The organism is Meiothermus cerbereus, from assembly GCF_051297115.1.
In the GTDB taxonomy this organism is placed as follows: Bacteria; Deinococcota; Deinococci; order Deinococcales; family Thermaceae; genus Meiothermus; species Meiothermus cerbereus_A.
Window position 1 is genome coordinate 1 of the sequence record NZ_JBEVAL010000023.1, and the last position, 42,405, is coordinate 42,405.

Sequence of the window (42,405 nt, forward strand, 5' to 3'; positions counted from 1 at the left end):
GTTCCCGGATTTCGCTCATTCCCACAGTTTAGGCTGTTTGCCTATTTTCAGGACACACCCCTTGACAGCCCGCCAAATACGCAGGTATGCTGCCCCCCGGATGCGCAAGGTGAGAGCTTTTTGAGCCCCATGAGTGGGTTTGTCTCTTGCCAGGCGTCCGTTGCGGATGTAAGGGGTTTTTGGGAGAGGAAACACGGTAACTCGCCCCAGCAAAAAACCCCGCGCCCCCGCAACATCAGGTTCTTGTGTGGTACCCATCTGGGCACCACATGAGAGTTTGAGGAGGCAGAATGAAGAAGAAGCTAGTAGTTTACTTGGCTGGGTTGCTGACCGTGCTCGGTCTAGGCTTCGGTCAGGCTCAGTTCTCCGACGTACCCGCCGGACACTGGGCCAAAGAAGCCGTCGAGCGCATTGCGGCCTGCGGTCTTATCACGGGCTTCCCCGATGGAACCTTCCGTGGTAACCAGAACCTGACCCGTTACCAGGCCGCCCTCATCTTCCAGCGCTTGCTCACCGAGCTGCAGCAGGGTGGCGAGTGCGTGAAGGGCCAGGGTGGCTTGAGCGACGAAGACATGACCGCCATCCGCAATGCGGTGCAGGAGCTGGCCGCTGAGATGGCCGCCCTGGGTGTGCGTGTTTCGGCCCTGGAAGACAGCGCCGCTTCCAAGGACGACATCGCCCGCCTCGAGGCCGCCATCGAAGAGCTGAAGGCCATGAAGGCCGAGCCTGCGGGCGCTGGTATGGACGAAGCCGCCCTGGCCGACCTGGCCGACCGTGTGGAAGCCGCCAGCGTGGCTGCCGACACCGCTCTGGCCCAGGCCCAGGTTCTGGCCGAGCGCCTTGACCGTGCCGAAGGCGATATCGCCACCCTCAAGACCCAGCTGGAAGCCGATGCCGACAGCATCCGCGCGCTCAACGAGCTGGCCGTGCTGCTGAACCAGGACGTGCTCAGCCTGCAAGACCGCGTGACCGCCCTCGAGAAGCAGCTGGGCGACGTGGACTTTGGCAGCTTTGCCGACAAGGAAGACGTCAGCGCCATCCAGGAGTTCGCCACCGCCCTGCGCAGCGACCTGGTTCGCCTGGCCGACCGCGTGAGCGCCCTGGATACCCGTGTGGGTGCGATCGACCGGCGTGTGGCCACCCTGGAGTCCAACGCCTTTACCATCTCGGGTAGCTTGGGCTTGACCTACGAAGTCAAGCGTGTCTGGGGTACTCCTGCAACCTTCGATATCGACCGCCTGTTTACCAGCAACTTCTCCACCGGCGACGCTGACTCGGACGGGCTAACGGTTGACGAAGATGACCTGGGCCAGAAAGTGGAAGGGAAAACCACCGCTAGCCTCTCGGTGAAGTTCAGCTTCAATGACCGTACCGCGGTATCCAGCCCCGGCAGGCTCAACACCTACCCCGGCCTGACCAACTTCAGCATCGATGCCTCGATTGCTAACCTGGCTACTACCCCGGCTGCCGCTGCTCTGAACCTCACGGTCAATAAGATTTCGACCACCCTGACGGTAGCCAACGGCCAGCCCTTGACCTTCACCTTTGGCCGCACCGTAAGGAGCAAGTTTACCGAGTACGTCTTCGACAACGACGCTACCAGCCGCGGCCACGGCTTCGTTGCGAACGCTCCTTTCTTGCTGGGTGGTACCACCACGGTGGTCTACGGCTCTAAAGGTGGCGACAACCTCGACAACACCTACTTCCGCGCGGTCCGTTCTACCTTCGGTCTAGGCCCCATCAACGTGGGCGCTTCCTTCGCCCAGGAAGGCCTCGATCAGCAGGCCGGTAATGGTGCAGAATCCCCTGCCCGCACGGCTTACGGCATCGATGTCAAGGCCTCCCTTGGCCCTGTCAACCTGACTGGTGAATACTTCGGCACTGCCGACAACATCGGTCTGCCCAACCCTGCCGTGAGCGGCACCGGCTACTACGTCAGGGCTGATGCTGGGCTGGGTCCCATCACCTTTAGCGGCAACTACCGCAACCTCAGCAGCGCCATTACCGCAGCCAACATGCTCTCGGGCGACGCCAATTACACCGCCGGTACTACTAACAATGCCGCGCCCTTCGCTGGTGACCAGAGTGGTTTTGGGGTGAACCTGGGTGCTACCCTGGGCATCTTCAACCTGAGCGGTTACCTGCAAAACTACACCTACGGCGGTACCACCAAAGCTGCTGGTAGCTACGGTGCCTATGGCGCCAGTGTTAAGTTTGGCCTGGGCCCGGTAACCCTCGAGGGCTTCTACAGGTCGGCCAGCCAAGGTGGCACTCCTGCTAACACCATCCCCAACGAGAGGCCCGGCACCGGTACCTACGCCTCGGCCTGGGGTGGTACCATCACCGCTTCCTTTGGTGTGGCCAACCTGACCGGTTACTACACCAACAACTACGTCGCCAACACCACCACCTTGGGCGCTTACGGCGATGCCAACCTTGATTTTGGCGTTGCTAAAGTTAAGGCTATCGGCCGCTACGACGACAGCGCCGGCACCGTAACCACCAAGTTTGGGGCCCAGCTTTCTACCCAGCCGCTGTTCTTCGGCGCGAGCTTCACGGGTGAGGGAGCTACCCGCACCACTGGCACCACCAGCGAGCTGGTATACGCCTTCGGTGTGAAGTTCGCGGACTTCCTCTTCGCCAACTCCAGCTTCGAGGTCAAGTACGGTGCATACGATGCCCAGAACGTGGTCTCGGTGCTCCTTGGCTCGACCAACTCGGCCTTCGACCCCAAAGCCAACGCACTCTACAACTCTGCTGGCACCAACAGCGGTGGAGTTAAGGGCATCTACTTCACCTGGACCTACTGGGATCTGGTCTTCAGCTACGCCGACTTCGATGTGGTCAACAACGGCAGCCCGACCCACGGCCAGGCCTTCAAGATTACCTACAGGGTCAACTTCTAAGACCCTCTGGTCTAGCACCCCGCCCGCAAGGGCGGGGTTCTTGTTTTAGGGCAACCGCTCGAGCCCGCTCGCTGCATTTTCCCACACCGGGACCAGGGCTGACGCAGTTTTATCGGCGCCCGGACACGAGCAGTGCCCTGGCTATTCGAAGCTTGGGGCCAGGCCCAGGTGCATTACGTATTTTTCGGCACCACCCCGATGGGCATAGCGCTCGTAGAGCTCCCAGAGCTCACGCTGCAAGGCTTTGGCATCGGCCCGGTCAAGCATAAGGCCTCCGGTCCAGAGGTTGAAGGTGGCTGGGTATTGCAGGCCCAGGATTTCGGGCTCATCTGCGTCATCATCCGGGCGGGAACTCCAGGTGAGCAGCCCGTCCTGGTTGCGATAGACCACCATGTGTGCCGGGTGGGTGTTTGCTTGCAGGGCTTTTTCCAGGCTGCGCTCGAGCTGGACTTTCCAGGACACGTGGCTGGTCAGGTTTTCCAGGAGCCGCTGGGGCACCAGCTCCAGGGGAATGCGAAAGGCTGTGGAGGTGGCCTGATAGTGCTTGATGGGCCGCCCCTGCCTGTTCGATACAGCGATCACCTGCAATAGACCGGCCTTAAGCATCTGACCCACGCGGTAGTGCATGGTCTGAATGGGCAGATTAAACGCTTCGGCAGCGGCCTTAACGGTGGTAGGCCCATGCATAAAGGGCTTGAGGAAGACAGCTACCTCGGGGTCGGCCAGAATACGGGCGGCCAGCGCATTGTTGAGCTCGAGCACGCTGGTATTTTCGCTTGTGCTGGACACACCTGTATTCTACTCAAAATCTTGTCTTACTTGCTGAGTAGAGCTTCTCTAAACTTGGACCATGGAAAGGCACCAGGGCCCGAATAGCCTGCCCTGACATAAAGAGCTATGCACTTGTACTTGACCGGACTAAGGGGATTCACACTGGTGGCCTTGGGGCAACTGGTCTCGCTGGTGGGCAGCGGTATGAGCCAGTTTGCCCTTACCATCTGGGCCTTCGAAAAAACCGGGCTGGCTACCTCGCTGGCCCTGATGGGTTTTTTCTATATGGTGCCGCTTATCCTGATCTCGCCTTTTGCTGGGGCCTGGGTAGATCGGGCCAACCGCAAGCTCATGATGATGATCTCGGATCTGGGCGCTGCGCTGGGCACGCTGACGGTGTTTTTGCTTTACCTGAGTGGGAGCCTGGAGGTGTGGCACCTGTACGTGGTAGGGGCCCTGAACGGTCTGACCAGCGCTTTCCAATGGCCTGCTTACTCTGCGGCCATCTCGACCATGGTAGCCAAGAAGGACTATGCGCGGGCCAACGGCCTGCTCTCGCTGGCAGAGTCGGCTTCGGGTATTGGGGCACCTATTCTGGCGGGTATCTTTTTGGGGCTGGTGGGGTTGGGGGGCATTCTGCTGCTGGATCTGGTCACTTTTGTGGCTGCCTTCGTCACCTTAATTCTGGTGCAGGTGCCCCAACCCAAGCAAAGCGCCGCTGGCCTGGAAAGCCGGGGAAGTCTGCTGCGAGAGGCTCTGTATGGTTTCCGCTTCATTTTTGCCAGGCCGAGCCTGCTGGGTCTGCAGACGGTGTTTCTGCTGGGCAATCTGGTGACCAACCTGGGCTCGGCCATTATGGCCGCAATGATTCTGGCCCGCACGGCCTCGAGCGAAACCGCACTGGCCACCGTGCAAAGTGCTGCGGGTATTGGTGGGGTGCTGGGCGGAGTGTTGCTCTCGGCCTGGGGTGGCCCTCGGCGTAAGGTACATGGGGTGCTTTTAGGCTGGGTGTTCTCCAGCCTTTTTGGAAGCGTGTTGTTGGGGTTGGGGCAGAGTGTGTGGATCTGGGCTGCCTGTGCTTTCATGTTCGCCCTGATTGTGCCCATTCTGAACGGCTCTAACCAGGCCATCTGGCAGGCCAAAGTGCCCCCCGACGTGCAGGGTAAGGTGTTTGCCGCCCGCCGCATGATTGCCTGGGTAGCCGGGCCGCTGTCTATGCTGGTAGCGGGTCCTCTGGCCGACCGGGTGCTGACCCCGGCCATGATGCCCGGTGGCTCCCTGGTTGGCCTTTTTGGGGGCCTGGTGGGGGTGGGGCCGGGGGCCGGCATGGCGCTGCTGCTGGTCATGAGCGGCCTGCTGGGTATGGCGGTGGGCCTGGGGGGCTATTTGTTCCGGGTGATACGCGAGGCAGAAACCCTGATCCCCGACCACGACCAGACCTCCGAAGCCTCGGCCAAGCCTGTGCTGTCGTAGCCTTTGACAGCCATCGACGCCCCTAAAGCCCCTGCTGCGCTCCCTGAATCGAAGCTGGCGGTTTGTGATATAAGGGAGCTTGGATGATTCGCGGACGCTATGCTTTGGTGGTAGCCCTGCCCAAAGGGCGCAACTTCGCCGACGGCTACCAGGCGCTAACGAAGGCTGGGCTCGAGCTACCGCCGGTGCAAAACGGGCGGGCCTTGCTACACGGCAACGAGGGGGGCATCGCTGTTCTGGAACTGCGCAACCATGACGTGCCCACCTATGTGGACCTGGGCATTGCCGATGTGGGGGTGGTGGGCAACGACGTGCTGCTGGAGTCGGGCCGGGACGTGTACGAGCCGGTTGACCTGGGCACAGGGGCCTGCCGCCTTTCACTCATCCGCCACCCTGCCTCTAGCGGGCCCATCCGCCGCATTGCCACCAAGTACCCCCGCTTTACCGCCCAGGTGTTGCGTGAACGGGGAATAGTTGCCGATATTATTGAGCTGGCCGGCAATGTCGAACTGGCCGCCCTTACCGGGCTGGCCGATGCCGTGGTGGACGTGGTGCAGACCGGCGCTACCCTCAGGGCGGCGGGCTTGCTCGAGGTCGAGGTGCTGGCCCACTCCACCGCCCGCTTCATTGTCAACCGCCAGTCGCTCAAGCTCAAGCGCGATCTCCTGCGCCCCCTGATCGAGCGCCTGCGGGCCAATGCCCATAACCCATCAACCGCCAGCTAATGGGCATTGGGGGCCCCTTATACCAAACCTGACGATGACCGACCCAGACGCGCAGGGCGGCATTGCCACTTTGCAGGGCTCGAGCAGCCAGGCGGCTGCGGGGTGGTTTTCCTGGGGAATATTGCGTCATCTGGAGCGCGGCCGGCGTAGAATCAAGCCCTATGAGCTACCGCAAACTGGGAAAGTCGGGTTTGTTTGTTCACCCCATCGCCCTCGGCACCATGCAGTTTGGCTGGACTGCCGATGAAGCCACCTCCTTTGCCATCATGGATGCTTTTGTGGAGGCGGGGGGCAACCTGATTGATACCGCCGACATCTACAGCACCTGGGCACCTGGCAATCCGGGTGGGGTCTCGGAGGAGATTATTGGGCGCTGGATGCAAAGCCGGGGGCTGCGCGAGCGGGTGATCTTGGCTACCAAGGTACGGGGCCCGATGGGGCCGGGGGGTTCCGAGGGGCGCAACCACCCCCTGCAGCGCGAGGGGCTATCACGCGCCTGGATCATGCGGGCAGTCGAAGACAGCTTGCGCCGCCTGCGCGTGGACTATATCGACCTTTACCAGGTGCACTGGGTTGATAGCCAGGTGCCCATCGAGGAAACCCTCTCGGCCCTGAGCGATCTGGTGCGCAAAGGCTATGTGCGCTACATCGGTTGCTCCAACTTTTCGGCCTGGCGCCTGATGCAGGCTTTGTGGGCCTCCGATAAGCACGGCTTTGAGCGCTTTGTTTCGATCCAGCCCGAGTACAGCCTCACCATGCCTACCCGCATGAACTTCGAGCGGGAGTTGGCTCGAGCCTGCGAGACCTATGGCCTGGGGGTAATCCCTTACAGCCCCCTGGCGGGTGGCTTCCTGACCGGCAAGTACCGCCGCGACCAGCCCCTGCCCGAGAGCGTGCGGGCCCAGGGCATTGCCAGCGGGCGCTTTAGCGAGCAAAACTGGAAGATTCTGGATAAGGTGCTGGAAATCGCCGGTCGGCACGGGGTTCATCCAGCGCAGGTGGCCCTGGCCTGGCAGTTGGCGCGCCCTTTCATTACCGCCCCGATTGTGGGGGCCAATACGGTTCAGCAGTTGCAGGACCTGCTGCCAGCCGCCGGACTGCAGCTTGGGGCAGAGGAAGTTGCCGCGCTCAATGAAGTGTCTAGCTGGCCCCTCACCCGCACCGAGCGCGAAGTTTAGGGGTAAAGCAAAATTTTGCCTGTGCTCTGGCGGCTTTCCATCAGGGCGTGGGCCTCAGCGGCCTGCTCGAGCCTGTAGCGCGCGCCCACCAAAAGCCGAACCCGCCCGGCCTGGAGCAGGGCAAAAACAGCCTCTACGGTGGGTCTCAAAAGCGCGGGCCGGCTGCGGCGGTAGTGCCCGCTGCTGTAGCCGATGACCGCTTTGCTCTGGCGGTGCAGCGGGCGGGTTTCAAAGCTGCCGGCCTGCCCACTGGCATGCCCATACACCACCATTCGGCCAAAAGGAGCCAGGCACTGCATTCCCCGATTAAAGACCTCGCCCGCCACCGAGTCGAGAATTACATCGACGCCTTGCTGCTTGGTAAGCTTCAGCACCTGCTCAGCAAAGTCGGCATACCCCAGCACTTCGTCGGCCCCCAGGCGGCGAACAGCAGCGGCTTTGGCTGTATCCCCCACAGTGCCAATGACCAACCCCGCACCCAGGGCTTTGGCCATCTGTACCGCCAGACTGCCCACCCCTCCGGCAGCGGCATGCACCAGCACGGTCTCGTTCTTTTGCAGCCGTCCAGCCCAGGTCAGGGTGTTGTAGGCCGTTACCATAGCGGTCAGGCCCGATACGGCCTCGTCGGGAAGCTCGGCAGGAACCGGGTAGGCCAGCACCGCTTTGGCCAGCACTTTTTCGGCATAGGAGCCCCCGCTGGTAAACACCGCCACCCGTTGTCCCAGCTTCAGGCCTGTTACGTCTGCTCCCAGGGCTTCCACAACCCCCACCGCATCCAGCCCTGGTATGAAGGGGGGTGGTGAACCCGCTTCGTAGCCGCCCCGCCGAGCCTGCACATCGGCGTAGTTGAGGCTGGTAAGGGTCGTGCGCACCAGCACTTCGTCCGCCTTCGGCCTGGGGTCTGGCACCTCCCGGTAGCGCAGGTTTTCGGGTGGGCCGTTTTGCTCAACCACAATGGCTTTCATGAGGCTATTCTGGCACGGTACAATAAACCCTCGTGACGCCTGAACGCCTTGCCAGGATTCGTGCAGTATTGGATAAACGTCAGCCCGACCTGACGGTGTTGATGGAGCGGGTGCATAAGCCGCACAATTTCTCGGCCATCCTGCGCTCCTGCGATGCGGTGGGGGTGCTCGAGGCCCACGCCATCCCGGCCCGGTACGGAATTCCCAACCTGGAGGAAGCTGAGAACCTGAGCCTGAAAGGCAAAACCTTCAACGAAACCTCCGCTTCGGCGGCCAAGTGGGTGGGTTTGCAGGTTCACCCCGACACGGCCTCGGCTTTTGCCCACCTGAAATCGCAGGGGTTTCAGGTGCTGGCGGCGCATTTTTCCCAGCGGGCGGTGGACTACCGCCAGGCCGACTACACCCGCCCTACCTGCATCCTGCTGGGCACCGAGAAATGGGGGGTTTCGCCCGAAGCCGCCGAGCGGGCCGATGCCCATATTCTGATTCCCATGATGGGCATGGTAGAGAGCCTGAATGTTTCGGTGGCGGCGGCGGTGATTCTGTTCGAGGCCCAGCGGCAGCGCCTGCAGGCAGGGTTTTACCAGCGGCCCCGCCTCTCGCCAGAAGACTACGAGGCCGCGCTGCAAAGCTGGATTGCCCGGCATGCGCGGGGCCAGGGTTGATTTGCACAGCTTTTGAGCAATTTTGGTCGTAATGTGGGGTATGCGTGCCACTATTCTGGGTGTTTTTTGCTGGATTTCTCTGGCATTGGCGGGGCCGGATGGCGTTTACTATGCCCTGGAGAACCGCATCGAAAAAGGCCAGATTGCGACCATCGGGGTGCCCCAGCGCATCAAGATAGGGGGGGTGGGGCAGCTTCCAGCCCTCTTGACCAAAGCCGCCCGGCCTGCGCTCGAGGCCCGCTGGCGCTACGATACCACCCTAAAAGACTGGGTGTTGCAGGACCAGATGGGCCACAGCTTCGACCTGGCCGAAGCCAAGAAGCGCTACCTCGAGGCCCTGGGGGCAGGCCAGACGGAGTTTTTACTGCCTGTAAGCCACACCCTGCACCCCCTGGGGGCCCCTTATTACTACAGCCTCGGCATCCGCCAGCTGCTCGCTGAGGCCACCACCTCCTTTGCGGGTTCGTCCTACGAACGCGGCTACAACATCCAGCTCGGGGCCAGCCGCCTGAGTGGGGCGCTGATTGCTCCCGGCGAAACCTTCTCGTTTGCCGGGGCGATGGGCGAGGTCTCTGAACGCACCGGTTTCAAAAAAGCCTTTGTCATCTCCGGCGAACAAACCGTAGAGGGTGTGGGCGGGGGAATGTGCCAGGTCTCGACCACCCTTTTCCGCGCAGCGTACTTCTCGGGCCTGCCCATCGTGCAGCGCCGCCCGCACAGCTACCAGGTGCGCTACTACCAGCCCACTGGCCTCGATGCCGCGGTGTTTTTGCCTTCCCTCGACCTCAAGTTCAAAAACGACACCCCCGGCCACCTGCTTATCCAGAGCAGCGTAAATGGCGGCCAGATTACTTTTCGCATTTTTGGCAGCAAAGACCGCGAAGTAACCTGGAGCAACCCGGTTACACTAACCCGTATTCCCGCGCCACCTACCCGCTACATCGTTAGCCCCGACCTGCCCCCCCAGCGCTTTGTGCAGGTAGACTGGGCCGCCGAGGGGGCCACGGTCAATGTCTATCGCACCATCCGCTTTTCCGATGGCAGGGTGCTCAAAGATACCCTCACCAGCACCTACCGCCCCTGGGGTGCAGTCTGGCTGGTGGGCGATGGAACCCGCCTGAAGTCGGGCCGGGTGATTACTGCCGCGAGCGATGATGCCCCCGACGACCACGGCTACCGCCTGCCCACCCAGACCGCCTTGCGTCCGGCCAGCAACCGCTAGGCTGCACCCTATTTGCCATTTTCCTCCACATCGACACGCTGTGTTGGTGGGTGCAAAGGATACCTATGCGCGGGTGGCTCCTGGGCGGCGTTACAGCGCCTCGACCCTGACCAGCACCTGCAGGTGCTCTTTGCCGCCGCCCCGGCGGAGCCCTTTGAGCGGCGGGCAGTCGTCGTAGTCGCGCCCGTGGGCCTTTTTGACATACTGCTCGGTTATGATCGAGTTGTTGGTGGGGTCGTAGCCATACCAGCCCGAGCCTGGCACAAAGGCTTCGACCCAGGCATGGCTGCCCTGTGAACCCACCCCGGTAGCCAGGTATCCCGAAACATACCGGGCCGGAATCCCCACACTGCGTAGCACGGCCAGCATGGCCTGGGCGTAGTCCTGGCAGACCCCAGCCCTGCCTTCCACAAACTGGGTGAGCGGGGTGTCTACCTGGGTGGCCGTGGTGTCGTAGCGGAAACTCCGGTACAGATGCTCGGTTACTTCCAGCAGGTAAGCGTGCAGGCTTTCGTGAGGGCGGGGGCGGCGCAGGCTCAGCAGCTCGAGCCAGTTGTAATGCAAGGGCACCCGGGGGGTGGGGGCCAGGAACTCAAAAAACCTAGACTCCAGGCTGCTCAGGACCTGCACTGGCACCGGCAGCGGCTCTGGCACGGCAAACGTCAAAACCCTGGCCTGCATTTCCACCCGCAGTTGCTGGTGGGGGTGATTGACATGGAAGCTGTAGACCCGGTTATGAAAATAATCCTGGCGGCTACGGGGCAGGGTGTTGGGCGCGATGTGAAGGCGAAACTCCAGAAGCCCCTGGCGGTGGTCGTCTACCGGGTAGAGCCATAGTTCGTTGAAGGAGTCCCGCGCCTCATCGGGGTAAACGTACTCCGTTAGATGATAGATCGATAGCAGCACCAATTGCAGCCTATCAAAAACAAGGCCGGACGGTGGGCAGCCTTCAGGGCTCGAGCCGGGTGAATACCTCCTCACGCCAGGGCAACGAAGACTGGGCCCCCACTTTGGTAGCAGCCAGGGCCCCGGCCACACAGCCAAGTTCCATGGCCTGGGGCAGGGGCTTGCCTTCGCAGATGGCCGTGGCCAGCGCCCCAATAAAAGCATCCCCAGCCCCAGTGGTATCAATGGCCTCTACTTTGGGAACCGGCTGGTGGCCTTTGCCCTCGGGGGCTATCCATACCGCGCCCTGTCCGCCCAGGGTGATGATTACGGTGGGCACTTTTTCGGCCAGTGCCTGGGCTACCTCGAGGGCCATCTCGGGCGAATCGGGCTGTACCCCGGTCAGCCCATAGGCTTCGCTCTCGTTCACCACCAGGATGTCGGTATGCTCGAGCAGTTTGGTGGGCAATTGCTGCGCCGGCGAGGCGTTGAGGATGACCCTGGCCCCGGCCTGTCGGCCCAGCTCAGCAGCCCGGCGCACGGTCTCGAGGGGGATCTCGAGCTGCAATACCACCACCCGCGCCCCCTCGAACTCGGCGGGGGAGAGGTTTTCGGGCCGGAGACGGTGGTTGGCCCCCGGTGAGACGATGATGGTGTTTTGCCCTTCTTCGTTGACCGCAATAAAGGCCACCCCAGTGGGGGCGGCGATGGGGATGGTGGCGTGCACATTGATACCCTCACGCTTGAGGGCGTTGCGAAGCTGATTGCCAAACTCATCCTGCCCAACCCGCCCAATCATACGCACGCCCAGGCCCTGGCTGGAAATGACCCCTTTGCCGGGCTGGGCGCTGCGGGCCAGCATGCGGGCGGCTGCTACCGCCTGGTTGGCCCCTTTGCCTCCATGGTGGGTCTCGTAGTCTGAGCCTAACAGGGTTTCTCCTGGCAGGGGATGCCGCTTGACCCGTACCACCAGATCCATGTTGATACTTCCTACCACCACGATGCTCATGGCCTATAGCTTATATGAACCCCACCCGAAACGTTTTGCTAAGCGCTTGCAAAAGCTCATCTGTTACTACCGCAGCGAATTGCAGCGCTTCGGGTGGGGGCCCCAAAAATATGAACAGATCAAGCGGGTTTCACATGAGGGTTGGGTTCAGCGATAGCGCCCGATTCGTTCTACCAGCAGGTTGTAGAAGCCGTCTACATCAATTTCCAGCCCTACTTCACAATTGGGTTGCTTGCCGGTCACGCCCCAGTAGTCACAGACCGTGCGCCCAAAGGCCAGCCCTTCGTTGGCCTCGATCTCTACGTTGAGCAGGGCGGTTTTGAACAGCTCCGGGCGCAACAAATAGGCCACCGCGCAGGCATCGTGGATGGGGGCTCCGTCCCACTTGTAGCGCTTTATATGATGCTCGCGGAAGAACTCGAGCAGCTCCGCCGTAAACGTCCCCACCCGCGTTCCCAGGGCGCGGAAGCGCTCCACTCTGGCGGGATGTGCGATGGTTTGATGGGTCAGGTTGAGGCCCATCATCACTACTCGAACCCCGGCCTCAAACACGATTTTGGCCGCATGGGGGTCGCACAGAATGTTGAACTCCGCGCTGGGCGACCAGTTGCCAATGTCAAGCGAGCCGCCCATCAGCACAATTTCGCGAATCTGGGGGATGATGCGGGGCTCCAGGCGCATGGCCAGCGCGATGTTGGTAAGGGCACCCACCGGTACCAGCGTGACCTCGCCGGGGTATTTGAGCACCTGCTCGATGATGAAATGTACGGCGTGCAGGGGCTCGGCCTGGCCGCTGGGGGTGGGCAGGTGGGGGCCTTCCAGCCCCGAGACCCCGTGGACGGCCTCGGCGCTGATGCGGTCGCGCACCAAAGGGCGGTCGGCTCCGGCATAGATGGGTACCCACCTGCCCAGCACTTCCCGCACCACCAGGGCGTTGCGGGTGGTGCGCTCGAGGCCCACATTGCCAAAAACCGTGGTAATGCCCAAAACCTCGAGCTCCTCGCTGGCCAGGGCCAGCATCATGGCGATGGCGTCGTCGTGTCCGGGGTCGCAGTCGAGGATAATTTTGCGCGGCACGCTTGTTAGCTTACACCAGAGGCGGTGCCTGGTGCGGTACAATCGCCTTATCTATGCTCGAGGTCAAAGAAGCGGTCAAAATTGCCACCGAGTATATCCAAACGCTGTTTAGTGAAAAGCAAATTCCCGAACTGCGGCTCGAGGAGGTCGAGCTCACACCCGACAATCAGTTTTGGGAAGTCACACTTTCCTTTGTGGTACGTGAACCCACAGCCTACCTGAGCCTGGGTGATGCGGCCCGCACCCGTGAGTACAAGATCTTCCGCATCAATGCCGAAACCGGCCAGGTGCAGAGCATGAAGATTCGTAAAGTATAAGCGGCTCCGAGGTATAAAACCGGGCCCCACCCACGCAAGATACAGCGCACGCGCGCTTCTGACACGCTCAAGATGGCGTGGGGGTGGGCCCGATGGCCTCCCCCAGCTCCTTTGTATGGGGCCTACCGCGCTCTTCAAAGACGTTGCCCCCGGATGGGTGACCGGTGGGGCAGGGGGTGCAACCTTTATGAAGTCTTTACTTTGCGCTCATAATGCCTGAGGTGTTTACCCCCGATTAATTGCCCCTTACTACACTCTGCTTAGTCCGGTTCCGACCCCCTGGGGTGAGAACCTGGCCGGAGGAGCCATGAACCCTACATTTTTTCGGATCTTGTCTGTGGCCTTTTTGCTGGCGCCACTCATCGCAGGCTGTAATTCATCGCCTGCCAGTGTCAAACAGCCCAACTTTCAGGCCCTGCTAGTAGCCGCCGATCCGTCGAGCAGCACATTGGTTCAGTCGGTGTCTTCCCTAAAGCCGCTGGATCGCTCCAAAACCGACCTCTCGCAGATTGCCAGGGTGGTGGTCAACCTGGATCGCATTGAGCTGGTAGGGGAGGGGGGACGGGTGGTTGGCCTCGAGCCCAACCCCGCGCTGGGCGACAGCGATGCAGACGGCAAGCCCGACCTGGACTTGTTGGCCCTGTCGAACCGAGCCACGCCCATAGTAAAAGGCACCATCCCGGCAGGGGTGTACACCCAGTTCCGTCTGTTTTCGCCCGTCGAGCTGGGCCCCGAAGCCGCAGCGGTTTACCTGGTCATGAAAGATGGCAGCAAGATACCGTTGCGTATCCCCAGCGGACAGCAAACCGGCCTCAAGCTGGTAATCCAGGGTAGGTTCGACGTGCGGGTAGATGCCATCACCACCCTTACGCTGGCCTTCGACCTGGGCCGCTCGCTGGTGCGAACTGGCAACGGTCGCTACATGCTTAAGCCAGTGGTCAAGGCCAGCGGTGATGTGGCTTCTGGTGCGGTGAACGGCAGGGTTACCTTCAAAGGGGGCCGCCCCGCGCAGGATGCTGAGGTGGAGGCCCGATCGGCCAACAACACCTACCTCACCACCACCAGCGCCGACGGCTTGTATAGCTTCCTGGCGCTGGCAGCGCCGGCTTCCTACGAGTTTACCTTCCGTTTTCAGACCCCCGAGGGCGTGGTCTACCTGACCCGGAAAACCCTCTCGATACCTGCCAATACCACCACCACAGTCAATGCCGAATTTGAACTGACCGGTGGGATTACGGTCTCGCTCAAATCGGCCTCGGCTCCCAGCAACGTAGCGGTAGAGGTAAAGGATGCCAGCGGTGTTACGGTGGCCTCGAGCAGCCAGGCTGACCCAGACGGCAAATATACTTTTGCCACTTTGCTGCCCGGTACCTACAGCGTGAGCGCAAGTGCTGCCGTGGGCGGCGCTCCGGTAACTGGGCAGGCCACGGGCGTGGTGGTTGAAGACTTCAAAATGACCAAAGTGGAAATAGAACTGAAGTAAGAGCGCTTCCTGGTCGCCCGTTCCATTGGTGAAGAGCCACTTTACGTGGTCTGTCCCGAAGGGGATCGTCGCGCTGGTCGGGATGAACAGCCGCCGTCGCGCGCTCCACAGATGTGGCCTCTCGGATGGGAGGCCACTGTGCTGTGCAGGACGCAGTAATCAAGGGCTTCAATGATTAGGAAGAATGCTCCAGGTGACTGCCCACCCCAACCCGGTATGGCTTTGTCGGCAAGTCGCACACCATAACCCTTTTTGGGCCACTGGTGCTTGACCGTAAACTGTTTGTCATGCGCCCTGCCTGGCTGGAAATAGACTTTGACGCCCTGGCCCACAATTTCAACCTGATAAAGGCCAGGGCGGGCAATGTGCAGGTGGTTGGGGTTGTCAAGGCCAATGCCTACGGTCATGGGGCGGTGGAGGTGGGCAAGGAATTGCTGCGCCTGGGGGCCTGGGGGCTGGCGGTAGCGACCACCGAGGAGGCCCGCCAACTGCGAAAGGCGGGTATTGTGGCCCGCATTTTGTTGATGGGAAGCCTGCACCCCCAACAAGCCCAGGAAGTGGTAGAGCTAGACCTGATTCCTTCTATCTCGACCCTCGAGAGCGCCGAGGCCCTCAACGCGCTGGGGAAGCCGCTAAGGGTGCACCTCGAGTTCGACACCGGCATGGGCCGGGTGGGCTTCCAGCCTCAGGAAGCCGCAATACTCAAAGAACGCTTTGCTCGTTACCAAAACCTGCTCATCCAGGGCATCTACTCCCACTTTGCTGATGCGGAAGAAGATGAACCCTGGACAAGAGAGCAGGCTGCCCAGTTTCAGCTGGTGCAACAGGTTTTTGGGCCGGGGTACTTCTACCACCTGTGCAACACGGCTGGAGCCCTCAACCACAGCGCCTACGGCTTCAGTGCCGTGCGCCCGGGCATTGGCCTGTACGGCCTGCTGCCGGGCCTGGGCCTGAAGCCCATTGCCCGCCTGCTGGCCAAGCCCACCCAGGTCAAGGCGCTTCCGGCGGGGCGCAGAATCGGCTATGGCGGCCTTTACACCACCCAGGGCCTCGAGTGGATTGCCACCCTGCCGGTAGGCTATGCCGATGGAATGCCCCGCCTGGTCTTCAACCGGGCCACGGTTCGCTATTACCCAGAACCCGAAGCTCAGAACTCCCAGCCTTGCATCTGCCCAGTGGTGGGGCGGGTCTCGATGGATCAGATTACCGTGAAGATTCCAGCGCCGGTAAGCCTGGATCAGGTCTTTGAAGTGGTTACACCCGACTTTGACCCTACCAGCAGCCTGTGGGGCTGGGCCGAGCTTACCGGAACCGTGAGCTACGAGCCTGCGGTGCGGCTCTCCCCGCGTTTGCCCAGGGTGTACCTGCGGGATGGGGTAGAGGTGGCACGGGTGGAGTAGGTATTCTCCAGAGGGGCCGACCAAAGCCACTTTTGTATTTTGCTTCTGCGGCGAAAATCGGATACGTGATTGCGATGAAGGCCATCAAGCTGTTTCAGGGGTACTTGTGGCACCCCAAGGAACTCTCTTTTGACCCCCGTGAGGCAATTCCCCGCCAGCTGGGGGAGGTGCATGTGCTGATTGACAAAGTGCGGCCTCCCATGACCTTTTTCGAGGACGGCACCCCCACCGAGACCCAGCAGTTTTATCAAGTAACCTTGCTGGTGCGCACCGAGCAGGAGCCCGCCGAACTCAAACCCCTGGCCCAGCGGGTGAGCCAGGAGCTAAGCCCCTACCTCGAGGCCACGCCCAAAGAGGTAGGCTGGCAGTTGCTGGAAGATTTGCGGCAGATTTGATATGAACTCCGCCTGAATCGTTCCGTTAGGGACAGCTTGGAGCACCCTGGTTTTTCGAGCTGATGATACCCGCGCTTCAGGCCGGGGCCCCAGAAAAAGAGCAAATCAAAGACACCTCTTTGAGACTTGTTGCTGCGGGCGTAAACCAGGCCCTGCACGGGGGCTTGAGATAGCCGCGCTTTAGCGATAAAGCCGGGCCTCGAGCGCTATTTTCACCTGGGGCCATTCGTCGTCGATAATCGAGTACACCGCGGTGTTGCGGATGACGCCGTTGGGGTAAATTTGGTCTTTACGCAAGATACCCTCAAAGGTTGCCCCCAGCTTTTCGATGGCCTTACAGCTACGCACGTTGCGGGCATCGGCCCTAAACTGTACCCGAATCGCCCCCAGGTTTTCGAAGGCCCTCCGTAGCAGCAGGTATTTGCTTTCGGTGTTGGCGTATCCTCCCTGAAAGGGGGAAAAAATCCAGGTGGTGGTTTCCAATGAGCGATAATCTGGGTTGACCCGCACATAGCCGGTACGCCCTGCCATCTGGCCGCTGGAGTTGTCGACGATGGCCCAGTTGACCCGGTCTTTGGCCGCCAGCAGGGTGCGGATGTAGTTCTGCATGGCCTCGAGGGTGGCCTCCCGGGGGGCATTGCTCAGGTACTGCACCATCTGAGCATCGAAGTGCTCGAGCATGGCCGGGGCATGCCCCAGATTCAAAGGCTCTAGCCGGATATAACGACCCTCCAGGGTTGCGCTTTCGTGCCACATATAACCCAAAGCTAACACCATTATGGTCTAAACTCTGTACTAAATGATTCGAGTCGGTATCCTCACCATCTCCGACCGTGAAGCACGCGGCGAGATTGAAGACCGCACTTATGCTGTGTTGCGCGAGATCCTGGCCCTGGGGCCCTACGAGATTGCCAGTTACGAGATTATTCCTGATGAACCCGCTCAGATAAAGCGGGTATTGCGCCTCTGGACCGACCGCGATGGCCTTGATGTCATCCTGACTGTGGGCAGCATCCGCCTTAGCAACCGCGACCACACGCCCGAGGCCACCCGCGAAATGCTGGAGAAAGAAGCCCCTGGCATCGCCGAGCTGATCCGCATGGAAACCTATAAGAAAAACCCCCTGGCAGCGCTATCTCGGGGGGTGGCGGGTGTGCGGGGCAAAACCCTGATCGTCAACCTTCCAGGGGGGCCGCAAGGCAGCAAGGACTCCCTCGAGGTGATTCTGCCGCTCATTCCCGAGGCTGTGCAGCGCATCTCCGGTCGTCCGGTGGCCCAGCTAACCAACGGTTTTTCCTTCGACTAGCTGCACCTGTCTCAAGAAGCCCCTTGCTCTTGGGGGCGTGGGGATGGATGTTCCAGCTTGCAGCAGGCCTTTATTACCGGGGCGCGCGCTGTGCATTCTGGTAGATCGGGTGATGGGATGCAGGCCAAATATGCCAAAAGCCCCGCATTGCGTGCCTTACCGCGTGGAGAAGCGATAAGCAAAGCCTTTCCCACGGACGTAACGCCGGGTGGTTTGAACTTGGTTATGAGGCTATACAAAAAGTGATAACCTTTGCCTTGGTCGCTTATGCATTTTGAAGAAATGCTTGTCTTGCTGGTACATAAAGGTGCTTCGGATATCCACCTTCACGCCGGTATGCCGGTGCTGGCCCGCATTGGAGATGAACTAAAGACCGTCAGCCAGAGCCTGGTTACCCCCGAGTTCACGGCCAACCTGGTCGAGAAGCTCTGTACCCCTCAACAAAAAGCCCGCCTGCGCACCTTTCGTCAGGTGGATGTGGCCTATAGCCTGCCGGGCCTGACCCGCCTGCGGGTGAACCTGTTCTACCAGCGGGGTTCCATCAGTGCTGTTTTGCACACCCTCAGCGGTGAGGACACCGACCTCAGCAAGGTTAATCTGCGCCAGGAGCACCTCGAGTTCTTCCGCGAACAGCGCCGGGGCCTGGTGCTGGTTACGGGGCCCATTGGTGCTGGAAAATCTACCACCCTGGCCCGCCTGGTAGACGAAATTAACACCCACCACACCCGCATTATCGTTACGGTGGAAGACCCCATCGAGTACCTGCACCGCCCCAAGCGCTCTGCGGTGATTCAACGCGAAATAGGCTCCGACGCAGTTTCCTACGAGAAGGCCCTGCTGGCGGCCATGCGCCAGAATGCCGATGTGATTGTAATTGGCGAAATCCGCGACTCAGCCACGGCCTCGGCGGTGCTCAATGCGGTTTACACGGGCCACCTGGTGCTCTCAACCTTCGTTTCCAGCGATAGCACCAGCGTACTGAACCGGATGCTCGAGCTCTTTAACCAGGGGGAACGCAACATCAACCGGGTGCTGCTGGCCGAAAGCCTGCTCGGCATCATTCATCAACGCCTGGTTCCCACCACCGATGGCAACCGGGTTCCCATCACCGAGGTCATCACCATAACCCCGCGCATCCGTGAGGCCCTCAAACAGCCCAGCCAGACCGACCGCTTGCGCGAAGTGCTGCGCGAACAGGGCCTCGAGGGCTACCAGAGCTTTGACCAGAACCTGCTGGCGCTGTATTACCAGGGCCTGGTAGACTACCAGACAGCCCGCCTGCATGCCCAAAACCCCACCCAGTTCGAACTGGCCGTCCTGCGGCAGTCGAGCGGACAGGGGTCGGAGGGGTACGCCAAGTAGGCCGGTGGCGGCGAAGGCCTGGGGCAGAACGCAGGTCTGGATTCTGGCGGAAAACCCTTCCGTACTTTTGTGATTCCCACACAACAGGATAAAGTACAAACATGACGCCACATATCTCCGCTCCGCAAGGCGCTGTTGCCGAAGCCATCCTGCTCCCAGGAGACCCCCTGCGGGCCAAGTACATCGCCGAGAACTTTCTGGAAAATCCGGTGCTCTACAACCAGGTGCGCAATATGTTCGGCTATACCGGAACCTACAAGGGCAAGCGGGTTAGCGTGCAGGGCACCGGAATGGGCATTCCTTCGGCCAGCATCTACATTCACGAGCTGGTGCAGTTTTATGGCTGCAAAACCCTAATACGGGTCGGTACCGCCGGGGCCATCACGGAGCACCTCAAGCTGCGCGATCTGGTCATCGCCCAGGCGGCCTGCACCGACTCTTCCATCAACAACCTGCGCTTTGCCGGCCAGAACTATGCCCCCATCGCCACCTTCGACCTTATGCGCCGCGCCTACCAGCAGGCCCAGTCCAGGGGCATGCCGGTGCATGTGGGCAACGTGCTTTCTACCGACACCTTCTACCACGACCTGCCCAACCCCTACCAGATATGGGCCCAGTTTGGGGTACTGGCCGTAGAGATGGAGGCTGCAGGGCTTTACACGCTGGCGGCTAAGTTTGGGGTACAGGCGTTGTGTATCGTTACCATCAGCGACCACCTGATTACCCGCGAGAAGACCACCCCCCAGGAAAGGCAGGAGACCTTCAACCAGATGGTTGAAGTTGCGCTGGAAACTATTTAGCACGTGGCGGCCCGCCACAGATAGCAGCGAAGCAGCCCAGCGAGACCTCGAGCTGCCGGAGGTTTTGCCTGGGGTCGGCCTTTGTATAATCAAACCCCAGGCGTGTGTTTTTATACGCGCGGGGCACCTGTGGAGGTACCTGTGGTTGATGTAATCAAGCCGGTTGCCAGCCTGAAAGGCCGCGACTTCCTTTCCAACCTCGACCTATCGCCTACCGAGTACCGTGCGGTGCTCGATACGGCCCATGCCATGAAGCGGGGGGCCTTTAAGGGGTTGCGGCCCCTCGAGGGCCAGACCCTGGCCATGATCTTCGAGAAGCCGTCCTTGCGTACCCGCACCACCTTTGAGGTAGCCATGAACCAGTTGGGCGGGCACGCCGTGAACCTGACCAATTCCGAAATTGGGCTGGGAACCCGCGAGCCGGTGCGCGACATTGCCCTGAACCTCGAGCGCTGGGTGGAGGGCATTATGGCCCGGGTCTACCTGCACTCGACCCTCGAGGAGCTGGCCCGCTACTCGTCTAAACCTGTAATAAACGGCCTTTCCGACCTGCTGCATCCGGTGCAACTGCTGGCCGATTACCAGACCATCGAGGAAACCTTTCCCAACACCAAGGGCCTGAAGATTACCTACATTGGCGATGGCAACAACATGGCCAACGCCCATATCCAGTGCGCGGTGCTCTCCGGGGCCAAGCTGACCATTGCCACCCCCCGCGGCTACGAGCCCAACGCCATCATCTACATGGAGGCGCTTAAGCTGGGCGCCGACATTACCCTGACCCACGACCCCCGCGCAGCAGCCGAGGGGGCCCAGGTGCTCTATACCGATGTCTGGGTCTCGATGGGCCAGGAGGCCGAGGCCAGCCAGAAGCGCAAAATCAAAGACTTCGCCGGCTTTCAGGTCAACCCGGCCATGCTGGACTTAATTGACCCCGACGGCATTTTCCTGCACTGCCTGCCAGCCCACTACGGCGAGGAGGTGGTCGAGGAAGCCACCCTGCACCAAAAGTCCCGCGTCTTCGACCAGGCCGAGAACCGGCTGCACGCGCAGAAGGCGCTGCTGTACCATTTGCTAAGCTAGGGTGATGGGGCAGAGCGAGCACGTGCGCAAGCAGGTGGGCCAGCCGCAGGTAAAGTCACCGCTGGCCCAAGTGTTTCTTCTTCGAAAGATGCTTCTAGAGCTGGGCATTCAGCCGAACCATGAGCACCCACACATTCGAAAGTTGGTTAGCCGCCCGGGGCCGGGGGCCAAATAAGGAAAACCCATGAGCAAACCCAAGGTTTTCATTGACGGCGAGGCCGGAACCACCGGCCTGCAAATCCGGGCCCGTTTGCAGCATAGAAACGATATCGAACTGGTCTCTATCGAGCCTGCCAAACGCAAGGACGAGCTCGAGCGCAAGCGCCTGCTGAATGCGGTGGATGTGGCCATCCTCTGCCTGCACGACGACCTGGCCAAAGCTGCGGTGGGAATGCTGGAAAACCCCCATACCCGCCTTTTGGACGCCAGCTCGGCCCACCGGGTGGCCGAGGGCTGGGTATATGGCTTTCCCGAGCTAAGCCCCGAGCAGCCCGAGCAGATCCGCCAAGCGCGTTTCGTCTCCAACCCCGGCTGTTACCCCACCGGGGTGATTGCCCTGCTGCGGCCCCTGGTGGATGCAGGGCTTCTGCCAGCGGATTTCGCGGCTTCGGTGAGCGCCATCTCGGGCTACTCCGGCGGGGGGCGGCCCTTGATAGACGCCATGGAAGGCCGGGGGGAGCACCGGCTGGCAGGGGATTACCGGGCCTATGGCCTCGAGCTCACCCATAAGCACCTGCCCGAGATGACCCGCTACGCGCGCCTGCAACATCCCCCCATCTTCACCCCGGCGGTGGGGCGCTTTCGCCAGGGCATGCTGGACTTCATCCCGGTACACCTCTGGGCCCTGCCCCAAAGAGTAACGGCCTCTGAGCTGCACCAAGCCCTGGTAGAGCGCTACCAGGGGCAGCGCTTCGTGCGGGTGATGCCCCTGGAAACCTACGGCCAGTACCACCCGGTGCTCGACCCAGAGGCCCTTAACGGCACCAACCTGCTCGAGCTCTTCGTCTACGAAAACCCCGCGCAGGAACAGGCCTTGCTGGTGGCCCGCTTCGACAACCTGGGCAAGGGGGCCTCGGGCGCGGCGGTGCAGAACCTCGACCTGATGCTGGGTTTGGAAGGCCCGCACACCTACGAGTACTTTGGTGATTGAAGATGCAGCGCGTTACGGTGTACCTCGATTACCTGTGTCCTTTTGCTTGGTGGGGCCTCGAGCTGGCCTACGTGGTGGCCCCCCAGCTCGGCCTGGATTTGGTCATTCAGCACTATAGCCTCGAGCAGGGTGACCACCCCGAGAATGCCAGTCTTCCTCGCAATGCTCCAACCTGGAAGCTGGCCGAGCAGCCCCTGGAAGGCCCTAGATCGCTGCGGGCTTTCCTGGCCTCCCACGCCGCAAGGCAGCAGGGCAAGGCCGCCCACCTGCGCTTTGCCCTCGAGCTGTTTCGCCTGCACCATCAGGATAAACGCGAGCTAAACGATGACCAGACCTTTGTGGAGGTGGTGGGTCGGGCCGGGCTGGATCTGGAGCGCTTTATGGCCGACCTGGAAGACGAGGAGAGCCGACGGCTCGAGCTGGCCCGCGACCTGGAACAAGCCGGTGAGCTGGGGGTGTTTGGCACGCCCACCTTCGTGCTGCCCTCGGGCGATGCGGCCTATTTTCGCTTTACCCAGCTCACCACCGAGCCCGAGCTGGCCCTAAACCTGTGGGAGCTTTTTGCCGCCGTGCTGTACAACGGTGCCCATATCGAGACCATCAAGCGGCCCCGTAAATAGAGCACTCCTCATAATCATCGAGCCGCTTGCTAACTTGACCTTGCATAGCACAGCGGCCTCCCGGAGGGGAGGCCACGTCTGTGAAGAGTGCGATAGACAAAGCCACCCCCGTACAGGGGGTGGCTTTGGTTGGCGTTTGCTACGGCTGCACCGGTTGCCCGCCATGGGTCACGCTGAACTGGCCGCAGTCGCTAAATTCGATCCGCAACGTAGACTTCTCGCCTGCCGGGTTGGTGTAGACAAATTCCTTGGCCCCGCTGTCGAAGTTCATCATCCGGCCCAGGGGGTTCTGGCAGGCCGCGCGGTTCCAGTGCAGGGTGGGGTCGGTGTACCAGATCAGGTTGCGGGTGTTGTTGCCGCGTGTCCAGGTGGCGCTGCCGGGGTTGTTTTTGTCCACCGTGATGGTGCCGGCGTTCCAGGGGTTGCTGTCGCCATCGTTGTCGGGGGCATAGGTCTTGCTGACGTTGAAGACCAGCGAGCCGGTGTAGGTGTTGTTGAAAACGGTCTTGCTCACGCTGTGGGTGTAGTTCTTGGTAATCTTGAACAAGGTGGCGTCTTGCTCATCAATCGAATAGCTGCCGTTCAGGGTACGCTCCACGGAGCGGTTGTCGCCGCTGACCCGCGACTTGAAGTTGGTGAAGCTGACGCTATAGCCGCTGTAAGGCTGGCTATCGTTGGTGTCCTGAAGGCCAATGGAGCCGTTCAGGGTGTAGCTGATGCCGCCGGGGCCGGTGTAGCGGCAATCATAGGTCGTTGTGGCGTTGGCGGGCACACCATCATCGTCGGCGTCCACCAGTGGGGAAGGGCTGGTGCTGATGGTGCAGTTCCCGCTGCCCGAGGGGGGCAGGTACAGCACCCCTACCGCCCGCAAAAACAGGTGGATGCGGCGGGGCAGCCCCCAGGTCTGGGCGTTGGCCTCCAGGCTGTCTACCAGCCCCTGGGCGCTCAAGGCTGTGCTGCTGGCATCCCCCAGCATGGCGCCGGTGAGCTGTAAATCGCCCTGGGCCGCTTCGGATAGGGCCTGGGCATCGGCCTGGGTGAGGGTGTTGGGGGCTTGCTGGGTTCCACAAGCGGCCAGCAGGCCCAACAGGGCAAGTCCGGCCAGGTTGCGTAGGGTCTTATACATGGTTTTTCCTCCTGTTTTAGAGGATGCTCCTGAAAACTGAAGGAGAAACGGGCAGATGCTTAACTGAAGCTGAAGGAAGCGTTTTTTGTAGGGGGCTGCCCTGAAATGTGGGGTGATGGGGTACTCGAGATTCTAAAGTACCCCTAAGCTATGCTTTCAAGGTGACCCGATGGCGACCCAACCTAAAAAGAAAAACAAACGCGCTCAGCCCAAGCCCTCGCCCATGCCCTGGGTTCTGGGTGGGGTAGCGGCGCTGGCAGTGCTGGTGGGAGGCTTTTTTTGGTGGCAGGGGCAGCAAGCGGCGGGCAGCTTTGAGGCCCTGATTGCCCAGGGTAAGGCGGGCCTGGAGGCTCGAGTGGTGACCCACCCGGATGCGGGGCGGGGCCACGGAAACATTGGGGTGCCCATCCTTTATGCCACCGACCCGCCGACCTCGGGGGTGCACTGGCCCAACTGGACACAGCCCGGTTTCTACGACCGGCCCGAACCCAAGGAAAAGCTGGTGCATGCCCTCGAGCACGGCAATGTGGTCATTTATTACGACCGGCCTGCGGCGGAGGTCTTGAGCCAGATTCGCGCCTGGCAGCGCCGCTTTACCGGGACATGGGATGGCCTGGTGGTGGTGCCCAAGCCGGGGCTGGGCCAGACCATCGAACTGACCGCATGGAATAAACTTTTGCGCCTGGAAACCTGGGATGCCGCCCTGGCGGCCGCCTTTATAGACGCTTACCGGGGGCGCGGGCCGGAGAACCCCGTGCGGTAAGCGAGCACCGCTCTGGTTTAGCCAATAGTGACTTTTGTCCTTACCCCACCCCAGGGGGGGTGGGTATACTGAGGCCGTGGAGGTGATCATGACCCAACTCAAGATTGAAGGTATGAGCTGCAACAACTGCGTGCGCCACGTGACCGAAGCCCTCAAAAAGGTACCGGGGGTGGAGCAGGTGGAGGTTTCGCTGCAGGAGGGCCGGGCTACCGTGAGCGGGACGGCGCCGGTGGAGAAGCTGATCGAGGCGGTGCAGGAAGAGGGCTACACCGCTCGGGTGGCCTGAATGACCCACGAGCACACCCTGCACCTCGACCCCAAAGTGCGCCAGGAGGCCCGCAACCGGCTGCTTTCGGCCAGGGGGCACCTCGAGGGCATCCTCAAGATGCTCGAGGGTGAGCCTTACTGTGTGGACGTGCTCAAGCAGATTAGGGCTGTGCAGGGAGCCCTCGACAAGGTGGGGGAGATGGTGCTCAAGAGCCACCTCGAGCACCACGTGGCCAGCGCCGCCCAGCGGGGCGACACCAAGCAGATGGTGGAAGAGCTGATGGAGGTTCTTAAGTACCGCTAAGGGCTATGGGTAAGGTATGAGCAAAGAGCTGCAAATCGGCGTCCAGGGCATGACCTGCGCGGCTTGCGTAAATCGGGTAGAACGCGGGCTCGGGAAGGTCGAGGGGGTGGTGCTGGCCTCGGTCAACCTGGCGACCGAACACGCCAGGGTGGTCTACGACCCCCAAAAGACCACCCCCCAGGCCCTGCTGGAAAAGGTGCGCGAGGCGGGCTACACCCCGGTGGTGGCCGAGGTCGAATTTGCTGTGACCGGCATGACCTGCGCGGCCTGCGTGAACCGGGTGGAACGGGCCTTGAAGAAGCTGGAGGGGGTGCTCGAGGCCAGCGTCAACCTGGCTACCGAGCGGGCCAAGGTGAAGTACCTTCCGGCCAGCACCGGGGTGGCCCAGTTCAAGCGGGCCATCCGCGAGGCGGGCTACGGTGTGCTCGAGCTGGGAGCGGGCCAGAGCCGGGCCGACCTCGAGCGCGAGGCCCGTGCCAAAGAAGTGGCGGGTCTGCGCCGTGCGCTACTCATCTCGGCGGTGTTTGCCCTGCCCCTCTTCCTGATTGCCATGCTGCCGATGCTCTTCCCACCACTAGAGGCCTGGCTGATGGCCACCTTTGGGCACGGCGTGATGAGCAGCCTGAACTGGGTGATGCTGGCCCTGGCTACCCCCATTCAGTTTGGCCCTGGCCTGCGCTTTTACCGCCACGGCTGGCAGAGCCTGCGCTCGGGCTCGCCCGATATGAACAGCCTGGTGATGCTGGGCACCAGCGCGGCCTACTTTTACAGCTTGGGGGTGGTGCTTTTTCCAGGCCTCTTTCCCCCGCAGGCCCGCCACGCCTATTTCGAGGCGGCGGGGGTGGTCATCACCCTGATACTCCTGGGCAAGTACCTCGAGGCCCTGGCCAAAGGCCGCACCTCCGAAGCCATGCGGCGGCTGCTTTCGCTGCAGGCCAAGACCGCGCGGGTGGTGGAGGGGGCGCTCGAGCGGGAAATCCCCGTGGACGAGGTGCTGGCAGGCGATATGGTGGTGGTTCGGCCCGGTGAAAAAATCCCGGTGGACGGGGTGGTGGTCTCGGGGCAGAGCTACGTGGATGAGTCCATGATCACCGGCGAGCCCATCCCGGTGCGTAAAACCGAGGGGGACAGGGTGATTGGGGGAACCATCAACCAGAACGGAACCCTCACCTTCCGGGCTACGGCCGTGGGCGAAGGCACCGTTCTGGCGCAGATAATCCGCCTGGTCGAAAACGCCCAGGCTTCCAAGCCCCCCATCCAGAACCTGGCCGACCGGGTGGTGGCGGTCTTTGTGCCCATCGTGCTGGCTATTGCTGCCCTTACGGCCTTGGTGTGGCTGGTGTTTGGCGGCGAAAAGGCCCTCACCTTTGCCCTGGTCAACACCGTGGCGGTGCTGATTATTGCCTGCCCCTGCGCCATGGGTCTGGCCACCCCGGTGAGCATCATGGTGGGTACCGGCAAGGCGGCCGAGCTGGGGGTGCTTTTCCGCAAGGGCGAGGCCCTCCAGACGCTGCAAGAGGCCCGGGTGGTGGCCCTCGACAAGACCGGCACCCTCACCAGGGGCAGGCCCGAACTGACCGACCTCGAGGTGGCCCCAGGCTTCGACGAAGACGAGGTGCTTTCGCTGGTGGCCTCCCTCGAGCAGAAGTCGGAGCACCCCATCGCCCGCGCCATCGTGCAGGCGGCCCAGGCCAGGGGGCTACCGCTCAGCGAGCCGCAGGACTTCGAGGCTTTCCCCGGCTTTGGGGTGAGCGCCCAGGTGGGGATCGTCCGCCCGGAGAACAGCCGCGACAGCGGTCTGTCCCAACAGGGGATCGTCCGCCCGGAGAACAGCCGCGACAGCGGTCTGTCCCAACAGGGGATCGTCCGAGTGGACGTAGGGGCCGACCGCTACATGGCCCAACTCGGCCTCGAGGTGCGCCCCTTTGCGGCCCTGGCCCAGCGCCTGGCCGATGCGGGCAAGACCCCCCTCTACGCCGCCATCAACGGGAAGCTGGCGGCGATTCTGGCGGTGGCCGACCCCATCAAAGAGGGTAGCCCGGAGGCCATTGCCGCCCTGCACCGCCAGGGCTTCAAGGTGGCCATGATTACCGGCGACCATACCCGCACCGCCCATGCCATTGCCCGCCAGCTTGGTATTGACGAGGTGCTGGCCGAAGTTCTGCCGGACGGCAAGGCCGAGGCCGTGCGGGCACTTCAGAACAAAGGCTACAAGGTGGCCTTCGTGGGGGACGGCATCAACGACGCCCCTGCGCTGGCCCAGGCCGATGTGGGTATCGCCATTGGCAGTGGAACCGACGTGGCTATCGAGACCGCCGATGTCATCCTGATCTCGGGCGACCTGCGGGGTGTGCCGAACGCCATTGCGCTCTCGCGGGCCACCTTGCGTAACATCCAGCTCAACCTGTTCTGGGCCTTTGCCTACAACGTGCTCTTGATTCCGGTGGCGGCAGGGGCCTTGTACCCATTTACGGGCTGGCTGCTCTCGCCTATGCTGGCCGGAGCGGCCATGGGTCTCTCTTCGCTGTTTGTGCTGTCCAACGCCCTGCGCCTGCGTTCTTTCAGGCCGCCGTTTGGGCCTAAGGTTGCGGCCCCGGTGGGAGAGCTGGCGCAGGGGCTTGCTTAGTTAGGGAGGAAACGATGCAGAAATTTTTGGGAATGCTTATGGTGTTGCTCCTGGGGTGGAGCCTGGCCCAGACCGACCACGCCGGGCACGGCAGCATGGCCATGCGGTCTATGGCCGAGCTACAAAAGCTCCAGGGGCGCAACTTCGATATCGCCTACATGTCCATGATGATTGACCACCACAAAGGCGCGGTGGAGATGGCCCAGGCCATCCTGAAGGTTTCTAAAGACGCCCGCATCCGCAAGGCGGCCCAGGAAATTATCGCAGTACAGAACAAGGAAATTACCCAGCTTACCGGCTGGCTCAGAAGCTGGTACGGCGTAGCCCCCAGCCAGCGCTACATGGCGATGATGCGGGCCGACATGAAGCCCATGATGGACGAGTCCCTGATGGGCATGAAGCCAGGACACGGCAGCTCGCCCGACCGGGCTTTTTTAGAGGGCATGATTCCCCACCACCAGGATGCCGTGGATATGTCCAAGCTGTGCTTGCAAAAAGCCGCCAGGGCCGAACTCAAGCGCTTCTGCCAGGGGGTCATCACTGTGCAAAACCGCGAGATTGAGCAGTACCGGCAGTGGCTAAAAAACCTGCCCTAGAGCGCTCTTCACAATTATGGAGCCGCTCACAACTCGATTTCTGTGTCCTGCACAGCACAGTTGCCTCCCATCCGGGAGGCAACGTCTGTGAAGAGTGCGATAAGCCCCGTTGTCTTTTTTAATACCAGGCTTGTGATGCCGATTTTGCTCAGTCTGCCCAAAAGACTTTTTACCCCTTGATGCAAATTAACGGCTCGAGCCGCGCTACCTTGCGCGAGAGTCCGGCGGCGTGGGCGGCGTCCACCACCGCGGTTACGTCTTTGTAGGCGCCGGGGGCTTCCTCGGCCACGCCGCGTGGGGAGGGGCTGCGCACGATGATGCCCCGCTGGCCCAGCTCGCGCACCACCTCCTTGCCGTGCCAGTGCTTGAGGGCCTGGTGGCGGCTCATGGCCCGTCCGGCCCCGTGGCAGGAGGAGCTCAGCGAACGGGCCTCGCCCTCCTGGGTGCCCACCAGGATGTACGAGGCGGTGCCCATGGTTCCGCCAATCAGCACCGGCTGGCCCACGGCCCGGTAGGCCTGGGGGAGGGCCGGATGGCCGGGGCCGAAGGCGCGGGTGGCCCCTTTGCGGTGGACATATAACCGCTGGGGCTTGCCGTCTATCAGGTGTTCCTCGAGCTTGGCGGTGTTGTGGGAGACGTCGTAGATCAGGCGCAGGTCGGCTTGGGGCAGCAGGTAGGCGAAGGCCTCGCGGGCCAGGTGGGTCAGGATCTGCCGGTTGGCCAGGGCGCAGTTGATGGCGGCCCGCATGGCCCCCAGGTAGGCCTGGCCCTCTTCGGACTGGATGGGGGCGCAGGCCAGCTCGAGGTCTGGCAGCGCTATGCCGTACTTGCGGGCGCTCTCGATCATCTGCTTGCCATAGTCGGTGGCGACCTGGTGGCCCAGCCCCCTCGAGCCGCTGTGGATGCTCACCAGCACATCGCCCACCTTTACACCAAAGGCCTCGGCCACCACCGGGTCGTACACCGCGGTCACCTGCTGCACCTCGAGGTAGTGGTTGCCGGAGCCCAGGGTGCCCATCTCGTGGGCCTGACGCCGTTTGGCCTGCTCGGAAACCCGTTCGGGCTGGGCCCCTTCCATGCGGCCTTGCTCCTCGATGCGCTCCAGATCCTCGGGCCTTCCGTAGCCACGCTCGACCGCCCACACCGCCCCGCCTTGCAGCATGGCCTCGAGCTCGGCGGGCTCGAGGTGAATTTTGCCGGTACTTCCCACCCCTGCCGGCACGTGGCGGAAGAGCCCCTGGGCCAGGTCTTCCTTAATCGGCTCAATCTGGTCTACCGTCAGGCCGGTGTGGAGTGTCCGCACCCCGCAGGAGATGTCGAACCCCACCCCACCCGCCGAGACCACCCCGTCCTCCTCGCGGAAAGCTGCCACCCCCCCAATGGGGAAACCATAGCCCCAGTGGGCATCGGGCATGGCGTACACGGCCTGCACAACCCCCGGCAGGCTGGCCACGTTGGCGAGCTGCTCCAGCACCTTGTCGTCCATCTCCCGCAGCAAGGCTTCGCTGGCATACAGGATGCCAGGTACCCGCATGGGGGGGGTGGCCCCCAGCCACCACTCAAACTCGGACTTTTGAACCAGGCGGGATATATCCATAGGGCCTCCTTCAGACATCCACCACGCACTGCACCACCCAGTGGCCCTGCTCGTCCTGCCGAACCTCGAGCTCGCAGTAGGTGGCCCCCTTGACCTCCACGGCGGGCTGGTGACGTGCGGGGTCTACCGGCTCCCCCCAGGCCAGGGCGTGCAGGCTTAGCGCGCCCCCCAGGTCGGGTGGGCTCAGGTGCACCTCAAACTGGCTAAAGAGCATCCGGCGGGTGGCCATCTCGTAGACCAGCCGGTTGAGCCAGTCCACCAGCAATAGCGAGGCCCGGGGGGCTTCACACTCAATCTCGATGACCTGCTTAGGCCGCACCGTGGCAGGGTCGGTAACCACGGCGGTGAGGGCCAGGGCCACCTGCTCAAAGGCTTCGTCCAGGGTAGGGCCGATGCCCCGCACCCCGATGTCGGCCTGGTGGTAAAAGTGCTCCCAGCGCCCAAGTTGCTTGGTCATACCACCCCCTGTCTTTAGGGGTATTGCATGCCTGTTACCGAATCATTACAAAAAGCCAGGCCGCTTGCCGGGGGCTTGCAGGAGACTTCAGGGGGCCTGGGTTTGCAGGAAGACCTCGAGCGCTTCGTCGAGCATCTGGTAAACCGCCTCGAAGTCCTCCAGCCCTCCGTAGTAGGGGTCGGGCACCTCGCCCCCGCCGTTCAGGTCTAAGAGCAGGCGGGCTTTGCCCTTGTGCGCGGGAAACATGCGCCCCAGGGTCCACAGGTTTTCCTTGTCCATCACAAAGATGTGCTCGAAATACTCCAGGTCTTCGGCGCGAACCTGGCGGGCCACATGGGGAAAATGGGCGTTGTACTTGCTTAGCACGGCCTGGGTGCGCGGGTCGGCAGGCTCGCCCTCATGCCAGCCGCCTGTACCGCAGGAGTCCACCTCAAAAGCCCCCTCCAGCCCCCGCTCGCGCAGCTTCCGGCGAAAGATGCCCTCGGCCATGGGGCTGCGGCAGATGTTGCCCATGCAGACGAAAAGCACGCGTGTCATAGCTTTACAATAAGGCCTTCGTTGGGCCGCAGCTCGAGCGTCCCTTCCACCCGGCCATACCGATCCAGATGGGTCGAAAGCAGGATCTCGCCTCCGGGCATAGAAAGCACCTTGGGCTCCTGGGTAAAGTTCAAGGCCACCAGCACCTCACCCCCCCGCAGGTAGGCGTACACGCCCTGGGGGGCCTTGTAGGTCTGGTAAGCCCCTCGGAGCAGCGCCGGTGTTTCTTTGCGCACCACCAGCAGAGTTCGCACCAGGGTCAGCATGGATTCGGGGTCGGCGTCCTGGGCTTCCACGTTGCGCTCGGTGTGGTCGGGGTTTATGGGCAGCCAGGGCTCGCGGGTGCTGAAGCCGGCGTAGGCATAGGGCGTCCACTGCATGGGGGTGCGCTCGGGGTCGCGGCCCGGGTCGAGGCCGTGCTCGCCGGCAGCCCCGCGCTGACGCAAGGCGGCGGGGTCCTGCACTTTTTCGGGGGGAATCTGCCCATCCACCATGCCAATCTCGTCGCCGTAGTACCAGGTAGGCGAGCCCCGCAGGGTAAAAAGCAGCATGGCCGCCACCCTGGCCTGGTCGTGCCCGATGCGGCTGGCCAGGCGGTGCTGGTCGTGGTTGCCCAGCACCCAGTTGGGGGTGGCAAAAGGCGGCAGGCTGGCCTCGTACTCCTCCACAATGCTACGGATGTTCTCTGCCGTCCAGTTATTCAGGCCCCGGAAAATCAGGTGGAAGTTGAAGGGTAGGTGGCAGCCGGGTTTTTCTGCTGTGCCGTAATAGGGCATAAGTTGGTGGTAGGGCAGGTAAATTTCCCCCACCATCACCCGGTCGCCCGGATACTCGTCCAGCACAGCGCGCATCTCCTGTACAATCTCGCGGGTCTCGGGCTGGTCTTCCTGATAGATGTGGATATGGCGGAAACGGTCGATGTCGCCGGGCTTGTAGTGGGGGTTGTCGGGCTCGTCGCGGAAGAGGGCATCTTCCACCAACAGCCAGATGACGTCGATGCGGAAGCCGTCCACCCCTTTGTTCAGCCAGAAGCGCATGGCCTCGTACATGGCCTGGCGTACCTCGGGGTTGCGCCAGTTGAGGTCGGGCTGCTCGGGCAGGAACTGGTGCAGGTAGTACTGGCCGGTTCTTTCGTCAAGCGTCCAGGAGGGCCCGCCAAAGTAGGCCTGCCAGTTGTTGGGGGGGCCCCCATCCGATGCAGGGTCGCGCCAGACGTACCAGTCGCGCTTGGGGTTGTCGCGGCTCTTTCTGGATTCCAGAAACCAGGGGTGCTGGTCGGAGGTATGGTTGGGCACAAAGTCGATGATGACCTTGAGGCCCAGCCGGTGGGCTTCGGCCAGGAGCTCGTCAAAGTCCCTCAGGGTGCCAAAGATGGGGTCTACGTCGCAGTAGTCGGCCACGTCGTAGCCGAAGTCCTTCATGGGCGACTTGTAGAAAGGCGAGAGCCAGATACAGTCGAAGCCCAGGTCGCGGATGTAGGGGAGGCGCTTTTTGATGCCCGGCAGGTCGCCAATCCCGTCGCCATTCGAATCCTGGAAGCTGCGGGGGTAAATCTGATAGATGGTTGCGGTTTTCCACCATTCCATACAGTCTCCTTTATACCGGGTGCTGGGTCAGCCACAGCCGGGCATAAGGCCCCAGGTAGGCCGGGGCGGGGGTCTGGGTGATGAGCTCGAAGGGCTGCACAATGCCCTCCTGGCGCAGGGCTTCGAAAGGGAAGGGCTGGTCTTGCTCGCTGAAGTTGTAGACCTGCACCAGTGTGCCTTCGGGATGGGGGCGTTTCAGCACCAGCAGGTGGGGGTTGGGCTGCCAGAGGGCCTGGGTGGGGAAGGCGGCGTGCATCTGGGGGATGCGGGCCCGGGCCTCGAGCAGCTCTTTGATGCCGTGGAAAATTCGGTGCTCCACGGTGCCTTGCTGGTGGCGTTTTTCGGCTTTGGCCCAGTCCATCTTGGGCCGGTGCAGCCAGCGGTTGTCGTCTTTGTGGGCGGGTTCGTGGACATAGCCGTAGTCGTTGAGCAGGCCCAGCTCGTCGCCCATGTAAATCAGGGGGATGCCCTCGCCATAGCCGATAAAGACCGCGTGGGCCAGCAGGATGCGCTCGAGGGCCAGGTTGATCTGGCGCGGATGGCCCGACTCGAGCGCGGTTTCCAGGCCGGCCAGGCTGGCGGTCGAACCGGAGGTGCGCCGGTCGCCGGTGGCGGGGTTTGCCTGGAAATGCATCCCCCGGGCAAACGAGCCCGGAAAGTCGCCCCTGTAAAACTCAGACAAGAAATGCCGATGGGCCGGGCCGCTCAGGCCCACCGCCGCTGCGTCGGTGTCGGAGATGGCCCAGCCGATGTCGTCGTGGCAGCGCAGGTAGGTGGCCCAGGCGGTGCTGGGGGGCTTTTGTGGGAAGCGCTGCAGGGCCTGGGTGAAAAGCCGGGTGTCGCGGCTGGCCAAGCTGCTCCAGATCTGCACCATCAGGGTGTTGTGGTAGGCCAGCTCGCTCACCCTGCCGTAGTGCGCCCCCGTGCCCAGGTAGGCGATCAGGTCTTCGGGGGCCACGATGGCCTCGGCCTTGAAGGCCACCGCCGGCGCGCCAATGCGTACCGCAGCCCGCAGGGCCTGCGTGAGGGCGTGCACCTCGGGCTGGTTCTGGCAGTTGGTACCCAGGCGCTTCCAGGTGAAGGCGATGGCGTCGAGCCGGAAGACCTCCACCCCCTTGTTGGCGAGCCACAAAATCAGCTCGAGGTACTCCAGGAACACCTCGGGGTTGCTCCAGTTCACGTCCCACTGCCAGCTATTGAAGGTCGTCCAGACCCAGCCCTCTAGCGCGTCGTCCCAGGTGAAGTTGCCGGGGGCAAAGTCGGGGAAGACTTCCGGTAGGGTGCGCTCGAAAGCGTCGGGCAGGGTGCGGTCGGGGTAGATGTAGAAGTAGCCGCGGTACTTGGGGTCGCCCTGGCGGGCGGCCAGGGCCCAGGGGTGTTCGCGGGCCACGTGGTTGAGCACCAGATCCAGACACAGGCTGATGCCCTCCCGACGAAGCTGGGTGCAGAGGGCCTCGAGGTCGTCCATGGTCCCTAAGTCGGGTCGTACCTGGCGGTAGTCGGCCACCGCGTAGCCGCCGTCGTTCTCGCCCTCCCGTGGGAGCAGCAGGGGCATCAGGTGCAAATAGCGGATGCCCAGCTCCTTCAGGTAGTCAATGTGCTGACCCACCCCCCTTAAGGTGCCTGCAAACCGGTCGGCGTAGGCGATGTAGCCGTGCATCTGGGGCTCTTGAAACCAGTCCGGGGTGTGGATGCGCTTCAGGTCTAAAGCCTGCAGATCCTGAGGACGCTCGGCCAGGCTCCGCCCGATCACCTCGGCTACCCGCGCGGCTACGGCAGGGGCCTCGGGGTAAACCGCCTGCAGCCCGGCCATCAAGTCGGGCAGGTAGCGGCACACCCTGGCCTCGAGGTCGGCGGATCGGTAGGCGTCCAGCGCCCCCATCTGATCCGCCATGCCCGCAAAAAAAACTCGCTCGTTCATGCGCCCATGTATTCTACGCAATCCCTGGCCGGATAAAGTGGATTGACCAGGGTGTGCCCCTCTTGCACATCGCCCTGTTGAGGCTTCTGTTGCTGGAGCCACACCACGTTTAAAAGAACTGGGCGTAGGCTATAAGCACATGGATACCCGTCAGGCCCTGTTGCGAAGCGCCCGTAAAGCCTTTGCAGAGCGGGGGTATGCCGCGACCAGCCTGGAGGGCCTGGCCCGCACCCTGGGCCTGACCAAGGCCGCGGTGTACCACCACTTTGCTTCCAAGCGGGCGCTCTTGGAGGCCCTTTTGCAGGAGGGCTTTGTGGAGACCCAGCGGGCGCTTTCCCAGCCAGGCACCCTGCACCAGCGCTTGCTGGCCCTGGCCCTGGCCTACCGGGGGCAGGTGGAGCCGCTCACCGCCCTCATGACCGCCTACTCGAGCCGCCGGGGGGGCGACCTCGAGGCCGTACACCTGGCCCGTGAAGCCATGCGGCGGGGCATCGAACAACTGGCCGAGCTATTGGAGCAGGTCTCGCCCGGACACGGCAGGGTGCTGGCGGTAACCTTTGCCTCGATTGTGCACGGGGCCTACATGACCGCCCAGCACATGCCCGGTTATTCGGCAGAACAGCTTTTGCAGGAGGGGGTGGCGCTGTTTGTACGGGGTTTGCCGGAGGGCAAAGGAGAACCCCCCGGACTGTGAGGCCCTAACCTCCAGGTAACCGGCATCTGGGGTAGTTTCTGCCAGAATAGGGGCATGGCCCGGGTGCTGCTCATCGAAGACGATACCGGGGTGCGCGAGGCCCTGCGCCTTGGCCTGGAACTCGAGGGTTACCAGGTGCTGGAGGCGGGTACGGGGGCCGATGGCCTGCGCCGGCTGACCGAAAACCCCGAGGTGGTGGTGCTGGATGTGCTGCTGCCGGGGGGTGATGGGTTTGGGGTGTTGCGCGAGATTCGCAAGCGGAGCGCGGTGCCGGTGCTGATGCTCACGGCGCTGGACGAGGTGGAGTGGCGGGTTAAAGGGTTGCGCGAGGGGGCCGACGACTACCTGGTGAAGCCATACGCGCTGTCGGAGTTGCTGGCCCGCATCGAGGCCCTTTTGCGCCGCAGCAAACGCCTGGAGGAAGTGCTTGCCTACGCCGATGTGGTGCTTTACCCGCGCAAAATGGAGGCCCGCCGGGGGGAGCGGCTGTTGGAGCTATCCCCCAAAGCCCTACAGCTACTGCAGTGTTTTTTGGAGCACGCCGAGCGTGTCTTGCCTAAGGAGACCCTGATGCAGCGGGTATGGGGCCAGGAGGTTGAACCCAACACCCTCGAGGTCCACCTCTCGGCCCTGCGCCGGGAGCTGGGCGAACCTGCGCTGCTGCACACCCTGCGGGGGCATGGGTATATCTTGAAGAAGTAACCTGGGAGGCGGCTGGGCTGCCCCATACCTCGAATTCCTTTCCCCATGACCCTGCACCTTCGCCTTTTGCTCTGGCTACTGCTGGCCCTGGCCCTGCTGCTGGTGCCGCTGGGGGTTCTAACTGTGCGGCAGGCCCAGCGCACCGTGCAGGAGACCCTCGAGCGAGCGGCCCTATCCAGGCTGGGCTTTCTGCTTAGCCAGGGGCAGGTTCGCATTCAGGATCTGGCGCAAATTGTGCAGGAGTTTGGCGGGGTGGGCTTTATCCTTGGCCCCGAGGGTCGCACGGCCTTTACCGACCTGGGCGATTATCGGCTGCCGGAGGGCCTCGAGGAGACCCTGAAAAGGGGGCAGAGCTTTCGCCAGGTACGGGATAACTGGCTGTGGGTGGCGCTCCCCGGCGACGGGGGCGGGCTGGGACTGGGCACGCCCCTGGAGGAGGTGGCGGCCCTACCCCAGCGTTTGCTGCAGCTCTACCTGGGCCTGGGGGGCCTCTTGACCTTGCTGGCCTTTGTGGTGGGGGCTTGGGGCCTTACACGTTCGCTGGGGCCGCTGAACATGGTCTCGCGCGAGCTGGCCCGCCGCAATGCCGAGAACCTCGAGCCCCTTCCGCCCCCAGGGCTTCCCGAAGTCCGCCCGGCGGTCGAGGCCATGAACGCCCTGATGGGCGAGCTTAAGGCTGCCCTGCATCGGCTCAAAGTGCAGGAACAGGCCGCACGGCGCTTTGCTTATGGGGCCTCGCACGAGCTGCGCAATCCCCTGGCCGCCCTCAAGGGCTACCTGGAGGTGTTGCAGCGCCGACCGGGGGAGCCCAGGGCCACCGAGGGGGCGCTGCGCGAGGCGGTTCGCATGGAGTCGCTTTTGCAGGGCTTGCTGACCCTGGCCCGGCTGGAAGGCCAGGGGCGGGTGCGGGGCCAACCGCTGGACTTGAAAGCCTTTCTGGAGCCGCGCGGGCTCGAGGTCGCAGGAAGCGGCAGGGTGGAGGCCGACCCCGACCTGGCTTTGCTGGTGGTGGAGAACCTGCTGCAAAACGCCCACAAACACGCTGGGGGCGTCGAGAAAGTTGTGCTCGAGCCCGACGCTGGGGGTATCTGGCTCTGGGTATGCGACCGGGGCCCCGGTTTTCCGCCGGAACTGCTGCCCCGGGCCTTCGAGGCCTTTGTCAAAAGCGACCAGAGCGACGGGGTGGGCCTGGGTCTGGCCCTGGTGGCGGCGGTGGCCCAGGTGATGGGGGGGCAGGCCCGCGCCGAGAACTGCCCAGAGGGGGGCGCCAGGGTCGGTATCTGGCTACCGGCGGCAAAAGGTTAGTTATCCACCTCAACAAGAGATGCGAGAGATTCCCGTATGCACCAAGGTAACCTGGCTCCGACGCAAAGTTGGTACAAAGACCAGTCCGCTGGCTCGCCATGATGTTGAAATCATCACGTTTCCGACAACTCCTCAAGATACCCGGCGGGTTGTCCCGGTTATACATGCATGAGCAATAAAATGATGTTGAATGAGACCAGAATACGACTACGTCATTGTGGGGGCGGGTTCGGCGGGGTGTGTGCTGGCCCACCGGCTCACGGCCAGGCCCGACCTGAAGGTGCTTTTGCTCGAGGCCGGGGAGCCCATGCAGGGGCTATTTTGCAAGGCTCCGGCGGCCTTTCCTAAGCTCTTCAAGGGGCCTTACGACTGGGCTTTTTACACCGAGCCAGTGGCCGAACTGGAGGGGCGCCGCCTGTACTGGCCCAGGGGCAAGGGGCTGGGGGGGAGCAGCGGCATCAACGCCATGATCGTCATCCGTGGCAACCCCCGCGACTACGAGGACTGGCAGCAGCCTGGCTGGTCGTTTGCCGAGGTGCTGCCCTACTTCAAGAAGCTCGAGACCCACCCCTTAGGCCCCTCCCCCTACCACGGCGACCAGGGCCCTTTGCACGTGGAGGTGCGCAAATACACCAACCCCCTCACCCAGGCCTTCCTCGAGGCCGCTATGCAGTGGGGCCTGAAACGTAACGACGACTTCAACGGCCCGGAGCAGGAAGGGGTGGGCCTGTTCCACGTCAACCAGAAAAACGGGGCCCGGCACAGCGCCGCCGCGGCCTACCTCACGCCAGCCCTGCCGCGCCCCAACCTCGATGTTCAGACCGGAGCCAGGGCGCACCGCATCTTGTTTGAAGGCGACCGGGCGGTGGGGGTGGAGTACCGCCACCAGGGCCAGCTCTGGCAGGTGCGGGCCAGCCGGGCGGTGATCGTCTCGAGCGGGGCGGTGCAGTCGCCCCAGCTCCTGATGCTTTCGGGCCTGGGCCCCGCCGACCACCTGAAGTCGCTGGGCCTCGAGGTGCGGCAGGACCTGCCGGTGGGGCAGAACCTCTGGGATCACCTGGCCCTGCCGCTCATCTGGCACAGCACCCAGCCGGTGAGCCTGGACAAAGCCGAGAACCTTTCCAACATCGTGCGCTACTTGCTAACCCAGCGCGGCCCTTTCGTGAGTAACGTGGCCGAGGCGGGGGCCTTTTTGCGTACCCGGCCCGAGCTTCCTGCCCCCGACCTGCAGTACCACTTTGGGCCGGCCTTCTTCAGCAACCACGGCTTCGACCGCGAGGAGGGCTACTTCTTCACCATTGGCCCCACCCTGGTGGCCCCCCAGAGCCGGGGTTTTATCGGCCTGAGGAGCGCCGACCCGGAGGACGCGCCGGTAATCCAGCCCCACTACTTGAGCGCGCCAGGCGACCTCGAGGTTTTGCGGAGAGGCCTGGAGATGGCCCGCGAAATTGCCGCGCAAAAAGCCTTCGACCCCTACCGGGGCCAGCCCCACGCCAATCAGGCCGGGGTGAAAACCCCCTCCGAGCTGGCGGCCTACATCCGCCGCTACGCCCAGACCCTCTACCACCCCGCCGGAACCTGCAGCATGGGGCAGGTGGTGGACGCACACCTGAAGGTCTACGGCACCGAGAACCTCTACGTGGTGGACGCCTCGGTGATGCCGGGGGTGGTGCGTGGCAATACCCACATCCCCACCCTGATGCTGGCCGAGAAGGCCGCGGATGGGCTGCTGGGCCTCACGTGAGTTCAGCTACCGTGCGCCCCACAGCGAGCGTGGCGAGGGGGTGATGCGGGATAGCTCATCGCGCAGGGCCCGCCGGTACTGCCAGTACAGAGCGGGCCAGCGCCACAGCGGGGTCTCGCGCAGCCTTCGAAGATACCTGGCCCGGGTTATTCTAAGGAGACGAAGGCGTCTTCTCTGGTACCAGGGGGTTTCTTTGAAGATAGAAGGCCCCTCGCTGACAAGCTTTGTGCCCGCTAATGGTTCCATCTGTCTATTTGACTTTAGCATAGGGTGCTAACAATCCAGCGGCCTGACCTCCGGCACCTCGAGCCCGGCGTAGATCTGATCCAGGCTCAGGCTTTCTTCCAGGCAGGGAATCTCTATCGTTCCCTGGTTGACCCACTCGCTCCACAAAAGGTTCCAGGGGGTCTTCTGATAGACTTCCACCCGTCGTTCATCCTGCGAGACCAGCAGGTAGGTTTGCAGGGTGGGAATTTTGAAGTAGGCATCGAGCTTCTCGCGCCGGTCGCGTTCAGCCGAGCTATTGGATAGCACCTCCAGCACAAAACAGGGCTGGTGAATCTCGTGGCTATGGGGTTCTTCGGCAGAGCTCACCACCACGTCGGGGTAGTAGTAGCGGTTGAGTCGGGCAATGGCGACGCGCACCGATAGAAAAGCAAAATAGCAGCCTTTGGCCCTGGCCCTGGCCCGCAGCGCTTCGGTGATGTTGCCAACAATATCGTTGTGCAGCCTGCTCTCACCGGCCATGGCGTGCACGAAGCCATCCAGGTACTCGTAGCGCTGGTCGGTTTGTTTTTCCAGCTCGAGCCACTCTTCCTTGGATAAACGGGAGGGGCGTGGGGCACGGGCCGCCATGAATCCAGTATACAAAGCCCCCTTCATCCGCTAGACTACTAGGGTTGCCCGCCTAGGCGAGCCTTCCCCCGGAGACACAATGGAACTCAGAAACATCGCAATTATTGCGCACGTAGACCACGGTAAGACCACCCTGGTAGACGCCATGCTGCGTCAGGCCAAAGCACTTTCCCGCCACGACGAGGGCGGCGAGCGCATCATGGACTCGGGCGACCTGGAGCGCGAGCGCGGCATTACCATTCTGGCTAAAAATACCGCAGTGGAGTGGGGGGGCGTGAAGATCAACATCGTGGATACCCCCGGCCACGCTGACTTTGGCGGCGAGGTCGAACGGGCCTTAAGCATGGTGGACGGGGTGCTCTTGCTGGTAGATGCCGCCGAGGGCCCCATGCCCCAGACCCGCTTTGTGCTCAAAAAAGCCATCGAAGCCGGGCTCAAACCCATTGTGGTGATCAACAAGGTAGACAAAAAGGACGCCCGGCCCGACGAGGTGTTGAACGAGACCTTCGACCTGATGGCCGAACTCGGGGCCAGCGAGGAGCAGCTCGACTTCCCCTACCTGTACGCGGTGGGGCGTGAAGGTACGGCTTGGCTGGGCCAGACCCCCAAGCCCGACCTGACCGACCTGTTCGAGACCATCCTCCAGCACATTCCGGCCCCGCAGGTGGCCGATGGCCCCTTCCAGCTTCGGGTAGCCAACCTCGACTACTCCAACTTTGTGGGCAAAATTGCCCTGGGCAAGGTTCACCGGGGTACGGTACGCAAAAACCAGTTCGTGACCATCGTGGGCGAGCACGGCCAGCGCGACCAGAAGGTGGTGGCGGTCTTTACCCACCGGGGCTTAGAGCGCCTCGAGGTAGACGAAGTAACCCCCGGCGACATCGTGGCCATTGCCGGGATGGAGGGCGTGGAGATTGGCGACACCATCGCGGCCCGGGAGGCCCCCGAGGCCCTGCCGCGCTTAGCCGTGGACGAGCCCACCGTCAGCATCACCGTCACCCCCAACACCTCGCCCTTTGCCGGGCGGGAGGGCAAGTTTGTCACCAGCCGTCAGATCCGCGAGCGGCTTACCAAAGAGCTCGAGACCAACGTGGCCCTGCGGGTCATCGAGGTTACGCCCGACACTTTCGAGTTGCACGGGCGCGGCGAGCTGCACCTCTCGGTGCTGCTGGAGACCATGCGGCGCGAGGGCTACGAGCTTTCGGTGGGCCAGCCCAGCGTTTTGTACAAGGAGATCGAGGGCCAGATTCAAGAACCCTACGAGTACCTGGTGGTGGACGTGCCCGAGGCCAAATTTGGCCCGGTGATGGAGGCGCTGGGGAGCCGCAAGGCCCAGATGGTGCACATGGAACAGGAGGCCGGTCGCATCCGGGCCGAGTTCACCGTACCGGCTCGAGCCCTGTTTGGCTTTCGCACCATGTTCCTCACCCTGACCGCGGGCGAGGGCGTGATGAGCCACAACTTCCACGCCTACGGGCCGCACGTGGGCAGCCTGGAGACCCGCACCACCGGCTCGGCGGTGGCGATGGAGGCTGGGGTGGCCTATGCCTACAGCCTGTACCGCCTGCAAGAGCGGGTCAATTTCTTTATCGAGCCCGGCACCGAGGTGTATGTGGGCATGATTGTGGGCGAGCACGTGCGCGACAACGACCTGAACGTGAACGTCAACATCAACAAGAAGCTCACCAACGTGCGGGCGGCGGGTTCCGACGAGAACATAAGGCTCATTCCCCCGCGCAAGTTCTCGCTGGAAGAGGCGCTGGAATTCCTGGCTCCGGACGAGCTCCTGGAAATCACCCCCCAGAGCCTGCGCCTGCGTAAACGGGTGCTCGACCCCAGCCAGCGCAAGCGGGCCGAGGCGGTTTAGGGTTCCAAGTCGTCCGGCTCGGGCAGCTCGAGGGCGATGGCCAGGGCTTGATTTAGCTCAGCCATTTTTTGGGGTGATAGTCTCCCCACGTACTGGGTCAGGCGGCTTTTTTCTATCCTGGTAAGGTCATCACAGTGGATGCTGCTGTCGTGCTTGAGGCCTTCCTCAACGCCTACCCGCACTTGCGTGCTGATGCCGTGATAGTGCGAGAACACCGGGGCGCAAACCACCGTGGAATGGGCGCTGTCGATCAAAGACTGGCGGCTCACCACCACATAGACCCTTCGACGCTTGGGATCGTCGGTATTCTTGTTTTCGATGCGGTATAGCTCGCCGCGCTTCATGCTTCGACCTGATCCTCCAGCGAACCAAGGGCCTGCTGGTTCAGCTCGGCTGCGTATTTTTCGTACAGGGCGCGGTCGCGTGCGTCCTGCTCGGCCCGGCGAAGTGCACGCAGGTAAGAGCGGGCGGCCTTCTCCAGGAATTCCGAGCGATTTGGATGAAACTTATCAATGGCGGCAAGCACCTCTTGGGAGAGTGTGATAGAAGTCTTGACTTTCATACTACCAATATACCACCCACCAAAACCATCCATGTGTGCGCGTATCAGGCTTTTATCATATACATCCACTAAGCCAGCGATAGAGGGGCATGGGATTGGTGGAG

The 42,405-nt window shown here is 62.5% G+C and carries 42 protein-coding genes; 26 read left to right on the top strand and 16 right to left on the bottom strand.

Features of this window, described 5'->3' with window-relative positions:
* Positions 1–290: 290 nt before the first annotated feature.
* Complete coding sequence (locus ABWU19_RS06620) at positions 291–2,906, top strand: S-layer homology domain-containing protein (protein ID WP_435900930.1); 2,616 nt, start codon at positions 291–293, stop codon at positions 2,904–2,906.
* Between the two features lie 141 nt (positions 2,907–3,047).
* Here ABWU19_RS06620 and ABWU19_RS06625 read toward each other — a convergent pair whose 3' ends face one another.
* Entirely contained in the window at positions 3,048–3,695 is a 648-nt protein-coding gene (locus ABWU19_RS06625; protein ID WP_435900931.1) for a winged helix-turn-helix domain-containing protein, read from the bottom strand.
* A 108-nt stretch (positions 3,696–3,803) separates the two neighbouring features.
* Here ABWU19_RS06625 and ABWU19_RS06630 point away from each other — a divergent pair, with 108 nt between their 5' ends.
* From ABWU19_RS06630 to ABWU19_RS06640, 3 genes are all read left to right on the top strand, one after another.
* Positions 3,804–5,150 carry an MFS transporter gene (locus ABWU19_RS06630; RefSeq protein WP_435900932.1) on the top strand — a complete coding sequence of 449 codons (1,347 nt, stop codon included), beginning with the start codon at positions 3,804–3,806 and terminating at the stop codon, positions 5,148–5,150.
* An 83-nt stretch (positions 5,151–5,233) separates the two neighbouring features.
* On the top strand, positions 5,234–5,875 hold the full coding sequence (gene hisG, locus ABWU19_RS06635) for an ATP phosphoribosyltransferase (protein WP_435900933.1): 642 nt from the start codon (positions 5,234–5,236) through the stop codon (positions 5,873–5,875).
* A 161-nt stretch (positions 5,876–6,036) separates the two neighbouring features.
* Entirely contained in the window at positions 6,037–7,053 is a 1,017-nt protein-coding gene (locus ABWU19_RS06640) for an aldo/keto reductase (protein ID WP_435900934.1), read from the top strand.
* Here ABWU19_RS06640 and ABWU19_RS06645 read toward each other — a convergent pair.
* Entirely contained in the window at positions 7,050–8,018 is a 969-nt protein-coding gene (locus ABWU19_RS06645; RefSeq protein WP_435900935.1) for a quinone oxidoreductase family protein, read from the bottom strand. The two genes, ABWU19_RS06640 and ABWU19_RS06645, sit on opposite strands and share 4 nt — an antisense overlap.
* Positions 8,019–8,050: 32 nt before the next feature.
* Between ABWU19_RS06645 and trmH the strand changes: the two genes are divergently transcribed.
* Positions 8,051–8,683: a tRNA (guanosine(18)-2'-O)-methyltransferase TrmH gene (gene trmH, locus ABWU19_RS06650; protein WP_435900936.1), complete on the top strand. Its 633-nt coding sequence runs from the start codon at positions 8,051–8,053 to the stop codon at positions 8,681–8,683.
* A gap of 40 nt (positions 8,684–8,723) precedes the next feature.
* Entirely contained in the window at positions 8,724–9,905 is a 1,182-nt protein-coding gene (locus ABWU19_RS06655; RefSeq protein ID WP_435900937.1) for a VanW family protein, read from the top strand.
* Between the two features lie 90 nt (positions 9,906–9,995).
* Here the strand turns inward: ABWU19_RS06655 and ABWU19_RS06660 are convergent, their stop codons facing one another.
* The 3 genes from ABWU19_RS06660 to ABWU19_RS06670 all read right to left on the bottom strand — a co-directional run bounded on the left by ABWU19_RS06660 (position 9,996) and on the right by ABWU19_RS06670 (position 12,876).
* Positions 9,996–10,811, bottom strand: coding sequence for a transglutaminase family protein (locus ABWU19_RS06660; protein ID WP_435900938.1), 816 nt, complete (start codon positions 10,809–10,811; stop codon positions 9,996–9,998).
* A gap of 43 nt (positions 10,812–10,854) precedes the next feature.
* On the bottom strand, positions 10,855–11,799 hold the full coding sequence (rbsK, locus tag ABWU19_RS06665) for a ribokinase (RefSeq protein WP_435900939.1): 945 nt from the start codon (positions 11,797–11,799) through the stop codon (positions 10,855–10,857).
* Positions 11,800–11,946: 147 nt separating this feature from the next.
* Positions 11,947–12,876 (bottom strand): nucleoside hydrolase, encoded by a 930-nt coding sequence (locus ABWU19_RS06670; protein ID WP_435900940.1) that lies wholly within the window; start codon positions 12,874–12,876, stop codon positions 11,947–11,949.
* Positions 12,877–12,929: 53 nt separating this feature from the next.
* Here ABWU19_RS06670 and ABWU19_RS06675 point away from each other — a divergent pair, with 53 nt between their 5' ends.
* The 4 genes from ABWU19_RS06675 to ABWU19_RS06690 all read left to right on the top strand — a co-directional run bounded on the left by ABWU19_RS06675 (position 12,930) and on the right by ABWU19_RS06690 (position 16,471).
* Positions 12,930–13,193 carry a hypothetical protein gene (locus ABWU19_RS06675; protein ID WP_027876359.1) on the top strand — a complete coding sequence of 88 codons (264 nt, stop codon included), beginning with the start codon at positions 12,930–12,932 and terminating at the stop codon, positions 13,191–13,193.
* Positions 13,194–13,500: 307 nt separating this feature from the next.
* On the top strand, positions 13,501–14,676 hold the full coding sequence (locus ABWU19_RS06680; protein ID WP_435900941.1) for a DUF4382 domain-containing protein: 1,176 nt from the start codon (positions 13,501–13,503) through the stop codon (positions 14,674–14,676).
* Positions 14,677–14,963: 287 nt separating this feature from the next.
* Positions 14,964–16,076 carry an alanine racemase gene (gene alr / locus ABWU19_RS06685; protein WP_435900942.1) on the top strand — a complete coding sequence of 371 codons (1,113 nt, stop codon included), beginning with the start codon at positions 14,964–14,966 and terminating at the stop codon, positions 16,074–16,076.
* Positions 16,077–16,150: 74 nt separating this feature from the next.
* Positions 16,151–16,471, top strand: coding sequence for a DUF3208 domain-containing protein (locus ABWU19_RS06690; protein ID WP_435900969.1), 321 nt, complete (start codon positions 16,151–16,153; stop codon positions 16,469–16,471).
* Positions 16,472–16,651: 180 nt separating this feature from the next.
* Here the strand turns inward: ABWU19_RS06690 and ABWU19_RS06695 are convergent, their stop codons facing one another.
* A complete protein-coding gene (locus ABWU19_RS06695) occupies positions 16,652–17,227 on the bottom strand; it encodes a GNAT family N-acetyltransferase (protein ID WP_435900943.1) in 576 nt (191 codons plus the stop codon).
* Between the two features lie 43 nt (positions 17,228–17,270).
* Between ABWU19_RS06695 and ABWU19_RS06700 the strand changes: the two genes are divergently transcribed.
* The 6 genes from ABWU19_RS06700 (at position 17,271) to ABWU19_RS06725 (ending at position 22,792) form a co-directional block, all read left to right on the top strand.
* Positions 17,271–17,777: a MogA/MoaB family molybdenum cofactor biosynthesis protein gene (locus tag ABWU19_RS06700; RefSeq protein ID WP_435900944.1), complete on the top strand. Its 507-nt coding sequence runs from the start codon at positions 17,271–17,273 to the stop codon at positions 17,775–17,777.
* 267 nt (positions 17,778–18,044) lie between these two features.
* On the top strand, positions 18,045–19,139 hold the full coding sequence (locus ABWU19_RS06705; RefSeq protein WP_435900945.1) for a type IV pilus twitching motility protein PilT: 1,095 nt from the start codon (positions 18,045–18,047) through the stop codon (positions 19,137–19,139).
* Positions 19,140–19,240: 101 nt separating this feature from the next.
* On the top strand, positions 19,241–19,939 hold the full coding sequence (gene deoD / locus ABWU19_RS06710) for a purine-nucleoside phosphorylase (RefSeq protein WP_435900946.1): 699 nt from the start codon (positions 19,241–19,243) through the stop codon (positions 19,937–19,939).
* A gap of 141 nt (positions 19,940–20,080) precedes the next feature.
* On the top strand, positions 20,081–21,022 hold the full coding sequence (argF, locus tag ABWU19_RS06715; protein ID WP_435900947.1) for an ornithine carbamoyltransferase: 942 nt from the start codon (positions 20,081–20,083) through the stop codon (positions 21,020–21,022).
* Between the two features lie 184 nt (positions 21,023–21,206).
* Positions 21,207–22,172, top strand: coding sequence for an N-acetyl-gamma-glutamyl-phosphate reductase (gene argC / locus ABWU19_RS06720; protein WP_435900948.1), 966 nt, complete (start codon positions 21,207–21,209; stop codon positions 22,170–22,172).
* 2 nt (positions 22,173–22,174) lie between these two features.
* Positions 22,175–22,792, top strand: a complete 618-nt coding sequence (locus ABWU19_RS06725; protein WP_435900949.1) for a DsbA family oxidoreductase — start codon at positions 22,175–22,177, stop codon at positions 22,790–22,792.
* A 139-nt stretch (positions 22,793–22,931) separates the two neighbouring features.
* On the opposite strand, the gene ABWU19_RS06730 is transcribed toward ABWU19_RS06725, so the two are convergent.
* On the bottom strand, positions 22,932–23,918 hold the full coding sequence (locus ABWU19_RS06730; RefSeq protein ID WP_435900950.1) for a hypothetical protein: 987 nt from the start codon (positions 23,916–23,918) through the stop codon (positions 22,932–22,934).
* Between the two features lie 169 nt (positions 23,919–24,087).
* Between ABWU19_RS06730 and ABWU19_RS06735 the strand changes: the two genes are divergently transcribed.
* From ABWU19_RS06735 to ABWU19_RS06755, 5 genes are all read left to right on the top strand, one after another.
* Entirely contained in the window at positions 24,088–24,681 is a 594-nt protein-coding gene (locus ABWU19_RS06735; protein ID WP_435900951.1) for a DUF3105 domain-containing protein, read from the top strand.
* Between the two features lie 88 nt (positions 24,682–24,769).
* Positions 24,770–24,967, top strand: a complete 198-nt coding sequence (locus ABWU19_RS06740; protein ID WP_027876347.1) for a CopZ family metallochaperone — start codon at positions 24,770–24,772, stop codon at positions 24,965–24,967.
* Positions 24,968–25,252 carry a metal-sensitive transcriptional regulator gene (locus ABWU19_RS06745; RefSeq protein WP_435900952.1) on the top strand — a complete coding sequence of 95 codons (285 nt, stop codon included), beginning with the start codon at positions 24,968–24,970 and terminating at the stop codon, positions 25,250–25,252. It begins immediately after the preceding gene.
* 16 nt (positions 25,253–25,268) lie between these two features.
* Positions 25,269–27,878: a heavy metal translocating P-type ATPase gene (locus ABWU19_RS06750; protein ID WP_435900953.1), complete on the top strand. Its 2,610-nt coding sequence runs from the start codon at positions 25,269–25,271 to the stop codon at positions 27,876–27,878.
* A 14-nt stretch (positions 27,879–27,892) separates the two neighbouring features.
* A complete protein-coding gene (locus ABWU19_RS06755; RefSeq protein WP_435900954.1) occupies positions 27,893–28,474 on the top strand; it encodes a DUF305 domain-containing protein in 582 nt (193 codons plus the stop codon).
* A 169-nt stretch (positions 28,475–28,643) separates the two neighbouring features.
* On the opposite strand, the gene ABWU19_RS06760 is transcribed toward ABWU19_RS06755, so the two are convergent.
* From ABWU19_RS06760 to ABWU19_RS06780, 5 genes are all read right to left on the bottom strand, one after another.
* Positions 28,644–30,071 carry an RtcB family protein gene (locus ABWU19_RS06760; protein WP_435900955.1) on the bottom strand — a complete coding sequence of 476 codons (1,428 nt, stop codon included), beginning with the start codon at positions 30,069–30,071 and terminating at the stop codon, positions 28,644–28,646.
* Between the two features lie 10 nt (positions 30,072–30,081).
* On the bottom strand, positions 30,082–30,528 hold the full coding sequence (locus tag ABWU19_RS06765) for an archease (RefSeq protein ID WP_435900956.1): 447 nt from the start codon (positions 30,526–30,528) through the stop codon (positions 30,082–30,084).
* A gap of 87 nt (positions 30,529–30,615) precedes the next feature.
* Positions 30,616–31,065, bottom strand: a complete 450-nt coding sequence (locus tag ABWU19_RS06770) for a low molecular weight protein-tyrosine-phosphatase (protein ID WP_435900957.1) — start codon at positions 31,063–31,065, stop codon at positions 30,616–30,618.
* Positions 31,062–32,651, bottom strand: coding sequence for an alpha-amylase family glycosyl hydrolase (locus tag ABWU19_RS06775; RefSeq protein ID WP_435900958.1), 1,590 nt, complete (start codon positions 32,649–32,651; stop codon positions 31,062–31,064). The genes ABWU19_RS06770 and ABWU19_RS06775 overlap by 4 nt, the downstream gene beginning before the upstream one ends.
* Before the next feature lie 10 nt (positions 32,652–32,661).
* Positions 32,662–34,572 carry an alpha-amylase family protein gene (locus ABWU19_RS06780; RefSeq protein ID WP_435900959.1) on the bottom strand — a complete coding sequence of 637 codons (1,911 nt, stop codon included), beginning with the start codon at positions 34,570–34,572 and terminating at the stop codon, positions 32,662–32,664.
* 139 nt (positions 34,573–34,711) lie between these two features.
* On the opposite strand from ABWU19_RS06780, the gene ABWU19_RS06785 reads away from it, so the two are divergent.
* The 4 genes from ABWU19_RS06785 to ABWU19_RS06800 all read left to right on the top strand — a co-directional run bounded on the left by ABWU19_RS06785 (position 34,712) and on the right by ABWU19_RS06800 (position 39,017).
* Positions 34,712–35,266 carry a TetR/AcrR family transcriptional regulator gene (locus ABWU19_RS06785; RefSeq protein ID WP_435900960.1) on the top strand — a complete coding sequence of 185 codons (555 nt, stop codon included), beginning with the start codon at positions 34,712–34,714 and terminating at the stop codon, positions 35,264–35,266.
* Positions 35,267–35,320: 54 nt separating this feature from the next.
* Positions 35,321–35,968 (top strand): response regulator transcription factor, encoded by a 648-nt coding sequence (locus ABWU19_RS06790; RefSeq protein ID WP_435900961.1) that lies wholly within the window; start codon positions 35,321–35,323, stop codon positions 35,966–35,968.
* Positions 35,969–36,013: 45 nt separating this feature from the next.
* Entirely contained in the window at positions 36,014–37,273 is a 1,260-nt protein-coding gene (locus tag ABWU19_RS06795; protein ID WP_435900962.1) for a sensor histidine kinase, read from the top strand.
* A 190-nt stretch (positions 37,274–37,463) separates the two neighbouring features.
* Positions 37,464–39,017 carry a GMC family oxidoreductase gene (locus ABWU19_RS06800; RefSeq protein ID WP_435900963.1) on the top strand — a complete coding sequence of 518 codons (1,554 nt, stop codon included), beginning with the start codon at positions 37,464–37,466 and terminating at the stop codon, positions 39,015–39,017.
* 6 nt (positions 39,018–39,023) lie between these two features.
* Here the strand turns inward: ABWU19_RS06800 and ABWU19_RS06805 are convergent, their stop codons facing one another.
* Together ABWU19_RS06805 and ABWU19_RS06810 are read right to left on the bottom strand one after the other, a co-directional pair.
* The gene (locus ABWU19_RS06805) at positions 39,024–39,263 is read right to left on the bottom strand and encodes a hypothetical protein (protein WP_435900964.1); all 240 of its coding nucleotides are present in this window, start codon (positions 39,261–39,263) and stop codon (positions 39,024–39,026) included.
* A 27-nt stretch (positions 39,264–39,290) separates the two neighbouring features.
* Positions 39,291–39,872: a Uma2 family endonuclease gene (locus ABWU19_RS06810; protein WP_435900965.1), complete on the bottom strand. Its 582-nt coding sequence runs from the start codon at positions 39,870–39,872 to the stop codon at positions 39,291–39,293.
* Between the two features lie 79 nt (positions 39,873–39,951).
* On the opposite strand from ABWU19_RS06810, the gene typA reads away from it, so the two are divergent.
* The gene (gene typA / locus ABWU19_RS06815; protein WP_435900966.1) at positions 39,952–41,739 is read left to right on the top strand and encodes a translational GTPase TypA; all 1,788 of its coding nucleotides are present in this window, start codon (positions 39,952–39,954) and stop codon (positions 41,737–41,739) included.
* Here the strand turns inward: typA and ABWU19_RS06820 are convergent.
* Together ABWU19_RS06820 and ABWU19_RS06825 are read right to left on the bottom strand one after the other, a co-directional pair.
* On the bottom strand, positions 41,736–42,083 hold the full coding sequence (locus tag ABWU19_RS06820) for a type II toxin-antitoxin system PemK/MazF family toxin (protein WP_435900967.1): 348 nt from the start codon (positions 42,081–42,083) through the stop codon (positions 41,736–41,738). The genes typA and ABWU19_RS06820 overlap by 4 nt on opposite strands.
* Positions 42,080–42,405, bottom strand: a 326-nt coding sequence (locus ABWU19_RS06825; RefSeq protein WP_435900968.1) for a ribbon-helix-helix domain-containing protein, incomplete at its 5' end; no start/stop codon positions are given. The genes ABWU19_RS06825 and ABWU19_RS06820, both read right to left, overlap by 4 nt.

What these genes read in the sequence shown, in the direction of transcription:
- ABWU19_RS06620 (WP_435900930.1), top strand. Translation starts at nt 291, where the DNA reads ATGAAGAAGAAGCTAGTAGTTTACTTGGCTGGGTTGCTGACCGTGCTC.
- ABWU19_RS06630 (WP_435900932.1), top strand. Translation starts at nt 3,804, where the DNA reads ATGCACTTGTACTTGACCGGACTAAGGGGATTCACACTGGTGGCCTTG.
- hisG (WP_435900933.1), top strand. Translation starts at nt 5,234, where the DNA reads ATGATTCGCGGACGCTATGCTTTGGTGGTAGCCCTGCCCAAAGGGCGC.
- ABWU19_RS06640 (WP_435900934.1), top strand. Translation starts at nt 6,037, where the DNA reads ATGAGCTACCGCAAACTGGGAAAGTCGGGTTTGTTTGTTCACCCCATC.
- ABWU19_RS06645 (WP_435900935.1), bottom strand. Translation starts at nt 8,018, where the DNA reads ATGAAAGCCATTGTGGTTGAGCAAAACGGCCCACCCGAAAACCTGCGC.
- ABWU19_RS06655 (WP_435900937.1), top strand. Translation starts at nt 8,724, where the DNA reads ATGCGTGCCACTATTCTGGGTGTTTTTTGCTGGATTTCTCTGGCATTG.
- rbsK (WP_435900939.1), bottom strand. Translation starts at nt 11,799, where the DNA reads ATGAGCATCGTGGTGGTAGGAAGTATCAACATGGATCTGGTGGTACGG.
- ABWU19_RS06675 (WP_027876359.1), top strand. Translation starts at nt 12,930, where the DNA reads ATGCTCGAGGTCAAAGAAGCGGTCAAAATTGCCACCGAGTATATCCAA.
- ABWU19_RS06680 (WP_435900941.1), top strand. Translation starts at nt 13,501, where the DNA reads ATGAACCCTACATTTTTTCGGATCTTGTCTGTGGCCTTTTTGCTGGCG.
- alr (WP_435900942.1), top strand. Translation starts at nt 14,964, where the DNA reads ATGCGCCCTGCCTGGCTGGAAATAGACTTTGACGCCCTGGCCCACAAT.
- ABWU19_RS06690 (WP_435900969.1), top strand. Translation starts at nt 16,151, where the DNA reads ATGAAGGCCATCAAGCTGTTTCAGGGGTACTTGTGGCACCCCAAGGAA.
- ABWU19_RS06695 (WP_435900943.1), bottom strand. Translation starts at nt 17,227, where the DNA reads ATGTGGCACGAAAGCGCAACCCTGGAGGGTCGTTATATCCGGCTAGAG.
- ABWU19_RS06700 (WP_435900944.1), top strand. Translation starts at nt 17,271, where the DNA reads ATGATTCGAGTCGGTATCCTCACCATCTCCGACCGTGAAGCACGCGGC.
- ABWU19_RS06705 (WP_435900945.1), top strand. Translation starts at nt 18,045, where the DNA reads ATGCATTTTGAAGAAATGCTTGTCTTGCTGGTACATAAAGGTGCTTCG.
- deoD (WP_435900946.1), top strand. Translation starts at nt 19,241, where the DNA reads ATGACGCCACATATCTCCGCTCCGCAAGGCGCTGTTGCCGAAGCCATC.
- argC (WP_435900948.1), top strand. Translation starts at nt 21,207, where the DNA reads ATGAGCAAACCCAAGGTTTTCATTGACGGCGAGGCCGGAACCACCGGC.
- ABWU19_RS06725 (WP_435900949.1), top strand. Translation starts at nt 22,175, where the DNA reads ATGCAGCGCGTTACGGTGTACCTCGATTACCTGTGTCCTTTTGCTTGG.
- ABWU19_RS06730 (WP_435900950.1), bottom strand. Translation starts at nt 23,918, where the DNA reads ATGTATAAGACCCTACGCAACCTGGCCGGACTTGCCCTGTTGGGCCTG.
- ABWU19_RS06735 (WP_435900951.1), top strand. Translation starts at nt 24,088, where the DNA reads ATGGCGACCCAACCTAAAAAGAAAAACAAACGCGCTCAGCCCAAGCCC.
- ABWU19_RS06740 (WP_027876347.1), top strand. Translation starts at nt 24,770, where the DNA reads ATGACCCAACTCAAGATTGAAGGTATGAGCTGCAACAACTGCGTGCGC.
- ABWU19_RS06745 (WP_435900952.1), top strand. Translation starts at nt 24,968, where the DNA reads ATGACCCACGAGCACACCCTGCACCTCGACCCCAAAGTGCGCCAGGAG.
- ABWU19_RS06750 (WP_435900953.1), top strand. Translation starts at nt 25,269, where the DNA reads ATGAGCAAAGAGCTGCAAATCGGCGTCCAGGGCATGACCTGCGCGGCT.
- ABWU19_RS06755 (WP_435900954.1), top strand. Translation starts at nt 27,893, where the DNA reads ATGCAGAAATTTTTGGGAATGCTTATGGTGTTGCTCCTGGGGTGGAGC.
- ABWU19_RS06760 (WP_435900955.1), bottom strand. Translation starts at nt 30,071, where the DNA reads ATGGATATATCCCGCCTGGTTCAAAAGTCCGAGTTTGAGTGGTGGCTG.
- ABWU19_RS06765 (WP_435900956.1), bottom strand. Translation starts at nt 30,528, where the DNA reads ATGACCAAGCAACTTGGGCGCTGGGAGCACTTTTACCACCAGGCCGAC.
- ABWU19_RS06770 (WP_435900957.1), bottom strand. Translation starts at nt 31,065, where the DNA reads ATGACACGCGTGCTTTTCGTCTGCATGGGCAACATCTGCCGCAGCCCC.
- ABWU19_RS06775 (WP_435900958.1), bottom strand. Translation starts at nt 32,651, where the DNA reads ATGGAATGGTGGAAAACCGCAACCATCTATCAGATTTACCCCCGCAGC.
- ABWU19_RS06780 (WP_435900959.1), bottom strand. Translation starts at nt 34,572, where the DNA reads ATGAACGAGCGAGTTTTTTTTGCGGGCATGGCGGATCAGATGGGGGCG.
- ABWU19_RS06785 (WP_435900960.1), top strand. Translation starts at nt 34,712, where the DNA reads ATGGATACCCGTCAGGCCCTGTTGCGAAGCGCCCGTAAAGCCTTTGCA.
- ABWU19_RS06790 (WP_435900961.1), top strand. Translation starts at nt 35,321, where the DNA reads ATGGCCCGGGTGCTGCTCATCGAAGACGATACCGGGGTGCGCGAGGCC.
- ABWU19_RS06795 (WP_435900962.1), top strand. Translation starts at nt 36,014, where the DNA reads ATGACCCTGCACCTTCGCCTTTTGCTCTGGCTACTGCTGGCCCTGGCC.
- ABWU19_RS06800 (WP_435900963.1), top strand. Translation starts at nt 37,464, where the DNA reads ATGAGACCAGAATACGACTACGTCATTGTGGGGGCGGGTTCGGCGGGG.
- ABWU19_RS06805 (WP_435900964.1), bottom strand. Translation starts at nt 39,263, where the DNA reads ATGGAACCATTAGCGGGCACAAAGCTTGTCAGCGAGGGGCCTTCTATC.
- ABWU19_RS06810 (WP_435900965.1), bottom strand. Translation starts at nt 39,872, where the DNA reads ATGGCGGCCCGTGCCCCACGCCCCTCCCGTTTATCCAAGGAAGAGTGG.
- typA (WP_435900966.1), top strand. Translation starts at nt 39,952, where the DNA reads ATGGAACTCAGAAACATCGCAATTATTGCGCACGTAGACCACGGTAAG.
- ABWU19_RS06820 (WP_435900967.1), bottom strand. Translation starts at nt 42,083, where the DNA reads ATGAAGCGCGGCGAGCTATACCGCATCGAAAACAAGAATACCGACGAT.